Annotated in this window: 59 protein-coding genes, 1 tRNA gene and 1 pseudogene (1 of these 61 running past the window's edge); 22 read left to right on the top strand and 39 right to left on the bottom strand. The window is 52.2% G+C overall.

Annotated elements, in window-relative coordinates:
* Positions 1–207: the 5' portion of an energy transducer TonB gene (locus HG1285_RS08020; protein WP_008287772.1), read on the bottom strand. The gene continues 489 nt to the left of window position 1, outside the view; 207 of the gene's 696 nt are visible here — the first part of the coding sequence; its start codon is at positions 205–207; the stop codon falls past the left edge of the window.
* A 29-nt stretch (positions 208–236) separates the two neighbouring features.
* Here HG1285_RS08020 and HG1285_RS08025 point away from each other — a divergent pair, with 29 nt between their 5' ends.
* Together HG1285_RS08025 and HG1285_RS08030 are read left to right on the top strand one after the other, a co-directional pair.
* Positions 237–1,217: an NAD(P)H-dependent glycerol-3-phosphate dehydrogenase gene (locus HG1285_RS08025; protein WP_008287771.1), complete on the top strand. Its 981-nt coding sequence runs from the start codon at positions 237–239 to the stop codon at positions 1,215–1,217.
* A gap of 129 nt (positions 1,218–1,346) precedes the next feature.
* Positions 1,347–2,360: a potassium channel protein gene (locus tag HG1285_RS08030; RefSeq protein WP_008287769.1), complete on the top strand. Its 1,014-nt coding sequence runs from the start codon at positions 1,347–1,349 to the stop codon at positions 2,358–2,360.
* On the opposite strand, the gene HG1285_RS08035 is transcribed toward HG1285_RS08030, so the two are convergent.
* Positions 2,357–3,523, bottom strand: coding sequence for an HDOD domain-containing protein (locus tag HG1285_RS08035; RefSeq protein ID WP_008287768.1), 1,167 nt, complete (start codon positions 3,521–3,523; stop codon positions 2,357–2,359). The genes HG1285_RS08030 and HG1285_RS08035 overlap by 4 nt on opposite strands.
* A gap of 19 nt (positions 3,524–3,542) precedes the next feature.
* Positions 3,543–4,430, bottom strand: coding sequence for a ribosome small subunit-dependent GTPase A (gene rsgA / locus HG1285_RS08040; RefSeq protein WP_008287767.1), 888 nt, complete (start codon positions 4,428–4,430; stop codon positions 3,543–3,545).
* Positions 4,431–4,484: 54 nt separating this feature from the next.
* Here rsgA and HG1285_RS08045 point away from each other — a divergent pair, with 54 nt between their 5' ends.
* Positions 4,485–4,811: a hypothetical protein gene (locus HG1285_RS08045; RefSeq protein ID WP_008287766.1), complete on the top strand. Its 327-nt coding sequence runs from the start codon at positions 4,485–4,487 to the stop codon at positions 4,809–4,811.
* Here HG1285_RS08045 and HG1285_RS08050 read toward each other — a convergent pair.
* The 3 genes from HG1285_RS08050 to HG1285_RS08060 are packed head-to-tail and all read right to left on the bottom strand — an operon-like array spanning position 4,801 to position 7,420.
* A complete protein-coding gene (locus HG1285_RS08050; RefSeq protein WP_008287765.1) occupies positions 4,801–5,382 on the bottom strand; it encodes an aminodeoxychorismate/anthranilate synthase component II in 582 nt (193 codons plus the stop codon). The genes HG1285_RS08045 and HG1285_RS08050 overlap by 11 nt on opposite strands.
* A gap of 24 nt (positions 5,383–5,406) precedes the next feature.
* Positions 5,407–6,741, bottom strand: coding sequence for a DNA repair protein RadA (gene radA / locus HG1285_RS08055; protein WP_008287764.1), 1,335 nt, complete (start codon positions 6,739–6,741; stop codon positions 5,407–5,409).
* Complete coding sequence (locus HG1285_RS08060; protein WP_008287763.1) at positions 6,722–7,420, bottom strand: succinate dehydrogenase/fumarate reductase iron-sulfur subunit; 699 nt, start codon at positions 7,418–7,420, stop codon at positions 6,722–6,724. The genes radA and HG1285_RS08060 overlap by 20 nt, the downstream gene beginning before the upstream one ends.
* A 95-nt stretch (positions 7,421–7,515) precedes the next feature.
* Between HG1285_RS08060 and argH the strand changes: the two genes are divergently transcribed.
* Positions 7,516–8,892 carry an argininosuccinate lyase gene (gene argH, locus HG1285_RS08065; protein ID WP_008287762.1) on the top strand — a complete coding sequence of 459 codons (1,377 nt, stop codon included), beginning with the start codon at positions 7,516–7,518 and terminating at the stop codon, positions 8,890–8,892.
* Here the strand turns inward: argH and HG1285_RS08070 are convergent.
* Both HG1285_RS08070 and HG1285_RS08075 read right to left on the bottom strand, forming a co-directional pair.
* Positions 8,889–9,836 (bottom strand): hypothetical protein, encoded by a 948-nt coding sequence (locus HG1285_RS08070; protein WP_008287761.1) that lies wholly within the window; start codon positions 9,834–9,836, stop codon positions 8,889–8,891. The genes argH and HG1285_RS08070 overlap by 4 nt on opposite strands.
* A complete protein-coding gene (locus tag HG1285_RS08075; RefSeq protein ID WP_008287760.1) occupies positions 9,833–10,372 on the bottom strand; it encodes an FMN-binding protein in 540 nt (179 codons plus the stop codon). Before HG1285_RS08075 ends, HG1285_RS08070 begins: the two co-directional genes overlap by 4 nt.
* Positions 10,373–10,497: 125 nt before the next feature.
* On the opposite strand from HG1285_RS08075, the gene HG1285_RS08080 reads away from it, so the two are divergent.
* Positions 10,498–10,581 (top strand) — tRNA-Leu (locus HG1285_RS08080).
* Positions 10,582–10,593: 12 nt separating this feature from the next.
* A complete protein-coding gene (locus tag HG1285_RS08085; protein ID WP_008287759.1) occupies positions 10,594–11,376 on the top strand; it encodes a Gfo/Idh/MocA family oxidoreductase in 783 nt (260 codons plus the stop codon).
* Here the strand turns inward: HG1285_RS08085 and HG1285_RS08090 are convergent.
* The 6 genes from HG1285_RS08090 to HG1285_RS08115 are packed head-to-tail and all read right to left on the bottom strand — an operon-like array spanning position 11,373 to position 15,451.
* Positions 11,373–12,113, bottom strand: coding sequence for a ferredoxin reductase (locus HG1285_RS08090; RefSeq protein ID WP_008287758.1), 741 nt, complete (start codon positions 12,111–12,113; stop codon positions 11,373–11,375). The two genes, HG1285_RS08085 and HG1285_RS08090, sit on opposite strands and share 4 nt — an antisense overlap.
* The gene (locus HG1285_RS08095) at positions 12,110–12,784 is read right to left on the bottom strand and encodes a thioredoxin family protein (RefSeq protein ID WP_008287757.1); all 675 of its coding nucleotides are present in this window, start codon (positions 12,782–12,784) and stop codon (positions 12,110–12,112) included. The genes HG1285_RS08090 and HG1285_RS08095 overlap by 4 nt, the downstream gene beginning before the upstream one ends.
* A 50-nt stretch (positions 12,785–12,834) precedes the next feature.
* A complete protein-coding gene (locus HG1285_RS08100) occupies positions 12,835–13,491 on the bottom strand; it encodes an endonuclease V (RefSeq protein WP_008287756.1) in 657 nt (218 codons plus the stop codon).
* Positions 13,482–14,084, bottom strand: coding sequence for a TIGR00296 family protein (locus HG1285_RS08105; RefSeq protein ID WP_008287755.1), 603 nt, complete (start codon positions 14,082–14,084; stop codon positions 13,482–13,484). The genes HG1285_RS08100 and HG1285_RS08105 overlap by 10 nt, the downstream gene beginning before the upstream one ends.
* Positions 14,062–14,490 (bottom strand): rRNA maturation RNase YbeY, encoded by a 429-nt coding sequence (gene ybeY / locus HG1285_RS08110; RefSeq protein WP_008287754.1) that lies wholly within the window; start codon positions 14,488–14,490, stop codon positions 14,062–14,064. Before ybeY ends, HG1285_RS08105 begins: the two co-directional genes overlap by 23 nt.
* Positions 14,423–15,451, bottom strand: a complete 1,029-nt coding sequence (locus tag HG1285_RS08115; protein WP_008287753.1) for a PhoH family protein — start codon at positions 15,449–15,451, stop codon at positions 14,423–14,425. Before HG1285_RS08115 ends, ybeY begins: the two co-directional genes overlap by 68 nt.
* Before the next feature lie 83 nt (positions 15,452–15,534).
* Here HG1285_RS08115 and htpX point away from each other — a divergent pair, with 83 nt between their 5' ends.
* The 6 genes from htpX (at position 15,535) to HG1285_RS08145 (ending at position 21,402) form a co-directional block, all read left to right on the top strand.
* Positions 15,535–16,401 (top strand): zinc metalloprotease HtpX, encoded by an 867-nt coding sequence (htpX, locus tag HG1285_RS08120; protein ID WP_008287752.1) that lies wholly within the window; start codon positions 15,535–15,537, stop codon positions 16,399–16,401.
* A gap of 85 nt (positions 16,402–16,486) precedes the next feature.
* Positions 16,487–17,122 carry a phosphoserine phosphatase PspA gene (locus tag HG1285_RS08125; RefSeq protein ID WP_008287751.1) on the top strand — a complete coding sequence of 212 codons (636 nt, stop codon included), beginning with the start codon at positions 16,487–16,489 and terminating at the stop codon, positions 17,120–17,122.
* The gene (locus tag HG1285_RS08130; RefSeq protein WP_008287750.1) at positions 17,097–19,649 is read left to right on the top strand and encodes a tetratricopeptide repeat protein; all 2,553 of its coding nucleotides are present in this window, start codon (positions 17,097–17,099) and stop codon (positions 19,647–19,649) included. The genes HG1285_RS08125 and HG1285_RS08130 overlap by 26 nt, the downstream gene beginning before the upstream one ends.
* Positions 19,649–20,275 (top strand): MotA/TolQ/ExbB proton channel family protein, encoded by a 627-nt coding sequence (locus tag HG1285_RS08135; RefSeq protein ID WP_008287749.1) that lies wholly within the window; start codon positions 19,649–19,651, stop codon positions 20,273–20,275. The genes HG1285_RS08130 and HG1285_RS08135 overlap by 1 nt, the downstream gene beginning before the upstream one ends.
* A 3-nt stretch (positions 20,276–20,278) precedes the next feature.
* The gene (locus HG1285_RS08140) at positions 20,279–20,680 is read left to right on the top strand and encodes a biopolymer transporter ExbD (protein ID WP_008287748.1); all 402 of its coding nucleotides are present in this window, start codon (positions 20,279–20,281) and stop codon (positions 20,678–20,680) included.
* A gap of 2 nt (positions 20,681–20,682) precedes the next feature.
* Positions 20,683–21,402 (top strand): YdcF family protein, encoded by a 720-nt coding sequence (locus tag HG1285_RS08145; protein ID WP_008287747.1) that lies wholly within the window; start codon positions 20,683–20,685, stop codon positions 21,400–21,402.
* On the opposite strand, the gene proB is transcribed toward HG1285_RS08145, so the two are convergent.
* On the bottom strand, positions 21,396–22,466 hold the full coding sequence (proB, locus tag HG1285_RS08150) for a glutamate 5-kinase (protein ID WP_008287746.1): 1,071 nt from the start codon (positions 22,464–22,466) through the stop codon (positions 21,396–21,398). The genes HG1285_RS08145 and proB overlap by 7 nt on opposite strands.
* A complete protein-coding gene (locus tag HG1285_RS08155; protein WP_008287745.1) occupies positions 22,457–23,530 on the bottom strand; it encodes a M20/M25/M40 family metallo-hydrolase in 1,074 nt (357 codons plus the stop codon). Before HG1285_RS08155 ends, proB begins: the two co-directional genes overlap by 10 nt.
* Before the next feature lie 89 nt (positions 23,531–23,619).
* On the opposite strand from HG1285_RS08155, the gene HG1285_RS08160 reads away from it, so the two are divergent.
* The 4 genes from HG1285_RS08160 to HG1285_RS08175 are packed head-to-tail and all read left to right on the top strand — an operon-like array spanning position 23,620 to position 28,591.
* Positions 23,620–25,008 (top strand): methyl-accepting chemotaxis protein, encoded by a 1,389-nt coding sequence (locus tag HG1285_RS08160; RefSeq protein ID WP_008287744.1) that lies wholly within the window; start codon positions 23,620–23,622, stop codon positions 25,006–25,008.
* 19 nt (positions 25,009–25,027) lie between these two features.
* The gene (locus tag HG1285_RS08165) at positions 25,028–27,100 is read left to right on the top strand and encodes an adenylate/guanylate cyclase domain-containing protein (RefSeq protein WP_083793070.1); all 2,073 of its coding nucleotides are present in this window, start codon (positions 25,028–25,030) and stop codon (positions 27,098–27,100) included.
* On the top strand, positions 27,100–27,864 hold the full coding sequence (locus HG1285_RS08170; RefSeq protein ID WP_008287742.1) for a 3',5'-cyclic-nucleotide phosphodiesterase: 765 nt from the start codon (positions 27,100–27,102) through the stop codon (positions 27,862–27,864). Before HG1285_RS08165 ends, HG1285_RS08170 begins: the two co-directional genes overlap by 1 nt.
* 13 nt (positions 27,865–27,877) lie before the next feature.
* A complete protein-coding gene (locus HG1285_RS08175; protein WP_008287741.1) occupies positions 27,878–28,591 on the top strand; it encodes a cyclic nucleotide-binding domain-containing protein in 714 nt (237 codons plus the stop codon).
* Here the strand turns inward: HG1285_RS08175 and HG1285_RS08180 are convergent.
* From HG1285_RS08180 to HG1285_RS08195, 4 genes are read right to left on the bottom strand one after another with little or no spacing between them, the layout of a single operon-like run.
* Positions 28,536–29,249 carry a TIGR01906 family membrane protein gene (locus tag HG1285_RS08180; protein WP_008287740.1) on the bottom strand — a complete coding sequence of 238 codons (714 nt, stop codon included), beginning with the start codon at positions 29,247–29,249 and terminating at the stop codon, positions 28,536–28,538. The genes HG1285_RS08175 and HG1285_RS08180 overlap by 56 nt on opposite strands.
* Positions 29,213–29,929 (bottom strand): 6-carboxyhexanoate--CoA ligase, encoded by a 717-nt coding sequence (gene bioW / locus HG1285_RS08185; protein ID WP_050777679.1) that lies wholly within the window; start codon positions 29,927–29,929, stop codon positions 29,213–29,215. The genes HG1285_RS08180 and bioW overlap by 37 nt, the downstream gene beginning before the upstream one ends.
* A complete protein-coding gene (gene mtnA, locus HG1285_RS08190; RefSeq protein ID WP_008287738.1) occupies positions 29,923–30,918 on the bottom strand; it encodes an S-methyl-5-thioribose-1-phosphate isomerase in 996 nt (331 codons plus the stop codon). Before mtnA ends, bioW begins: the two co-directional genes overlap by 7 nt.
* Complete coding sequence (locus tag HG1285_RS08195) at positions 30,908–32,131, bottom strand: 2,3-bisphosphoglycerate-independent phosphoglycerate mutase (protein WP_008287737.1); 1,224 nt, start codon at positions 32,129–32,131, stop codon at positions 30,908–30,910. Before HG1285_RS08195 ends, mtnA begins: the two co-directional genes overlap by 11 nt.
* Before the next feature lie 65 nt (positions 32,132–32,196).
* Here HG1285_RS08195 and HG1285_RS08200 point away from each other — a divergent pair, with 65 nt between their 5' ends.
* The 3 genes from HG1285_RS08200 to HG1285_RS08210 are packed head-to-tail and all read left to right on the top strand — an operon-like array spanning position 32,197 to position 34,827.
* Positions 32,197–33,063 (top strand): outer membrane protein transport protein, encoded by an 867-nt coding sequence (locus tag HG1285_RS08200; protein ID WP_008287736.1) that lies wholly within the window; start codon positions 32,197–32,199, stop codon positions 33,061–33,063.
* Positions 33,023–33,253, top strand: coding sequence for a hypothetical protein (locus HG1285_RS19700; protein ID WP_008287735.1), 231 nt, complete (start codon positions 33,023–33,025; stop codon positions 33,251–33,253). The genes HG1285_RS08200 and HG1285_RS19700 overlap by 41 nt, the downstream gene beginning before the upstream one ends.
* A gap of 8 nt (positions 33,254–33,261) precedes the next feature.
* Positions 33,262–34,827, top strand: coding sequence for a fatty acid--CoA ligase (locus HG1285_RS08210; protein ID WP_008287734.1), 1,566 nt, complete (start codon positions 33,262–33,264; stop codon positions 34,825–34,827).
* A 6-nt stretch (positions 34,828–34,833) separates the two neighbouring features.
* Here the strand turns inward: HG1285_RS08210 and HG1285_RS08215 are convergent, their stop codons facing one another.
* From HG1285_RS08215 to HG1285_RS19695, 11 genes are all read right to left on the bottom strand, one after another.
* Entirely contained in the window at positions 34,834–35,412 is a 579-nt protein-coding gene (locus tag HG1285_RS08215; RefSeq protein ID WP_008287733.1) for a TetR/AcrR family transcriptional regulator, read from the bottom strand.
* Complete coding sequence (locus HG1285_RS08220; protein ID WP_008287732.1) at positions 35,372–36,385, bottom strand: Lrp/AsnC family transcriptional regulator; 1,014 nt, start codon at positions 36,383–36,385, stop codon at positions 35,372–35,374. Before HG1285_RS08220 ends, HG1285_RS08215 begins: the two co-directional genes overlap by 41 nt.
* Complete coding sequence (cobA, locus tag HG1285_RS08225) at positions 36,378–37,145, bottom strand: uroporphyrinogen-III C-methyltransferase (RefSeq protein WP_008287731.1); 768 nt, start codon at positions 37,143–37,145, stop codon at positions 36,378–36,380. The genes HG1285_RS08220 and cobA overlap by 8 nt, the downstream gene beginning before the upstream one ends.
* A 3-nt stretch (positions 37,146–37,148) precedes the next feature.
* The gene (locus HG1285_RS08230; protein ID WP_008287730.1) at positions 37,149–38,198 is read right to left on the bottom strand and encodes a cytochrome D1 domain-containing protein; all 1,050 of its coding nucleotides are present in this window, start codon (positions 38,196–38,198) and stop codon (positions 37,149–37,151) included.
* Positions 38,186–39,274: a radical SAM protein gene (locus HG1285_RS08235; protein ID WP_008287729.1), complete on the bottom strand. Its 1,089-nt coding sequence runs from the start codon at positions 39,272–39,274 to the stop codon at positions 38,186–38,188. Before HG1285_RS08235 ends, HG1285_RS08230 begins: the two co-directional genes overlap by 13 nt.
* Positions 39,258–40,937, bottom strand: a complete 1,680-nt coding sequence (locus HG1285_RS08240; protein WP_008287728.1) for a cytochrome D1 domain-containing protein — start codon at positions 40,935–40,937, stop codon at positions 39,258–39,260. The genes HG1285_RS08235 and HG1285_RS08240 overlap by 17 nt, the downstream gene beginning before the upstream one ends.
* Positions 40,938–40,947: 10 nt before the next feature.
* The gene (locus tag HG1285_RS08245) at positions 40,948–42,597 is read right to left on the bottom strand and encodes a nitrite reductase (protein WP_008287727.1); all 1,650 of its coding nucleotides are present in this window, start codon (positions 42,595–42,597) and stop codon (positions 40,948–40,950) included.
* 114 nt (positions 42,598–42,711) lie between these two features.
* Entirely contained in the window at positions 42,712–43,461 is a 750-nt protein-coding gene (locus tag HG1285_RS08250; protein WP_008287725.1) for an SCO family protein, read from the bottom strand.
* A gap of 3 nt (positions 43,462–43,464) precedes the next feature.
* Entirely contained in the window at positions 43,465–45,162 is a 1,698-nt protein-coding gene (locus HG1285_RS08255; protein ID WP_008287724.1) for a cbb3-type cytochrome c oxidase subunit I, read from the bottom strand.
* 13 nt (positions 45,163–45,175) lie between these two features.
* Positions 45,176–45,706: a cytochrome c oxidase subunit II gene (locus HG1285_RS08260; RefSeq protein ID WP_008287723.1), complete on the bottom strand. Its 531-nt coding sequence runs from the start codon at positions 45,704–45,706 to the stop codon at positions 45,176–45,178.
* 5 nt (positions 45,707–45,711) lie between these two features.
* Positions 45,712–45,885, bottom strand: a complete 174-nt coding sequence (locus HG1285_RS19695; RefSeq protein ID WP_008287722.1) for a hypothetical protein — start codon at positions 45,883–45,885, stop codon at positions 45,712–45,714.
* Between the two features lie 181 nt (positions 45,886–46,066).
* On the opposite strand from HG1285_RS19695, the gene HG1285_RS08265 reads away from it, so the two are divergent.
* The 3 genes from HG1285_RS08265 (at position 46,067) to HG1285_RS08275 (ending at position 49,767) form a co-directional block, all read left to right on the top strand.
* Complete coding sequence (locus HG1285_RS08265; protein WP_008287721.1) at positions 46,067–48,022, top strand: cytochrome b N-terminal domain-containing protein; 1,956 nt, start codon at positions 46,067–46,069, stop codon at positions 48,020–48,022.
* A 75-nt stretch (positions 48,023–48,097) separates the two neighbouring features.
* Positions 48,098–48,532 carry a hemerythrin domain-containing protein gene (locus HG1285_RS08270; protein WP_008287720.1) on the top strand — a complete coding sequence of 145 codons (435 nt, stop codon included), beginning with the start codon at positions 48,098–48,100 and terminating at the stop codon, positions 48,530–48,532.
* Positions 48,529–49,767, top strand: a complete 1,239-nt coding sequence (locus HG1285_RS08275) for a hypothetical protein (protein ID WP_008287719.1) — start codon at positions 48,529–48,531, stop codon at positions 49,765–49,767. Before HG1285_RS08270 ends, HG1285_RS08275 begins: the two co-directional genes overlap by 4 nt.
* Here HG1285_RS08275 and HG1285_RS08280 read toward each other — a convergent pair.
* From HG1285_RS08280 to HG1285_RS08315, 8 genes and pseudogenes are all read right to left on the bottom strand, one after another.
* Entirely contained in the window at positions 49,727–50,161 is a 435-nt protein-coding gene (locus HG1285_RS08280; protein WP_008287718.1) for an Rrf2 family transcriptional regulator, read from the bottom strand. The genes HG1285_RS08275 and HG1285_RS08280 overlap by 41 nt on opposite strands.
* 39 nt (positions 50,162–50,200) lie before the next feature.
* The gene (locus tag HG1285_RS08285; RefSeq protein ID WP_008287717.1) at positions 50,201–50,533 is read right to left on the bottom strand and encodes a c-type cytochrome; all 333 of its coding nucleotides are present in this window, start codon (positions 50,531–50,533) and stop codon (positions 50,201–50,203) included.
* Positions 50,534–50,544: 11 nt separating this feature from the next.
* Positions 50,545–51,333: an ABC transporter permease subunit gene (locus tag HG1285_RS08290; protein ID WP_008287716.1), complete on the bottom strand. Its 789-nt coding sequence runs from the start codon at positions 51,331–51,333 to the stop codon at positions 50,545–50,547.
* A complete protein-coding gene (locus tag HG1285_RS08295) occupies positions 51,326–52,045 on the bottom strand; it encodes an ABC transporter ATP-binding protein (protein ID WP_008287715.1) in 720 nt (239 codons plus the stop codon). Before HG1285_RS08295 ends, HG1285_RS08290 begins: the two co-directional genes overlap by 8 nt.
* Positions 52,033–53,298 carry a nitrous oxide reductase family maturation protein NosD gene (locus HG1285_RS08300; RefSeq protein WP_008287714.1) on the bottom strand — a complete coding sequence of 422 codons (1,266 nt, stop codon included), beginning with the start codon at positions 53,296–53,298 and terminating at the stop codon, positions 52,033–52,035. The genes HG1285_RS08295 and HG1285_RS08300 overlap by 13 nt, the downstream gene beginning before the upstream one ends.
* Positions 53,250–53,744: a nitrous oxide reductase accessory protein NosL gene (locus tag HG1285_RS08305; RefSeq protein ID WP_008287713.1), complete on the bottom strand. Its 495-nt coding sequence runs from the start codon at positions 53,742–53,744 to the stop codon at positions 53,250–53,252. The genes HG1285_RS08300 and HG1285_RS08305 overlap by 49 nt, the downstream gene beginning before the upstream one ends.
* Positions 53,741–54,343, bottom strand: a complete 603-nt coding sequence (locus tag HG1285_RS08310; protein WP_008287712.1) for a hypothetical protein — start codon at positions 54,341–54,343, stop codon at positions 53,741–53,743. The genes HG1285_RS08305 and HG1285_RS08310 overlap by 4 nt, the downstream gene beginning before the upstream one ends.
* 15 nt (positions 54,344–54,358) lie before the next feature.
* A pseudogene (locus HG1285_RS08315) lies at positions 54,359–55,106 on the bottom strand (nitrous oxide reductase); the annotation flags it as partial.

Raw genomic sequence — 55,106 nt, 5'->3', positions numbered from 1 at the left:
TGCTGTGGACTTAGCCTTTACCACGGAACGCTGTCTCTTGGGCTTCTTAACCTCAAGCTCCCTTATGTCCACGACCCTGAGGGGATATATCTCTGGCGTCTCCTTCACCTTGACTATGAACACCGTAGCGAGGAGGGAGAGCATTATGAGGTTTATGAGTATTGAGATAACCCAGTAGAGAAGCTCTTCAACGGCGCTCTTTAACATATTTGTTTCAATAGTATAATCCTTAAAAGATGAGGTTTGCTATCGTTGGCGGCGGGCGCTGGGGAGCGGCGCTCGGAGTTCACCTCGGACGTCTCGGGAACGAGGTTCTCATCTACGACAGAAACGATAAGGCTGTTGAGGAGATAAACAGGGGAAGGCATCCCTATACGGAGGGTGTGGAGGTTCCCGGTTTGGTGAAGGCTACCACCGAGCTTTCGGAGCTCGGTCTATTTGAGAACCTGATATGTGCCCTTCCAACCCAGAACGTAAGGGAGGTATTTTCCAAGCTTGACCTGAAGGGTAAGAGGGTCGTGAACGCCTCAAAGGGTATAGAGCTAAAGACCTTCAAGAGGGTGTCGGAGATAATAAGGGAGCTTGAACCTAGGTGTGATGTCTTTGCCCTCTCGGGACCATCCTTTGCAGAGGAGGTATCAAGGGGACTGCCCACCGCCGTCGTTCTGGCTTACGAGAGCGATGAGGAAGGGGCTCGGGAGCTTCAAAGGGCTATAAACGGTGAAAACTTCAGGGTCTATATAAACCCGGACATAGTTGGCGTTGAGCTGGGCGGAGCCCTTAAGAACGTCATAGCGATAGCCTGTGGCATATCGGACGGGCTCGGCTTCGGTTACAACGCCCGTGCAGCCCTCATAACGAGGGGGCTCGTTGAGATGACCCGCATAGGGGTAAGACTCGGAGCGAACAGGGAGACCTTCTTCGGTCTCTCGGGGGCTGGAGACCTTATACTCACCTCAACCTCAGACCTTTCAAGGAACAGAACCTTTGGACTCCTGCTCGGCAGGGGACTATCTCCGGAGGAAGCCCTTAAAAAGATAGGACAGGTGGTTGAGGGTGCCAAAACCGTTGAAGCCCTCAGGGAGCTCGTTGATAGGGAGGGGATTTACGCACCGATAACGGACGCTGTATACAGGGTCGTCATTCTTGGGGAGGAGTTGAAGGCTGTTCTTCGGGAGATGCTCCTTCGCTCTCCCGGGGAGGAGTTTGCTCTATGAGCTCTCCGTAGTAAAAGTACTCCCCGCACCTGTCGCACCTCCATATGCCTCCTCCACAGCACTCTACGATCTCAAGGGGGTATCCGCATAAAGGACAGCATTCCATGCCGATATAAAAATATAACTGTCATGTACAAGGAGACACAGGAATTCGTCAGGAGGGTGTGGAAGCTCTCAGCCCTGTATGTGGGGGTGCTCGTCGCCTCCAGCGTGATATTCGCCCAGATGGAAGGCTGGTCTTTCTTTGAAGCCCTATACCAGATAGTTATAACGGTGTCCACCGTTGGGTTTGCAGAGATAAACGAGGTTAGCCAGCTGGGGAGAGCCTACCTTATGGATATCATAGTCTTTCAGACGGGGTTTTTCGTATACGTCGCCTCCCAGCTCGCTTACCTGATAGCCGAGGGAAAGCTCGTTGAGATACTCAGGTACAGGAGGTTAATTAAGATGCTTGAGAAGATGCGTGATCACACGGTCGTGGTAGGTCTCGGTAGAACGGGACTCGCCATAGCGGAGACTCTCCAGAGCTTCGGAGAAAGGATCGTGGTCATAGAGAGCGATGAAGAGAGGATAAAACACTTCAAGGAGGTCTTCCCCCACGTTCCCGTGATAGAGGGCGACGCCAAGGAAGAGGAAGTCCTTGAGCTTGCCAAGGTAAGGGAGGCGAGGAGGTTACTCGTTAACACTTCTTCCGACAGCGAGAACATGTTCATAGTGGTCACAGCCCGCAGCATGAACCCAGACATCTTCATATCCTCAAGGGCTGTGAAGCCGGAGAACGAAGAGAAGCTCAGAAAGGCTGGGGCAAACCACACCTACACTCCTGAGAGTATGAGCGGCAGATCTATAGCCATCTCAGTTATAAAGCCGGACGTGTCCAGCTTCATCGCAGACGTTCTCCTCTCAGAGAAGGCTCCCTTCATGCTGGACTCGGTTGAGGTGCCGGAGGGCTCCCCAGTCTCGGGCAGAACGCTGGGAGAGTTTTACAACGAGGAAGTCTTCGGAACGCTCCTTGCCGTGGTCAGGGAAGGGCACTTCATAATAAACCCACCCCGTAAGACGAAGCTCCTCGCGGGGGACAGGCTTATAGTCTTAGGCAGTCTGGAGCAGATTGAAAACCTGCTGAGCACGGTTGGCTCTTAAGACATGAACGTGTTTACACTTTCTTCGGCGTAATTTAAATGTTCCTCAAGCTCTTCCCTGCTCAGACCGAGCCCCTTGATGAACCCCTCAAGCTCTTCACTCTCAAGCATGTCAATCAGCTTCAGGTAGGGCTGAAGGCTCTCTTCCTTGTAAAGCTCTGTTATCTCTTCGGGCAATTGAATTGAGTTGAAGAAGACCTCCGGTCTCACACCGAAGGCAGAAGGCATCTGATAAAAGAGACCTAAGAGAAAGAGCTTGTCCTTGGGCACGTTCGGTATGTTCTTGGAGAAGCTCTCAAGGAGGAAAGCGTTGGTCAACATCTTCTTGACGAACTCTATGAAGCTGGGGTCCTGACCGAAAAACTGGGACATCCAGACCGCTATCAGAAACTTCTTAAGGTTTTCCAGTCCGAGGTAGTTTATGGCGTTCCTTATGGACTCTATCTCCTTCCTGTGGGGAAAGAGGGGAGAGTTTACGTACTGGAGGAGTTTGGTGACGAGGGCTGGGTCTCCCTTTATGGTCTCGGCGAGGGAGTCCACGGAGGCGTCCTCGGACAGCATGGATATAAGCTTGGATACGGCAGCCTGCATGTGCTTGAGGGAGTTGATCACCAGAACGTCCTCGTACTCCCCCTCACAGAAGAAGTCAAACTCTGCTGAGGTCGCACTGTCCGAGCAACCTATGGTGAGCTTTCCCTCAAGGTTGATGGGCTCCTCCTCCGAATATACGTAGGTTATGTACTCGGAGAAGAGACCGAATACTTCCCTGTGGCTTGATATGAGCTTGCTGTGCATGGCAAAGAGGAAGCCCTCCTCCTGGTAGTGGTTGAAGAGTTCCTTCAGGGCGTTCACGTGTTTTGAGGTCAAAGCCTTTCTGGGGAGCGTCAGGTTCAGTATGAACTTGGTTCCATTCAGGACGTCTATAACAGACCTTGACACGAGCATGTCTATGGGTAGCTCAAGCAATCCCCTCCTGTTACCGAGGAGCTTTTCCTCCACCTCTGGTGAGTAGTTGGCGACGAGGTGTAGTACAAGACTGCTCGGACTTACGGGCTCCCTGTCCTCCTCCCACTTGTCAATCCATACCTTGTAAAAGGCTATATCGCCCGCACCGTCCCTGACGTTCTGCCTTTTGAAAATGAAAGAGCTGAGTTTTACCTCCATGCTTCACCCCTTCTATAATCTAACCACATAACTCCTTCAGCTCTTCAAGGTATTCCTTCAGCATCTTCAGGTAGCTCTTATACCTTTCGCAACTTATCTCCCCTCTTTTAAGGGCTTTCTTAACACCACAACCCGGTTCCCTCAGGTGCATACAGTCCGGGTACCTGCACTCGTGCCTGAGAAACTCCCTGAAGTAGTTCTTGACTTCCCTCTTCCTGACGAACTGGAGAGCCTCAACCCTTGAGAAGCCGGGCGAATCTCCTATAAATGCCCCGTTGCCCAGGGGTATCAGCTTTACACCCGTGGTCGTGTGCCTTCCCCTCTCCGTCTTCTCGCTCACCTCCCCAGTCCTGAGCTCCTCACCGGTTAGACGTTTGAGGATAGAGCTTTTGCCGGCTCCCGAGGGTCCAGCGAGGATACATATCTCTCCCCTGACAAGCTCAACTATCCTGTCCAGCCCCTCACCTGTCTCTGCGCTCACATGGACGACTTCGTAGTTAGCCGAGGTGTATATGTCGCTCCATCTGTTGAGCTCCTCCCTGTCCCGTGCTGTGAGAAGGTCAATCTTGTTGAAGACTATAACTGGCTCACACCCCACGTGGTCGTAAACTACGAGCAGACTGTCCAGCAGATAGTTGTCAAAGTCCGGTCTGCGAAGGGTCATAACGCATATAACCCTGTCCACATTTGCCACGGGAGGTCTTATCAGGACGTTTTTTCTTCTCTCTATGTCCTCTATTGCGAAGGTCTCCCCATCAACCACATTACCGACCACCCTGTCACCTGCGTATATCTTGGTCTTCTTGGTTACCCTTCCCCTGGGAATACCCCTGAAGTCCCTGTCCCTATCGGGGACGTAAACCCTTATAAGCTGTGCCACCCTCTCAACTACCAGACCCCTTTCCACACTAAACTCTATTCTATCTTGACGATGGACGTCCGTTAACAGAAGATACTCTTGATGCTGGACAAGTCAGAGCTTGATGAGGAACTCCTGAGGGAGATAGCGGGCATAGGAGGAGGATACGGGGAGAAGATAGAGAGGTGTATGGGGGAGATGGAAAGGATAGTGAGAGCTGTAGGCTACCTTAGGAAGAGGATTGAAAGGTCAAGGGGGACACCCAAGCTATCCATACGGCTCTCCGTCCGTTTGAGAAAGAGGTTCTGGGAGCTCCGGGAGGAGGCTCTAAGGCAGAGACGGTTCCTGATAATTTACAGGGAAGCCCTCGGGCTATTGAAACACAGAGAGGTCTTTGAGATATACAACGTTGAAAGGTTTACACTCTAACGGAGCAGAGCTCAAGGAAGTTCCTGAGTATGTCCATTCCGTGCTCCGACAGGACGGACTCGGGGTGAAACTGGACGCCGTAAACGGGGTAATCCCTGTGCTGGACGCCCATTATCTCCTCGTCTTCAGACCAGGCGGTCAGCTTTAGAACCTCCGGCAGGCTCTCGCGTTCAATTACGAGGGAGTGGTACCTGACCGCCGTGAAGGGACTTGGTATGTCCTTGAACACGCCTTCTCCGGTGTGGTATATCTGGGATACCTTGCCGTGCATAAGTCTCTTAGCCCTTACGATCTTCCCACCGAAGGCGACGCCTATGGACTGATGTCCTAAACACACGCCCAGTATGGGCGTCCTTTTATAGAAATTTTTCACGATCTCAACGGATACGCCAGCTTCCGCCGGCGTGCAGGGACCGGGAGATATGAGTATCCCGTCCGGGTTCATCTCCTCCACTTCTTTTATAGAGACTTTGTCGTTTCTTTTTACGGTGAGCTCAGCCCCGAGGGAACCGAGATACTGGACGAGGTTGTAGGTGAAGGAATCGTAGTTGTCAACGACGAGTATCTTCATGGGAAATAAATATAAACCTAAATCTCACAGGAGTGCCTCAACAGCCTCTCTGAGGTTTGAGACGGGCACCACCTCAACACCCTCCACCTCCATGCTTATACTTGAGGGTACGATAGCCCTTTTGAAGCCAAACTTCTGGGCTTCCCTCAGCCTGACGTCCCCGAAGTGGACAGCCCTGACCTCGCCGGAGAGTCCCAGCTCGCCGAATATGACCGTGTCCTCGGGTATGGTCTTGTCCTTCTTTGAGGAGGCTATGGCGAGTGCCACCGCAAGGTCTGCAGCGGGTTCCTTTACGGATAGACCTCCCGCCACGTTCACGAACACGTCCGAGTCCCGGGTGAAGACGTTAGCCTCCTTCTCGAGGATGGCAAGAAGGAGGGAGAGTCTGTTCACGTCAAAGCCCTGGGTCTTCCTCTGAGGAGTTGTATATAGAGCCGGTAGGACGAGAGCCTGAACCTCAAGGAGTATCGGTTTGCTTCCCTCCGTGTGGGGGAACACCACGCTTCCGGGCGAGTTAACCCTCTCACCTATGAAGAAGGCTGAGGGCTCGGGCACCTCTTCAAGACCGAAGTCCCCCATCCTGAAGACCGCAACCTCACCCGTAGAACCGAACCTGTTCTTGACAACCTTAACGACCCTATAGAAGTTGTATCTCTCACCTTCAAACTGAAGCACGGTGTCAACTATGTGCTCAAGAACCTTAGGACCTGCTATCGCTCCCTCTTTGGTTATCTGCCCAACTATGAAGCAGGGAACTCCCTTCTCCTTGCACACCTCTGCGAGCCTGAAGGTTACCTCCCTGACCTGGGAAACGGAACCTGCAGATGATTCCAGCTTCTCCGAGTAAAGGGTCTGTATGGAGTCTATGACCAGCAGGCTGGGCTCTTCCTGCTCAAGCACCTCAAGGACGTTTTCAAAAAGAGTCTCCGGATACAAGAGTATCTTCTGGCTTGATATCCCGAGCCTCCTGCCCCTTACAGCTATCTGAGAACCAGACTCTTCACCCGATACGTAGAGGACTTTTCCGTACCTAGTGTATCTTTCCGATACCTGAAGGAGTAGGGTTGACTTCCCTATCCCTGGCTCTCCCGCTATGAGGACTACCTGTCCCGGGACGAGTCCACCTCCCAGTGCCACATCAAGGTTTTCAAAACCAGTACTTCTCCTTTCACCGGAGTCCTCATCCCAGCTGTCTATGGATAAAACCTTAGCCTGAGTGGACACCCGGAGGATCTTTCCTCTCTCAACGAGTTCTTCAACGAAGCTGTTCCATTCTCCACAGGAAGGACACCTACCCTTCCACTTTACCGATTGGTATCCGCAGGACTGGCATACGTATCTAACACTTTGCTTTGCCATGCTCTTTAATATAGGTCATGAGCTCTCTTATCAGGGTCGCGGGCTCAACCTCCTTGGGACAGGAGGAGTTGCACTTGTCGCAGGAGAGGCAGTGGTAGAGATGCCCGTCAACGAGAGCCTCCTTCAATCTGAACTCCCTGTTTCCGTCCCTCGGGTCTTCAAGGAAGCGATAGAGTTTGGCAAAGAAGAGCGGTCCGGCGTAGTCCTCCTCAAGAACCTGTGGGCAGTAAGACTGGCACGCACAGCAGAGTATACAGTCTGCCGCCTTCTCAATCCGCTTGCTCACCTCCGGAGGAATCCTAACGTCGTCCTTGTAGTTATCTATCCATGTGTGGAAGCTCTTCATCCTGTCCACCACATCCCCCTGGTCAACCGCGAGGTCTTTTATTAAGGGGAACTTCTCCATGGGCTCAACCACTATCTCCTCACCGGTGAGCACGTAGGGGAGAACCTGTTCCTTGCAGGCGAGCTTAGGAAAACCGTTTATGAATACGGTGCACGTCCCGCATATTCCTGCCCTGCAGAAGTGTCTGAAGGTCAGTGAGGGATCATGGTTTTCCTTTATCCTGTGGAACACAGTCAGGAAGGTCATTCCCTCCTCGTAATCCACCTCAAAGGTATCGTAACCTTTACGCCCGTCGTCCGGATTGTATCTGAAGACCTTGAGCCTGACTTTCATGAAAGGATAATATAGCAGCAAGGAGAGTTTTTTCAAACAGGGTTTTTATATAAAGCCCGCAGGCTCAGGATATACAGTGGGTTAAAATTTCCCCTATGGAAAAGCCCTGGTCTGGAAGGTTCTCCGAGGAGACGGACGAGTTCGTTGAGGAGTTCACCGAGTCGGTGAGCTTTGACAGGGAGCTTGCCCTTAGGGATATAGAGCAGGACATAGCCCACGTGAGAACCCTTCATAAGGCAGGTGTGCTCTCCGATGAAGAAGCTAAAAAGCTCGTAGAAGGGCTTAAGGAGATAGAGAGAGATATAAGGGAAGGTAAGTTTGAGTGGAAGAGGGAACTTGAAGATGTCCACATGAACGTAGAGTTTGAGCTAACCAAGAGAGTAGGTGATGTGGGAGGTAAGCTCCACACGGGCAGGTCAAGGAACGACCAGGTTACCACGGACGAGAGGCTCTGGCTGAAGGAGGCTATAGAGGACATAGTCAGCCTCCTGAAGGAGCTCAGGAAAGCTCTCGTTCACTCTGCCGAGAACAGCCTTGATGTTATCCTCCCCGCCTATACCCACCTCCAGAGGGCACAGCCCATAAGGCTTGCACACTACTTTTTAGCCTTCAGGGAAGCCTTCCTGAAAGATACGGAGAGATTTCTGGACTGTTACAGGAGGGTTGATGAGCTTCCCCTTGGAAGCGGAGCTGTCGCCGGCGTTGATTTTCCCCTTGACAGACATTACACAGCCGGGCTTTTGGGCTTCAACAGGCTCGTAAGGAATTCTATATACGCCACCGCTGACAGGGACTTCATAGCGGAGTACCTCTTCGCCTGTGCCCTGACGGGTATGCACCTCTCCCGTCTCGCTGAAGACCTGATAGTTTGGTCTTCTGAAGAGTTCGGTTACGTGGACTTGCCGGACAAACTCTGCACGGGAAGCTCCATCATGCCCCAGAAGAAGAACCCCGACGTTCTTGAGCTTATAAGGGGAAAGACCGGGAGGCTCTATGGCAACCACCTCTCCATACTCACAACCCTCAAGGGTTTACCCACCGCTTACAACAGAGACCTTCAAGAGGATAAAGAGCCCCTCTTTGACAGTACGAGGACGCTAAGGGGATCCCTCTTCGGTATGAGGAAGGTTATAGAGGGTCTCAGCCTTAGAAAGGACAGGATGTATGCCAACGCGGGCAACTTCGTTCTTATAACGGATGTAGCCAACTATCTGGTGGAGAAGGGTGTGCCCTTCAGGAAAGCCCACCACATAGCAGGGGCGATAGTAGCCTACCTTTTAGAGAAGGGTAAGAGGCTTGAGGATATGACCCTGAAGGAGCTCAAAAACTTCTCGGAGCTCTTTGAGGAAGACGTGATGGAGCTCTTCAGTCCTGAAAAGGTCGCCGACAGAAGGAGAACCTACGGAGGCACATCAAGAGAAGAGCTCCTGAGGATGCTGGAAGTGGCAAAGAAGGAGGAGGGACTCTCTTAGAGAAGTATTATCGTCTTCGCCCTGTGCTTCAGTATTGAGACCATTATCAGTGTAGGCAGATAAACCATCATAAAGCTGAGCCCCAGGAAGGACAGAAGTTTCAGGTAGGCAAAGGAGGGGTCTAAGAACCTTATGAATACACCGCCGAAGTTGTCCAGCAGTGCGAGGGTCATCGTAAGGGAGCTGAGCATGATCTTTCTCTTAGCGCTCGTGAAGAAGACGAAGTGAACCAGGGTGAAGAGGTATATACCCATAGTTATCAGGTGAGGGGTAACAACGCTCAGCAAGCCGCTGAGGGTCTTTGGTCTGAGGAACTTTTCCGGAGAACCGAGGTAGTACTCTGCCACGCTACCGGGCGTTATACCGATCTTGTTAACGAATAAAAAAAAATTCACGAAGGTGAAGAGCAGCGTGGAGAGAGAGAATATGAATACCAGGGAATAGAGGACTGAGCGCTCAGGAGGCTCCTCCTTTTCCTTGGACAGATAGAGCTTCAGGGCGAGAAGAAGCATAGCTCCCGTTGATATCTGAAAGGCATAGAAAAGCATGAGCTTCACGTATATGAAAGCGGGGGACAGGTAGTAAACCAGGAGCCCCGACAGAAGCTCAAGCACTCCCGAGAGGAAGGAGATAAGTATAAGGGTGTACTTAACCCTGTCCCTTATGCACTTGTGTATGAATATGGAGGAGAGTACGAGTATGAAGGTAACGTGCAGGAAGAGCTGTATGTGTATGTCCTCGTAAAGTTGTCCGAGGGGAAGCCTTTCGGGAAACTTGACGTCCGTGAAGAAGTAAGTGTACATCTTCTCATAGGTGAGCCCGAACTTGAAGTGGTAAAGCAGCCAGCTCAGAACCCAGTAAAGCAGGGAGGACAGCAGGAAGAAGACGACAGTTATGTAAAGGGGGGCATTGTTCTTTATGTTTGACGAGATGAAAAACCTCATCGCTCTTTACCTTCAAAGAGCACTTTCCAGACGGCTAAAGCCCTGCGTGCCGCCTTGGTTATAGCCCTTGCTGTAAGGGTAGCTCCCGTCATGTTTGGTATGTCCCTCCTCAGCCTGAGGGCATCCCTGTCCAGGGATTTACCCTTAAAGAGGTTCAACCAGTTTTCGTCAGCCATGTACTCAAGGGGTTCGTTGAAGGAGAGAACCTCAATGAGCTCTATCTCTCCCTTGGGATTTACAACGAACAGCACGCTCTCGTTGTGGGTTCTGACCCTGTGAACGTCCACGTAGCCGTAAGCTATGACCTTCCCCTCCTTCTTCACCAGGTATACCGATATTAATCGGGTCTCAAGGGGAACTTTTGCAATCTTCTCTATCCTGTCCCTTTGGTCTTTGGTTATTACTATGTTCCTGACCTCAACCTCTGCCCCGGGGAACAAAGCTTTAAGGGCTCGTTCCGGTGTGTTGAAGTCCCTCTCCTGTGAGAAGCTGAATAGTCCGAGGGCTGTTAAGAGCAGAACGACAAATTTTCTCATCGTTAGAAAATTATAAAGGAAATTTACATTCAATCTCAATTTTGAGCCTCCCAACTGTATCAGCATATTAGAATTTACTTATACGAAAGGCTCCTTCAAGGCTGTGGGCTATAATTTATTGCTGAGCCGGAGTGGCGGAACTGGCAGACGCGGGGGACTCAAAATCCTTTGCCCGCAAGGGCGTGCGGGTTCGACTCCCGCCTCCGGCATGAGGTAAAAGCATGCACGTTCTCCTCGTTGGTCTCGGCAACATGGGTATGAAGTACCTCGCCAAGTTAGAGGAGCTTGAGGAGCTCCCAGTTCTCTGTGATGTTGATCCCTACAAGAACGTCAAGAAGTACCCCTTTTATTGCCACTTCGGGGATATAAAGGAGGATATAAAGAGGGCGATAGTTGCCGTCAACCCGGAACATCACGTTGAGATAGCTGGAGAGTTCCTTGAGAAGGGAATACCCGTGCTCCTTGAGAAGCCTCCAGCGAAGACGAGCACCCAGTTCAGACAGATAGCCCAGAACGAGGGACTTGAGGTGTCCGAGATAGAGCTGTACTCCTTTCCCGTAAAGAACTTCCCAAGGGATCTGGAGATTGAGAGTATACACATAGAGAGACTCAACAGGGGTAGGGGATACATAAACCCCCTGTGGGACCTCGCCTGGCACGATATGTACATACTGCAGTACCTCTTCGGTGGGCTTGAGCTTGAAAACTTCAGCGAGGGCGAGGTTTGGGAACTGACCGGACGCGCGGGCGGCGTCCCCTTCAAGTTGAGGGTAGCGTGGGAGTATAAGGGTGACGTCGTTAGGAAGTGGACGGTAAAGACCTCCCAGGGGGAGGTGGTTATGGACCTCCTGAAGGAGGAGATAGCTTACGGCGGCAAGGTTTTAAAGAAGAAAGAAGGTGACAAGCTCAGGGAGATGGTGGACGACTTCCTCAAAGGTAGGAGGAGAGAGGGTTCAGCCTTAAGGGCGCTGAGGAACCTTGAACTCCTTGAGTCCCTCCTTTAGTCGTACTTCTCCGTCTTTATCTGCTTCCTATCAACACCGAGCTCCGTTAGGAGAGCCTTCATGTCTTCAACGAAGGTTGGGGGACCACAAAGGTAGTAGAGGTTTGCCGGGAGGTCTTCAATCTCGCTGAGAACCATGTCCGCGTTTATCCTTCCCCTGTACCCTTTCCAGTCTTCTGGTGCGTTTCTCGTGAGGGTGATCCTGACCTTTATGTTTGAGTGCTTTGCGAGCTCTTCAAGCTCCTTTCTGTATATTATCTCTTCGTAGGAAGTGTAGGACACGAGCATGGTAGCCTTGACGTTGTGTAGTTCTTTGTCCCTTATATACCTGAGTATACACATCAGGGGAACCACACCGCTGCCCGCCCCCAGTAGGACTACCCTTGTGGAGAGACCTTCAGTCCAGTAGAACTTCCCGTAGGGACCCTTTATGTAAAACCTGTCGCCCTCTTTCACTTCCGTCGTAAGTATCACCGAAGCCTTACCCCCTTCCTTTCTCCTTACCGTTAGCTCAAGTCTGTCCCTCTGCAAGGGGCTTGAGGCTATGGAGTAGGCTCGTTTCAGCTCCTCGCCTGTGGACGGATAGGGAACCTTTAGCATGACGTACTGACCGGGGTAGAAGTCAAAGTCCTGACCCGATATATCAAAGACGAGGGTCTTTGTGGTAGGGGTCTCCTCCCTTACCTCAACGACGGGCGCTACGAACTCTACCAGGGGCTTCCTTTCAAGCTCTATCACTGCACGCCTTCCTTCTTGAGTTTTTCGTAGGTAGCTATTATATAACCGAGGAAGGCGTTCTCGGGTTGTGCGCCCACAAATTCAGCCACGCCGTTGTTTATGACCACCTTGGGAACACCTACAACCTGAAACTTCTCCGCCAAGTCCTGGTTCTCCGAAGCGTCCACCACCTTCGCCGTTATGTAGTCGCTTGCGAGGGCGAAGTTGTAAGCCATAACCGCGGCGGCAGGGCAGTATCCGCAGGAGGTCGTGACAAAAACCATTATCTCTATGGGTATGTCAACGTCCTTGATGAGCTCAAGCGTCTTCTCCGAGAGGTTTGGCTCTCTCTTGGACACCTGTATTATCCCCTGAACCAGGGTGCTGAACTCAAGCCCTGCGGGAAGACCTATGTACCTTATCCCGTAGTCCTTGTCGCCCTCAATTACTATGGTGGGTATCCTGTCAACACCGTATTGCTCTGCGAGCTCCTTCTCAAGGACTGGGGAGTGAACTTCGTACTTTATCCTGTCCTCGCCTGCAACCTCTGCGAGCTCTTTCACGAGCTCCTCGGTAGTCTGACAGCTGTCACACCCTATAGCCTGAGAGAACACCTTGATGCTAACAGGCTCCTTAAACTCCTTGTCAAATATATCCTTTATCTGCGCCCTTACGTCCAATCCTAAGAGCATCTTCACACCTCCTTAGGAATATTAATATATTCTAATGTTCTTAACTTACATCAGAAAAGACTCCTTCTCCTGACACTCTGGAGTAGGTTGTGGGCAAGCCTCGTTGGCTCGGGAATTCTATACCTTGACGTCTTCAGTACGAGATCCATGGCCGTATTCAGGCTTATCCTGTGACCGACGGAGACGAACACGGGAGCGGTTCTATCTCTGGTTCTCAGGACGGCGCCCACTATCCTGCCCTTGAACTTCAGGTAGGAGTAGTCCCCCCTCTTCTCCCCGGGCTCGTCATAGTAACCGAACAGCTTGGACTTGGCAACACCCACGCTGACCTCACCCGTCTCAACTCCGAAGTGGGAAGCTATGCCACACCCTCGTGGATGCGCTACCCCCTGCCCGTCCACGAAGAAGACGTCCGGTTTAACCTCTGTTCTCTCATAAAGCTTTAAAAGCAGGGGCATCTCTCTAAAGGCTAAGAAGGTGGGTATGTAAGGGAAGCTGACCCTGTCCTCAACCACGAGCTCGTAAACGGGCTTAAGGGTTTTCAGCTCAATGACCACCAGGCTCGCCCAGGCACGGGTGGGGTTGTGCCTTATGTCTTCAAAGGTCAAGTCCATACCACCCACCGTTTCAATACGAGCAAAGTCGTCCCTCTGCACGACCTTTCTGGCACACTCAAGCTGGATTCTCTTGAGCTCCTCTACCGACAACTCCCGGTCTCTACTTTCACCACCTCTCCCCAGGGCTCAACCTCCTCAAATATTTCACTCTCAAACTTGAAGACCCTCGCCTTCGGGTCTTTCCAGCAGTTTCTATCAAGACCTGCCTTCAGGCAGGTGTGCTCCAAAAATTCTACAGGACTCCATCCGTATCGGGGAGCTACCTGTGGCAAGAGTAAGCCCTTTGCGCCGCCCAGCTCAACTATGAGCCCGTCCCTGCACACCTGTATGCCTTCGGGAAGCTCACCCTTGGGCACCTCCTTCGGTTCGGTGAGTATTGAGAGCTCCCATACTACCCTGTCAACCTCGTTCTCGGTAAGGGGCGGGAAACGGGGGTCTTTGAAGGCTGCGCTCACCGAAGAGTAGATCACGCCGTACCACAGGGGATACTGTGGGTAGGGAACGCCTATGCAACCCCTTAGTTCCTTCTCCGGATAGGTCAGGAGCGTGGTAAATACGCCCCTTTTCTGGGCGTACCTCTCCTTTATACTCTCAGGAATTTCAAGCTCTGCACCCTTCAGGACGCCGACCACGGCAGCCCTTCCGAGGGCTATCAGCTCCTTAGCCTCTTCCAAGTTCAGCATTAACCCTCTCCTCAAGAGCCCGAAACCTCTCTTCCTCCTCTCCTCCGAGTTCGTGGTCGTAGCCCAAGAGGTGTATTATCCCGTGAGCCAACAGCCTGCTGACCTCTTCCTCAAGGGTGTGTCCCAGCCCTTCAGCCTGTCTCCTGGCTGTATCAAGGGATATGACCACATCGCCGAGTATGAGCCTGCCGGCTACCTCCTCACCTATAGGGAAGGAGAGAACGTCCGTTGGTCTGTCCTTACCGCGGTAAACTCTGTTGAGCTCCCTTATCTCTTCGTCGTCGGTCAAGAGTATGCTGAGCTCCGAGTTTTCAACACCGAGCACCCTTAGTATAAGCTCAGCCCTCTTCCTGAGCCACGTCTTCTTGAGTCTCCTCTTCCTTAGCTTTATCTCTATCTCGTTCATGAACTTCGTAAGCCTCTATTATCCTCGCCACTATGGGGTGCCTGACCACGTCGTCCTGGGAGAACCATACGAACTCTATGCCAGGAACTCCTTCAAGAACCCTGAGAGCCTCAACGAGTCCCGAGTGTTCCTTCTTGGGCAGGTCTATCTGGGTTATGTCTCCCGTTACGACCACTTTGGAACCAAAGCCTATACGGGTGAGAAACATCTTCATCTGTTCCTTTGTGGCGTTCTGGGCTTCGTCCAGTATTATGAAGGCATCGTTCAGCGTCCTGCCCCTCATGAAGGCTAAGGGGGCTATCTCTATTATGTTCCTCTCAAGCATGTACATCGCCTTGTCGTAATCCACCATGTCGTAAAGGGCGTCATACAGAGGTCTGAGGTAGGGGTCAACCTTTTCGGCTATAGTCCCCGGCAGGAAGCCGAGCTTTTCACCTGCCTCCACAGCAGGTCTGGTGAGGATTATCTTGCTTATCTTCTGCTCCTTGAGGTGCGACAGGGCTGTTGCCATGGCGAGATAGGTCTTCCCAGTACCGGCAGGACCTACTCCGAAAACGACATCGTTATCCTTTATAGCCCTAACGTATCTCTTCTGGGTCTCCGTTTTGGGCGATATAGCCTTACGCCTGTGGGTTATAAGGATTATCTCCTCTTCCTCTTCGGGTATATCCTCGTGACCCTCAGCCTTTTCAAGGAAGTCCTTGGCGTAGTCCCTGACCTCTTTGGCGGTGAGTCTTTCCCTCTCAAGGCGGAGCATAACAGCCTTCAGGAAGGATACGAACTTTCTAACCTTATCATCCTCTCCCTTTACTATCAACTCGGTGCCACGGGGAACTATACGGACGTCAAATACCTTGGAGAAGTACCTTACGTTCTCGTCGCCCCTTCCGACTATCGCGTAAAAACGCTCGTCGTACCTGCCGAGGTCTACTCTCTCTTCCGATGCAACCTTACTGTTCATTCCCTATTGACTTTACCGAAGCCGTAGAATAAATATAAATCCAGTACTGCGGAATTACAACCACCCGAAGGAGGTACGGAAACATGGCATACATGCTGAGGACTGCTGTGCTCCTCGGACTGCTCACTGGGATACTGCTGTTCATAGGACACCTCATGGGCGGTCAGACCGGCGTGGTGATAGCCTTCATAATAGCCGCCGTGATGAACTTCATGTCCTACTGGTTCTCGGACAAGATAGTCCTGTCAATGTACAGGGCTAAGGAGATAAGCCCGGAGGAGGCTCCATGGCTTCACAGGATCGTTGAGGAGCTCTCCAGGAAGGCAAATATACCAAAGCCAAAAATTTACCTCGTCCCAATGGAACAGCCCAACGCCTTCGCAACAGGCAGGGGTCCCGGGCACGCTGCGGTGGCTGTTACGAGGGGAATCCTTGAGATACTTGATGAAGAGGAGTTGAAGGGAGTTCTCGCCCACGAACTCGCCCACATAAAGAACAGAGACGTTCTGGTGGCTTCAATCGCCGCAACCATAGCGGGTGCCATATCCATGATAGTCAACTGGCTCCAGTGGGCTCTGATATTCGGATGGGGAAGGGACGAGGAGGACAACAACCCTCTGTCCCTGGTAGGCAGCATACTCCTCATAATAATAACGCCCATAATAGCTGCGATAATTCAGATGGCCATATCCCGCTCAAGGGAGTACCTCGCCGACGAGACGGGAGCTTACATCTGCGGTTGTCCCCTTGCGCTCGCCAGAGCCCTTGAAAAGATACACAACTACGTCACCCAGGTGCCCGCTCGGGTGAACGAGGGCACAGCCCACCTGTTCATAGAGAACCCTCTCAAAGGAGAGGGTCTGATGGAGCTCTTCTCAACACACCCTTCAACTGAGAAGAGGATCGCCCGCCTGGTGGAGATAGCGAGGAAGATGGGGCAGGTTGCCTGAGGCCTCCCCGTCCTTCCGGTGACCCTTTAGTGCTGCTCCTCTGAGTCCGGGGTTTCCCTTGTGATAGAATACTAAACCTGTATAAATGCTGAAGCTCATAATAGTTAGACACGCTGAGAGTCAGTGGAATCCCCTTGGACGTTATCAGGGTCTCCTGGACCCGGAGCTAACCGAAAGGGGAAAGGCTCAGGCAGAATCACTCGCCTACGAGCTCAGGAAGGAGGAGGTCGTCCGCATATACTCCTCCCCCTTAAAGAGAACCTATCAGACTGCCAAGATACTTTCGGACAAGCTGGGAGTTCCCCTTTACAGGGAAGAGAGGGTTATAGAGATAGACCACGGGAAGTGGTCTGGTATGCTCGTTGAGGAGGTTAAGGAAAAGTACCCGGAAGAGTTTGAGAGGTGGATAAGGGAACCCCACAGGGTACAGTTTGAGGACGGTGAGAGCCTTGAGGACGTGTTCAATCGGGTGAAGGACTTCCTGAGCTACGTAAAGGATAAGCACAGGGACGAGACGGTGGTGGTTGTGTCCCACACAGTTCCTATAAGGTGTATGTACTGTGCCCTCCTTGACATAGACCTGTCCAGGTTCTGGAGCTTTGGGTGCGATAACGCCTCCTATACGGTCGCCGTCATGGAGGAGGAGAGGAACGTTCTTCAGAAGTTGAACATAACCTGTCATCTGGGGGAGTTGTATGTGGAAGCTCACAGGGCTCTTTAAATTCCTGCTCCTCTTCGTAGCAGTGTCCCTGGGAGCGGGTCTGAGCGAGAGAATAAGTCTTAAAGTCAAGGTAGTAGGCAGGATAGTTGAAGAAAAGCCGAGGCTTATGCCACCCGACAGGGTCTCTATAAAGAGGGAGGTATCTCCCCTTGATCTATCCTACGAGCTCCTTGAGCCCCCGAAGACCGTTGAGGAACCTGAGATAGAGATACCCAAGAACGGCGGTGCCTGCGGGTCTCCCAAAGATAAGGCTTACTACATAGCAGGGCTCAGATACTACAAGGAGGGCAAACTGAAGAGAGCCGAGAGCAGGTTTCTGGACGTTCTGTCCCTCCAGAGTTCTGCCTTCGTGCCCCAGTCCGAGTATATGCTGGGACTTATATACGCCAAGACCAATAGGGAGGAGGCTCTCAAATTCCTTGAAAGTTCCTGCTCGGCTCAGCACCCCTTCAAGCAGGCTGCCTGTGAGACCTTCTACGCCCTTGAGTTCAGGATAATGGGCGAGCCCGTCCAGACGGACGCTCCGGAGCTGTGGAAGGTCGTTTACGAGATAAAGTCCGGCGGGAACATAACCCCTCCCGAGTGCAAGAACGTGGTCTTCAAAAGATACTGCGGGTACGTGGAAGACTTCGCCGAGGGTAGGGTGAACGAGGACTATTTGGAAAGCACCGAACTCAGGAAGGCGATAGTCCTCCTTAGCAGAGGCGATAGGGTAAATGCGAGGCTGATATTTGAGAAGTACAACAGACCCCTCAGCAGGTACAGAGAGGTAGCCCTTTACTACTTAGGGGTTATAGCCCTGAAGGAGGGCAATAAAAAGAAAGCCTACAGGTTGGCTTCTCTTCTGGAAATCTCTAACAGAGAGTATGCGGAGCATCTCTACCTGATGCTCTCTGGAGAGGACGTGCTCCTTTCCAAGATAGCCTACGAGGTCACCGGCTCAAAGGAGGTTCTGAGGAGTGCGGGCGTTCACTCCTACAACAGGGGCGATTACAGGATAGCCTATGCGGAGTTCACCAAGTCTGGAGAGTATCTCCTCGCCGCATACTCGGCTATAAAGGAGGGGGACTATCAGAGGGCTTACGAGTCCATCAGGCAGGTAAAAGACAGAAATAAGGAGTTCTACCTCTGGCTGCTGGAGGTGCTCTACTGGCTCGGCAGGGACGAGGAGATGGAAAAGACCCTTTCGGAGATAAAGGATAAGTATCCCGAGCTTTACAAGGAGTACAAGGGCTGGCTCGCTTTCAGGAAGGAGAAGTGGCTTGAGGCTTACAGGCTCTTTGACGACCCCTACCATAAGGCGCTCGCCCTCTTCAATGCGGGCAGGTATTCGGAGGTTATAAAGGTTCTGAAGGGTAAAGAAGACCTCAAGAGCAGGCTCCTGAAGGCTAAGTCGGCTATATCCATAGGCAACGGTGCCCTCGCGAGGAAGTTCCTTACGGAGGAGAGCGGCGAAGAGATATACCTGATGGGCATGAGCTTCTTCATAGAGGGCAAGTACCGTGAAGCTATAGCCTACTTCAAGAGGTTGCTTGATAGAGGGGAGTTCAAGAGTAAAGCTCTCCTCAGGATCGCGGACTCCTACTACAACCTAGGCAACTACGAGAGAGCTAAGGAGCTTTACAAGGAGATACTGACCTTCTACCCGGACTCTACGGAAGCCTTTGACGCCACGCTTGCCCTCGCCCAGATAGAGCTCCAGAAGCCCACGAAAGACCTGGAAAAGCTCGTGAGGGACTTTGAGAGGAAGTTCCCGGGCTCACCTATGATTACAGACCTGAAGTACCAGCTTGCAAACCTTTACATAAAAGAGGGTCGGAGGAGCGAAGCGAGACGCATCCTTGAAGAGTTATTAACCAAGGAAACATACAGAGCTAAAGCCCTGATAAAGCTAGCTGAGATAGAGGAAGACCCCCGCAGGAAGGAGGAGCTTCTCAAGGAAGCCCTCATGAAGGGTAGCGGTGAGGACAAGGAGAGGGCTACCGCCTTGCTCATGAACCTCTACCTTGAGAAGAAGGAGTTTGAAAAGCTCGCAGACTTCCTCAGGAAAGGTGACTTTGATGACAGGAAGAGGGCTCTTTCCATATACATATCCGAGAACATAGAGAAGGCTATTGAGCTGTTTGAGGAGCTCTACAGGGAGAACCCCCAGGATGAGGAGCTGAAGGCTAAAGCCCTTGAGCTATACGACAGGACTAAGGGTAAAAAGTACCTCAAGATAGCGAAGGAGAGCCAGAATCCCAAGGTTAGAGCCCGTGCACTCTACCTTCTGGGTATCATAGAGAAGAAGAGGGACAGGAATAAAGCCCTTGAACACTTCATAGAGGTAGTCCTGTCCTCCGAGGGCGTTCAGCCCTACTACAACAGGAGCATACTGGAAGCCGTGGACATACTGGTATCCCTTAAGGCGAGAAAGGACGCCTCCTGTCTGCTTGCGAAGCTTGACCCACGTTACCTCACAAAGAGGGACATAAAAAAGGTTAAGATATTGAAAAAGAAGCTTCCAAAGTGTGAGGTGAAGAAGTGATGGAGGGAGCATTCGGACAGATACTTGAGCTTATAAGAAAGGGCGGTATAGTCATGTACCCCCTCATAATACTCTCCGTTATATCCTGGGTCTACATAATTGAGAGGGTGATAAACCTGCGGGCAAACCTGTTCCTACCCTCAAACCTGAACGAGGTCAAGCTCTTACTCCAAAAGATGGACGTTGACGGCGCCTATAAGGTTCTGTCCTTAAACAGGGATACCTTCTCAAGGGCGCTCAGGGCTGCACTGGAGGAGTACCTAAAGGGAAACAGGAAGAAGTCCGACCTCTCCCTTCTGATGGAGAGGGAGCTCTCCTCGGTTGTGCCGGCCGTTGAAAAGAACCTCATGCTCCTATCCGCCATAGCTTCCATAGCACCACTGCTGGGTCTGTTCGGCACCATAACCGGTTTAATAAAGGTCTTCTCCGCCTACGCGTCCGTTCAGACGGAGGAGGCTCTCAGGTTACTCGCATCGGGTATAGGTGAAGCCCTTACGGCGGCTGCAACCGGTCTCATAGTTGCCATACCCGCCCTGTTCGCCTACTGGGTGTTCAGGAATCTGGGCAACGACATAATTGAGAAGGTTGAGAAGGAAGCACGTGACGTGCTTGACCTCCTGGAGTGAAGTATGAACCTTAGAAAGAGAGCACGCCTCGGAGCGGACGAGAGAGCCTACATAGACGTCGTTCCCCTCGTGGACACGCTCCTTGCCGTCTTCCTCTTCCTTGCAGTCCTCGCCTTTCAATCTCCCCTGACCTTCATAGCCGTTAAGCTGCCCGAGGCTGAAAAGGGAGAGACCCAACGGATACGGGCGGCAAGGGTTCAGGTCTCAAAGAACGGAGCACTCTTACTTGAGGGTAAACCCACCGACCTTAAGACGGTGGAGAAGTTCCTCGCCGACAGAAAGCCAGCCTACCTGATAATAGAGGCTGACGAGGATGCCCGGCACAAGTTCGTCGTTTACGTCATGGACGCAGCCAAGAAGGCAGGCGTTGAGAACGTCATAATAGCAGTCCGTAAAAAGCGTTAAGTATGTTCTTCATAAAGAAGCTCATCTCCTACCTGATACTTCCCCCCGGCATATTCATCGCCCTCTTCCTTTTAATAGCGGTGCTCAGTAGAAAGAGGAAGTTGATATACGTACCCGCCTTGGCGGGTGCTCTCGCGCTGTACCTGATATCCGTTGAACCCTTTAAGGACGTCCTGTTCTATCCCCTGGAGAGTCCCTTTAAGACTCCGAAGCGCATAAGGGGCGACGTGATAGTGGTTCTCGGCGGGGGTGCTTACAACTCCGGCTACCTGAAGGCGAGCTCTTACAAGAGGCTGATCGCTGGCTTCCTGCTCCACCGCAGGACGGGAAAGCCTCTTATACTCTCTGGGGGGGCGGCGATAGGCGTTATCCCTGAAGCCAAAGTGATGAAGGAACTCCTCCTGGAGTTCGGCGTTGAGGAGAAGGACATATACGCAGACCTTAGGAGCAGGGATACGTACGAGAATGCCAAGTACGTGCGAAACATATGCGAAAAGATCGGATGCAGGAGCATAACTCTCGTAACCTCTGCCTTTCACATGAGGAGAGCCCTCATGGTCTTTAAGAAGACAGGTCTTGAGGTTCAACCCTACCCGACAGACCTTAAGTTTGAAGGTAGGTATAACCTGTACAGTGCGTTCCCGAAGTACAGCGTGTTTTATGACTCATCTATAGCCATAAGGGAGTATGTGGGCTTGCTCTTTTACAGCCTCTACTACTGAAATACGACGAGGTTATCCCTGTGGATGACCTCCTCCTTGGTGGTTCCGAGAACCTTCTTTACATCGTTACCCTTTAAGCCCTTTACCCTCTCAATCTCCTCCCTTGAGAAGTTCGCCCTACCCTTGGCGACGACTATGCCCTTAGGGTTCATCACGCTAACGACGTCTCCCCGGGAAAAGCTCCCCTCCGCCCTGACGACACCCGCCGGCAGTAAGCTTTTACCTCTCCTGAGGGCTTCAACCGCACCCTCATCAACGACCACTATGCCCTTGGGCTCTTCTATCATGGCTATGGTCTTCAGCTTCCTTCCGAGCCTCCTCTTTGATGGCTTGAACAGGGTTCCCTGCGTCTTAAGCTCCCTGAGCTTCACAAGGTCTTCCCCTTTACCCGTGATTATGACCGGTATGCCTATGGACACCGCAAGGCGTGTTGCTTCAAGCTTGCTCCTCATGCCCCCGCTCCCGAACTCGCTCCCGGTTCCCTTCACGAGGCTGAAGGCTTTCTCGGTGTCCTCAACCTCGTGTATGACCTTTCCCTTTTCGTCCAACAGTCCACCAGCAGTTGAGAGTATCACGAGGAGGTCTGCCCTGAGCATGTAGCTCACGTAAACGGACAGGAAGTCGTTGTCCCCGAATATCAGCTCGCTGACAGCCACCGTATCGTTTTCGTTCACCACGGGCACCACACCCAGCTCAAGGAGTTTCTCCATAGTGTTCCGGGCGTTGGCGAACCTGTCCTCGTTCCCTTTCCTGAAGACGTCGTTCGTCAGCAGAACCTGAGCCACGGTGAGTCCGTAGTTTGAAAACACCGTATCGTACAGGTGCATCAGGTATGCCTGACCTATGCCTGCGAGAGCCTGTCTGAAGGTCAGCTCCGTGGGCTTCTCACGGTACCCGAGCTTCTTAGCCCCGCATAGAACGGCACCCGAGGAGACGAGAAGGGCTTCGTCTCCCCTGTTCCTGAGCTCCTTTATAGACTCCGCGAGCTTGGCTATGAACCGGAGGTCTATGTCTCCCTGATGGGTCTGCAAGAGGTTTGAGCCCACCTTAAAAACTATGCGCATCTCAGAACCTCGAATAACTCCAGAAAGAAGAAGGTCATCTTCTCAAGCTCATCTTCACTTATGCTCTCCCTTTCGGTATGGCTGTCCTTCAGGCTTCCAAATCCAAAGACAACACATTCATACCCAGCCCTGTGGAAGTTTGCGGCGTCAGTCCAAGAGGGCATAGTGTCCAGTCTCGGCTCTCTCCCAACAGCTCTCCTGTAGGCTTCCTTCAGGGGGTCAAGCAGTCCGTTGCACCTGAACTCTATGAAGTCCTCAGCATCCTCAAGGGTGTATCTCACGTCGCAGGAGGTTCTCACCTCCTTGATAGATTCCCTTATGAGCTCTTCAACCTCTCCCCACCGTTCGCCCTGCCATAGCTTGACCTCGGCGAGGGCATAACACCTCTTTGGGACTAAGTAGTGCTCTTCACCACCCTTCAGGGTGAGTATGTTTACAGGTCTGGAGAGCTTATCCTCTATGCTTTCAAGAACTTTTATGCACACCTTTATAGGATTTTCGGTCTTCTCAAACTCGGCTCCGTGGACGCTCTCCCCCTCTACAACGAGGGAGAACTCAACAGCCCCGTTCTGGGCTACACAGAGAGCTCCGTGGGTGGGTTCAAGGACGAGGCAGAGCTTGTCTTTGCCGAGAACTTCCACCACCTTCTCCGAACCGAGGGCGGAGTTTGTTTCCTCATCAACCACAAAGGCGAGGGAGAGGGGTAGCTCCTCTTCTGGGTGCCTCTCCTTAAATAACTCCACAGCCGTGAGCAGGGCAGATAGGGCACCCTTGACGTCGCTCGCACCCCTGCCGTATATGCGACCTCCCACCTCCTTAGCCTCAAAGGCGTTTTCCATATCAATGGGTGGAACTGTATCAACGTGGCACGACACAACAAAGGGTGTATCGGAAGGGCATACGAGGTTGAACCTCCCCTCCGTAACCTCCTGCCTTACAACCGGAACTCCTACACCCCTGAGCCTACCCTCTATGAACTCTTGTATCTTTCCTTCCTCACCGGAGACGCTTCTTATAGCTATGAGCTCTCTGAGAAGCCCCTTCACCCTATCTCTCACTTCCATAGGAAATAGTTTAGTTTAGCCGCTGCCCCCGTGAGAGTCCTTTATTGAAGAATTTATAATAGTATTGTCAGCTTTCTGGAGGTTAGAGGATGCTCGGCTTAGGTAATGCGAAGAGGGAGTATGAAGAGTTGCTCAGGGCTAAGGAGTTGGAGTTAGCCTCTTTAAGGGCTGAGGTGGACAGGCTTAAGGGTGAGCTTGAAGCCGTCAAGAGGGATAAAGAGGATACCGAGGAGAGGCTCACAGCCCGGGTGAGAGAACTGGAGGAGAAACTGGAAACTTTGGAGCTCAAAAAGAAAGAGGAGACAGAAGCTCTCAGAGTGGAGAACGAAAGGTTAAGAGAAGAACTCAAGAAACTGGAGGAGAGCGTGTCCCAGCCCTGGTTCTACCTTGCGGGCATAAGCTACGTTCTCCCCAACGTGGCTGGCAAAATAGAGTCCCAGAACACGGAGATACAGCACACGAAGGAGATGGTTGAGATTTCCATGGATAAGTCCAGGGAGCTGGCTAACCTGATAGTAGAGCTGGACGAGCTTAACGAGAGCATGAGAAAGGCTATAGGCAAGAGCGAGGAGGAGCTTAAAAGGCTGGAGGGAGCCGTGGGAGACGTTAAGAAGGCGGGGAACGAGATATACGCCTTCTTGGAGAGAATAATAGAGGTATCCGAGCAGACTAACCTCCTCGCACTGAACGCTTCCATAGAGGCTGCGAGGGCGGGAGAGGCAGGCAGGGGCTTTGCGGTTGTTGCGGAGGAGGTAAGGAACCTTGCTGAGGGCACAGCCCAGATAGCCAAGAAAGTAAAGGGCGTTGTTGACCACATATCGGAGGTTATCCTCAGGGCTGAAGATGTGGCTGAGGGGGTAGTCCAGAGGTACGAGGAGATCTTTGAGAGGTACGGGGAGGTGGATAGATTTATGGGCAACCTCTCCGAGAAGGTGTCGGAGCAGATAGGAGACCTGCAGGAGCTTAGAAACAGGATAGCCCGTATCTCGGAGAGCTCCAGAGAGAACACGGAGCGTCTCCTTGACATAAGCGAGAAGGCGAACCTCTTTGAGAAGCTCAGGTTTGGACTTGAGCCCGTTGATGGAGAGCACAGGACTCTCTTTGACCTCCTGGGGCGTGTGTGGGAGCTTGTGTCCAGAAACGACCTTGAAGGTGCCAGAGAGTTCTTTACTAAAACGCTTATGGATTATGCGAGGACGCACCTTAGCCATGAGGAGGAGATACTGAAGAAGTACGGCTACCCGGGCTATCAGGAGCACACCAAGACCCACAACGCGATAATTGACGAACTCAGGAAGGTCGTGGACAGGGTGAGACACGGCGGTGTTGAAGAGCTTGAGAGGGGAACCGCCTTCGTGGTTGACTGGCTGCTGAACCACATAGACAAAGTTGACAGGGACTACTACGAGTTCTTCAGTAGGAAGGGTCTTGTGGAGAGGATAAACAGGGAGGAAAAGGCTTACAGTCTGGTTTCCTGATGGTTTATCTTTATTCTTAGTGCTTTACAGGTTGTTAGCCTTACTTATTGTGGGGGGAGTGGTCGCCCTCCTTTATACCTTAAGACCCGCTCCTCTGGAGCGGGTGGCTTTAAAGATTGAAGACACCAAGTTCTACGTGAGAAACGCCCTTGATAAGACGCCCGTGCCCTCAGAGAAGGTCGTCGTCGTTGCGATAGACGAGAAGAGTGTGAACGAACTGGGGAGGTGGCCCTGGAGCAGGAAGGTCTTGGCTCAGCTCGTTAGATCCCTTGCACCTGCAAAGGTCGTGGCTCTTGATATAGTCTTCTCAGAGCCGGAGGACAGAGAGAGCGACAGGGAGCTCGCGAAGAGCATAGAGGAGGCTGGGAATGTCGTCCTCGGTTTCTTCTTCCGTATAAGCTCAACCCAGCGTGAAGACCCTCTATCCCTGAGCCTGCTGCAGGACAGCGAGTTTCTCAGATACAAGCTGAAGTCTGACAGGGTGGGACTCTTAGACATACCCCATGTGGAACTGAGCCTACCCGAGTTCATGTCGGTGGCGCTCGCCTCGGGCTACCTAAACGCCGAGCCCGACGTTGACGCCGTTTACAGGAAGTACCCATTAGCCCATCTATTCAGAGGCGGAGTTTACCTGCCGCTGGCACTTCAGGCTCTGCGCTTTTACGAGGGCTCCGACCTGTACATGGAGCTCTCCGAAAGGGGGATTGAGAAGCTGACCTTCGCGGGAAAGGAGATACCCGTTTACGAAGGTCGCTTTCACAGGATAAACTTCTACGAGCCTGAGGAGCTGAGGGTTATCCCCGCTGTAGACCTTATAAAAGGCAGGATCTCTCCCTCGGAACTTAGGGGCAAGGCTGTCTTCGTGGGAGCCACCGAGATAGGTATATACGATGTCAGACCCACTCCAATAAACCCCGTTATGCCCGGTGTGTTCCTGCACGCCTTCACCTTCTCAAACGTTGAGGAGTCCCACTTCTTACTCGGCTCTCTTTATGCAGATATCCTCTCGGTAGTCCTCATGGCTGGAGTGCCGTTCTTAGCCCTGTTCCTGCGCAAGTTTTCCTCACGGTTGTCCATCTATGCGCTTGCCCTGTTCCTCTATCCTGTCCTCTCTTACATGCTGTTCTCCTACCTGAGTTTTGACCTCAACCTCTTCTACCCCTTCTTAGCCTTCTTCCTGTCCCTGTCCTCCCAGGAGGGTCTTAAGATAGTTACCGCCGAAAAGAACATAAGGGAGCTCAGGAGAGCCTTCAGCAGCTACGTGTCTCCCCAACTGCTGGAGATTATAACGAGGAACCCTGACAGGCTTAAGCTCGGGGGTGAGCGCAGGGAGATAACCGTTCTCTTCTCGGACATAAGGGGCTTCACCTCTCTCTCAGAGAAGATGAGACCCGAAGAGCTCGTTAACCTTCTCAACGAGTTCCTGACCCCTATGACGGAGATAATACTTTCTCAGGGAGGGACGCTGGATAAGTATATAGGGGATGCGATAATGGCTATATTCAACGCTCCCATAGATGTAGACAGGCACGCGGACAGGGCTTGCAACTCTGCCCTGGAGATGGTCAAGACCCTTGATGGTATTAATCACATCTTCAAGGAAAATTTCGGTGTTACCCTTGATATCGGGATAGGTATAAACACTGGGGAGGCTGTAGTGGGAAACATGGGCTCACGGCAGCGCTTTGATTACACGGCGATAGGGGACACAGTTAACCTCGCCTCCCGTCTGGAGGGTCTCAATAAGGTTTACGGCACGAGGATAATAATAAGTGAGAGCACGCAGAACAGCCTGTCGGAGGACTTTTTGACTAGAACCCTTGACGTGGTGGTTGTGAAGGGCAGGAGGGAGGCTGTCAGGATATACGAACTCATGGAGGACACAGAGGAGAACAGGGAAAAGAAGAAGAGCTTTGAGAGAGCCTTGGAGGAGTACTTTGCGGGAAACTTTGAGAGCGCCATGCTGCTCTTTGAAGAGGTCAGTATAAGGTTTGGCGACGAGGCGAGTGCCGTCTTCATGAAGAGGTGCAGAGAGATGATGGAGAACCCTCCAGAGGACTGGAAAGGTATATACATAGCGAGGGAGAAGTGATGGAGGTGAAGATACTCGGGGCTTACGGAGGTCGCTTCGGCGACCTGGGGACTACCTGCCTTCAGATCTCTGAGGACATACTCATAGATGCGGGTAACATAATGAAGGCGCTCGGGGGAGAGTGTCTGCAGATAAACAACATACTCCTAACCCACGCCCACTTAGACCACATAGTTGACATACCCTTCATGATAGATTACACCTTCAGGTTCAGGGAACAGCCTCTGAACATATACGGGCACAGGGAGACTATAGAAGCGGTCAAGGACTACATAATGAACTGGAATATATGGCCCGAGTTCAGCTCCATAAGGCTGATAAACTCTGGGGACTATGCGGTGAACTACTTTGAGCTACTCCCCGAGACGAGCTTTCACCTGAACGGTTTTGACGTATACGTTTTCCCGAGCAACCATACGGTTCCCACGCTGAGCTACGTGATAAAACAGAACGGGGTCGGCTTCCTGTTTACGGGAGACACCTACCGCAATCCCCGTGTGTGGGAGCTCGTGAACGGAGATCCCGAGATAAAGGTGCTAATAACGGAGGTTTCTTTCCCCAGCTACATGCACAACCTCGCTGAGGTTAGCAAACACCACACTCCCAAAACCCTCGCGGAGGAACTTGAGCACTTGAAGAGGGAGGATGTGGACGTATACGTGATGCACCTTAAGCCCAACTCCCTTGAAGAGCTCAAGGAGGAGATCAGGAGTACACTTCCCGCTGTAAAAATCTTGAGTGATGGCGATGCAATTATAATATAGACAGGAGGGAATCATGGAACCTACAAAGCTTACGGAAGAGCTGGTAAACCTTCTCAAGAACAGGGGCAAGCAGGAGTCTTACAGCCTGGGAGACGTCCTCATAGAGGAGGGAGAGGAGTCCGACAGGATTTTCATAATTGAGAAGGGCTTTGTGAACGTCACGAAGAAAGACCCTATGGGAAACGATGTGCTGATAGGTACTGCAGGACCAGGCTCCATACTTGGAGAGATGGGTGTGTTCATGGGCGTTGAGAGAACGGCCACCGTGAGAGCTGTGTCAGACCTGAAGGTAATAACCTTCGCAAAGGAGGAGTTCTTTGACGTCATAAGCAGCATTCCGGAGCTATCCTCCTTCCTGATAGGGATACTAACGAAGAGGCTCTACAACCTGAACAGGAGGCTCATAAACGCCATAAACTCAAAGCTGATGATAGTGATGGGCAACTACATAATTGATAAGCTCAGGGACAGCAGCTCTCAGGGTTTTGGCGACAGCGCCAAGATAAGCTTTGACCTCTCTACAGCCGCCCTTGAAACTGGACTTGACATAGAGAAGGTGGTGACCGCTCTGAACAACCTCGCCAAGGCTGGTGTGCTCCAGGACTACAAGCTGATAGAGGAGGTTAGGGAGTCTGAGACGGAAGGCGAGGAGAAGAGGACGGTCGCGGAGCTCAACGCAGACCCTCAGCAGATAAAGTCTTACCTGAAGACGATCTCCTATATCTGAGCAGGAGAATACCCGTCAGAAGGGATAGGAGGCACAGAACTCCCGCAGATACAACCACAAAGATAGTCCCGTCGTACCAGAACTTCATGGGGTATATCCTGAGCAGGGTGTCCGAGTACCTGAACCTCCAGGAGTAGGGGTCAAACACGTAGTTGTGAAAGAGCTCAAAGGCGAGTTCGTAGTTCGTTATTGAGAAGACCGCTGTCGCGGTGGTAAGGAACAGGGAGAACAGGGAGGCAGCGATCAGGGTCTTACCCATGAGCCTGAGGTCTCTCATGTAAACGAAGGCGAGGGAACACACCACCAACGACGCATATAGGAAGGGGAAGAAGAAGTCCAGAAATCTCTTCACATCCTCCATGTGCTTTATTTCCCTGCGGTTGAATGCCACGCTTCCGTCAGGCAGGGTAGCCCTCTTGAACTCCTCCATGCCTTCGTCAGAGAGAACAGCCCTCAGACCGAGCTTGGCGAGGTACTTTCTGTACTCGTCCTCCATGCCGTACCTGTCCTTAGGAAAGTCAGCCTTGGAGTACTCCCACTCTATAAACCACTCGTTGAAAGCTAAGCGTGTGGGCAGTCCGATGAACACGACGGGGCTGAGCAGCACCACGAGCAGCGAGGCTAACAGCCTATAAGGAACGCCTTTCCTTCCAGACATTCAACCACTTCCCTCACCTTCTCTCTCCTGATAAAGTATATACGACCTCCGAGTGGGTCTCCCTCTTCTTTGAGGGGGGTTATCCTGATGTACCCGAGCTTACCCGAGGCTACGTATCCAGTTACGTAGTCAGGGTCGTCGCTCCAGCAGAGCTCAGCCACCACGCCGCAATTTATGTTCTTGGTGGCTATGGCGAGGGCGTCCAGCGTCCTTTCTGTAAAACCTCTGCTCAGAAGCTCCCTCCTCACCGCGGAGCGGTCTTTCCAGTCCACTCTCACCGTCCTTATACCCCTTCTCTGGTCTGGCTCAAGCCTGTCTCCCCTCTCGGTGTCCAGCAGAACGGCGCCCCTCATGTTTCCCCCCTCTGGGTTTGCCCCCGAGGACAGGAGTTCAATTCCCAGACGGGCTACTTCTTCTGGCACTCCCGACTTTACGAGCATTGTGCGGGCGAACTTGCGAGCCTCCTCAACGGAACCGAATTCGTAAGAGCTGACCGGCAGGGGTTTCCCAAGGGTGTGAACTTCCTCTACCCTCTCCACGGTGATCTTTAGAAAGTCGTGCTTACCGGGTCTTCTTAGGAGCTCGCACAGGGTTCCGGTGAGCTCTTCCTCCCCCACCAGCCTCTCAGCCCCCGATACGTGTCTGCCGGAGAGGGAAGCCCTCATGCGGACGCTCAGGATAGGCATCTCTCTATCACTTCTCTTTCAACGGGTTTTATGATCCCCTTCTCCGTTATTATGGCGGTTACATTCTGGGCTGGCGTGACGTCAAAGGCTATGTGGAGGGCTGGGGTCTTCTCAGGGGCTATCGGTCTTCCCAGGCAGTTCTTCAGCTCCTCTTCACCCCTTTCCTCTATCGGTATGTCCTCCCCCTTCTCCGTTGAGAGGTCAAAGGTTGATGAAGGTGCAGCGACGTAGAAGGGAACTCCGTGCTCTTTAGCAAGAACCGAAAGGGCGTAAGTTCCTATCTTGTTTGCTACATCTCCGTTCGCCGTTATCCTGTCAGCCCCCACTATGACGAGGTCAACGAGTCCCTTCCTCATCAGAAAGCCGGCTGTAGAGTCTGTTATGAGTCTGTGGGGTATGTCTTCCTTCATGAGCTCCCAAGCTGTGAGGCGTGCACCCTGAAGGTATGGGCGTGTCTCGTCAACCCACACCTCTACTTTTTTCCCGGAGTGGTGTGCCGAGCGTATGACTCCCAAGGCTGTTCCCCAACCGGCAGTTGCCAGAGCTCCCGTATTGCAGTGGGTAAGTATCCTTGCCCCTTCCGGAACCAGCTCCATTCCGAGTTCACCTATCCGCCTGTTAGCCCTGTAGTCTTCCTCCTCTATACTCTTAGCTTCCTCCTCAAGGTCTCTTCCAGAGCTCAGCGCTGACATCATCCTGTCAAGCGCCCAGAAGAGGTTATAAGCTGTGGGTCTCGTGTTCTTCAGCGTATCGTAAACCCTGTCGGATTTCTCACCTGCCTTTATCCCCAGAAGGAAGCCGTAAGCAGCCACACAGCCTATGGCGGGAGCTCCCCTGACAGCCATGCCCTTTATCGCTTCTGCCACACCGATGTGGTCTCTCAGCTCAAGCCAGACCTCCTCTGACGGCAGCCTCCTCTGGTCAAGGAGTAGGAGGTGATCTCCTCTCCAGTAGAACGCTTTAACTTCCACTTCACGCTCCATACTTCTTAAGCCTGTGGGCATTTGCGAGGAGGAGGTTAATGATCTTCTTCGCGGGCAGTATGCCGAGCTCGCCCTTGAGGCACTCCCTCTCGGTAAACCTGCTGGACGTCCCGCCGAGAACATAGGGAGAGTGTATAAGCAGGGGAACGGGATGCCAAGAGTGCCCCTTCAGCAGAGAGGGTGTTGAGTGGTCTCCTGTTATGGCTACCACCTCCGGCTTTAGCTTCAGGAACTCGGGCAGATGGCGGTCAAATTCTTCTATGACGGAGACCTTTCCCTTCCAGTTTCCGTCCTCTCCGTAGGAGTCCGTCTTCTTAACGTGGACGAAGAAGAAGTCATACTCACTCCAGACTTTGCTGAGAGTGTCTATCTCGTCCTTTAGAGTGTTACCTTCAAACTCTATAAGCTCCATACCCACCAGACTGGCGAGCCCCTTGTACATAGGGTACACCGCTATGCAGCAGGGTCTTACTCCGAAGCGTTCTTCCATCGTCGGTATGTTGGGCTTTTGGGAGAAGCCTCTCAGCAGGAGGTAGTTTGCCTTCGGCTCGTCCTTCAAAATCTCAGCGACCTTATCTATAAATTTCTTGACTACCTCTGCTACCCTCTGGGCGTTGGGATTTCTTCCCCTGGGTTCTAAAGGCACCTTACCTACCTCCTGGGGGTCTGTATCCCCTATCTCATCACTGCCTTCGGGCAGTGGCTCTGGGAACCTCAAGACTATGGCTGTCCTGTGCTCCATACCCGGAGCCACTATCACTTCAACACCCTCTATCTCGCGTAGGTTCTCCTGTATCTTCTTTGTGATCCTTCTGTTCTCCTCGGTGGGTATCCTGCCCGCCCTCCTATCCTTAACTATGGGCTTACCGTCCACGTACTCCACTGTGGCGTAGTTGCCTCGTATGGCTACGTCCGTGTTCCTGACCTCAAGACCGAGCCCAAGAGCCTCCAGTATGCCACGCCCTATCCTGTACTCAAGGGGGTCGTACCCAAAGATACCGAGGTGTCCCGGTCCGCTTCCGGGAGTTATACCGTAGTCCACCGGTATGTGCATACCGAGGGCTGAGTCCTTTGCGAGGGCGTCAAGGTTGGGTGTGCTTGCGAGCTCAAGCTCCGTCCTGCCCTTATCAACGGGCAGACCACCTATGCCGTCCAGTACGAGGAGGAGGATCTTTGAGTCGTTCTTCTCAATCAGACCTTCCAGCGCATCCATAACTTTAGTATGCCATAGCTCTTCTTCGTTAAAATGTTCCTTAAAAGTCCAAGGAGGACGCGGAGATGAGAAGAGCTATATACGGAGGGCTGAGCTTTTCTATCCTTGCCGGAGCTGTGTTCGCCGGGGGATACAAGATACCCGAGCAGTCCCTGCGTTCAACGGGAACCGCTGGAGCCTACTTTTCCTCTGCAAACGCACCGGACGCTTCCTATTACAACCCTGCCAACATGAGCTTCATGAAGGACGGTTGGGGCTTAGAGGTTGGTATGAGATATATAACCCTTCCGAGCATAAAGTTCAGCGGAAGGGTTTTCAATCCTTTTCCATCACCAGGCAGTTTTACTTCAAACCAGAGCTTCTCTTCAGAAAAGGAAACCTTCTTCGTGCCCTACTTTCACTATGTAAGCCCCAGAGTTGGCGCTTTGAGGTTCGGACTGTCCTTCACAACGCCTGCGGGACTATCAAAAAGCTGGGAGGACAGCATAGCTCAGGCTTACGCGAAGACCTTTCTGCTTGAAGTTTACGAGGCGAGTCTGGCTGTCTCCTATGCGATAAGCGACGCTATATCGGTGGGAGGAGGTTTAAGAGGCGTTTACTCAAGGGGAGAGGTTGAGTATGCCCATCCCACTGGCGCCTACAGCGTTTCTATGAGCGGAAACACCGACGTAAAGCCCGGACTCTTTGCCTCAGTATCGTTCAAGCCGCTCAATAACCTCACCCTGTCAACTCTTTATAGAACTAAGGTTGACTTAAAGATAGATGGAAATGCAAATGGTCACATAGGATCATCCTTCTTCAATACCTCAGGCAAGGTTGAGATTCCACTCCCCGCCGAATGGAGACTGGGAGCATCTTACAGTCTGGGTGCCACTACCCTTGAGTTTACCTATGAGAGAACTTTCTGGTCTGAGAAAGACATTAGGCTTTGAACTCCCGGACTCCGACGGCTGGATATTCTCCCTCGGCAGCCTCTACAGACCGGAGCCTAAGGTGGAGATCGGCGTAGCCTACCTTCTCTTCCTGAAGAAGGACAGGAACGTTGACAACCAAACCATCAAGGGAGAGTTCAAGGACATCTCCGCCCACATGCTTACCCTCTCCGTTGGGTACGCCTTCTGAGGTAAGAGATGTCTTACAGGTTCAGGAACTTTTACGAATTTGTAGAGGAGAACGCGAAGCGTTTTTCAGGGAAACCCATACTTTTTGAGGAAAAGTTAAAGATAAAGTGGAAGGAGCTCAAGCACTACGTTGACTCCTTCTCAAGATACCTGGAGCTTATAGGGGTCAGGAAGGGGGATAACGTCGTGATCCTCATGTCCAACTCCAAGGAGTTCATAATAGCCTTCCTCGCCATAGGTAAGCTGGGAGCAGTTCCCGTTCCCCTGAACACCTTCCTCAAGAGGGCTGAGCTTGAGTACATACTCTCCGACTGCGAAGCGAAGCTCGTAGTTACTCAGGGTAAGTTTGCAGAGCTTCTGAACGGTATAGAGGAGAAGACGAAGGTTGAGAAGTTCGTGTGGGCGGAAGAGGCACCTGTTCTGAACGAAACCAACCTGAGCTTTGAGGAAGGGCTCACCATAGAGGATTACGAGCACCTGAAACCCCAGGCGGAGCTTGAAGACCTCGCCGTTATCCTCTACACCTCAGGCACAACGGGAAAGCCCAAGGGAGTAATGCTCACCTACAGAAACATATTCTCCAACATAGAAAACATCGTAAGGGTTTTTGAGATAACCCCCAAGGACAGATTCATAGTCTACCTGCCCATGTTCCACGCCTTCACCCTCACCGCCACGGTTCTTCTACCCCTCTACACCGCGAGCCCGATAGTTATAGTGAAGTCCATAATGCCCTTCTCCAACGTTATAAAGCAAACCCTCCTCAAGAGGGTTTCGGTCTTCATGGGTGTACCGGAGGTCTTCAACGCCCTTTCAAAGGCAAAGCTGCCCTGGTACTTCATGTGGTTCAACAGGATACGCTACTTCGTCTCGGGCGGCGCCCCACTTCCGCTGGACACCCTTGAGAGGATGAAAAGGAAGTTCAAGAGGGCTGTCCTTCTGGAGGGTTATGGTTTGAGCGAGTGCTCACCCGTGGTTTCTGTAAACCTGCCTTCCAAGCAGAAACCCCTCTCTGTGGGACCACCGCTGCCCGACTACGAGGTGAAGGTGGTTGATGAGGAGCTTATGGAACTGCCCAGGGGTGAGGTTGGGGAGATCATAGTTAGGGGGGACTGCGTCATGAAGGGCTACTACAAAAACCCCTACGAGACAGAGAACACCATAATCAACGGCTGGCTGAGGACTGGAGATCTGGGATACGTTGACGAGGACAACTTTATATACATAGTGGACAGGAAAAAAGACCTGATAATAACTAAGGGTATGAACGTCTATCCCCGGGAGGTGGAAGAAGTTCTCATGTCCCACCCCAAGGTGGAGCTGTGTGCGGTGGTGGGCAGGAAGGATGCCCACCACGGGGAAATCCCCGTTGCCTTTGTTAAGCCCTCCGAGGAGGGTGCAGACCTGAAAGAGGGAGAGCTGAGAACTTTCCTGAAGGACAAGCTCGCCAACTACAAGATACCCAAGCAGTTTATCTTCCTTGAAGACCTCCCCAAGAATGCTACGGGTAAGGTTCTTAAGAGAGTTCTGAGGGATAAACTCAATAGGGGCGAGTTTGATAAACGTTCGGACTGAAAAATCTCAACACCCGAACAGGGCTTTTACAGCAGCTTCCTTGAGCTCCTCCACGAGCTTCTTACGGGGCGTATCTATTATACCGAGCTCCCACAGGATAAATAACCTCTCCACGCTGCCTATGATCAGGCTGAGGGCTACCTCCGGAGAGATCTTTAGCTCTCCCCTCATGTAGGCGTTCTTGAACATGCCCATGATTATGTTGCCCGGTAGCTTGCTGTTGTTCCCGTTCTGCTTGAGTATGTGGTACACGGTGAGGAACCTGAAGGCGTCCGGGTTGTCAAAGGCGAAGTTGGCAAGGATCTCAACGAGTTTTGACACCTGAGCCCTTATGTTTCCTTCCTTCAAGACCTCCTTCTCTATCAGCCCCTTCATGTCTTTCGTTATCCTTGAGAGCAGGTACTTTACTATCTCCTCTTTGCTGGTGAAGTGTCTGTATATGGCACCTTCCGTTATCCCGACCCTTCTCGCTATATCCTTAACGGTTGTACCCTTAAAGCCCTTTTTTGAGAAGAGCTTTAAAGCTACAAGGGATATCTTCTCCTTAGTGGGAGTGAGCTCCCACGTGCTCTTTTTCCCACTCATAGAACTCCTCCGAGAAAAGCTCAACTCTTTTCTTCTTAAACTCCCTAACGGAGAACAGGACATCGTAGTCTTCAGGGGATACCTTTTCCCTCACGCTTTCAACGAAGTCTATCACCTCCTCCTCGCTTCTCCCGTGTATCATTGAGAAGAGGTTGAACTGCCAGAACTCGTTTGTAGTCCTCTGGTAGCAGTGGGACACACTCCTGAAACCGGCGAGATACAGACCAACTTCGTCTATCCTATCCTCGGGAACTTTCCAGACCGCCATACCGTTGGCTCTGAACCCCGCCTTTCTGTGAAAGAGTATGGCGGAGAACCTCCTCATTATTCCCTTCTCCTTGAAATCATTCAGCCTGTCCAGAAGCTCTGAGGTGCTTACGCCGATCTCTTTGGCGAGCGGGTCAAAGGGTCTCTCAGCAAGGGGTATGTCCTTCTGGGTTATTCTTATTATCCTCTTATCTGTTTCGCTGAGATCTCCGCGAAAGCTCCTGTCCATAATTTGCACCTCTTCCCTCTCCTTGAGGTCTTTGTAGTCCAGCTTGACCCCTATCTTGTAGGTCTTGAGCGTCCTAAGTATTGCATACTGCTCTACTCCTTGCAGCTCAGCCATGAGGGAGACGGTCTCCTCAAGGGAGAGTCCGCTGTCTGGGGGAACGGCGAGGGTGAACCATAGGTTGAACTCGTGTCTTCTCTCGTAGTTGTGGCTGACACCGGGATGGGTGTTTATAAAGCTCGCCACTTCTGTGAGACGCCCCTCCGGAACCCTGAAGGCTACGAGCGAGCTATCGTACCCTACCGCTCTGGTGTCGTATATCGGCGATATCTGCCTTATAACCTTTCGTGTCTTGAGGTCTTCTACAGCCTTTATAACCTCCTCCTCCGAAACGCCTAAGTTTTTAGCCACCCACCCGAAGGGTCTCTCAACGAGGGGTATGTGCTTCTGTATCTCCTTGAGCAGTTTTTCTTCAAGCATTGTAAACCCCCTCCATGTTCTTTTTAAGGTTCTCAAGCAGGCTGGAGAGTTCTCCCTGGAGCCCGACCACCTGTCCTACGACCATGATAGCCGGCGGGCTGACCTCCGGAGGGTCTTTAGCCACCTCGCCCAGTGTGGACACGACTACCCTCTGCTCCGGCGTTGTGCCCCTCTCCACGAAGGCTACCGGTTCTGAGGGCTTTCTGCCAAGCTTAACGAGCTCCTGGGCTATCCTCTGCCTGTTCTTCACACCCATGAGTATGACGAGGGTATCTATGTCCTTGAAAGCCTTCCAGTCAATACTCTTCTCCTTGCCCGTGGCTTCATGCCCGGTCACGACAGCAAAGGAGGAGGCTACGCCCCTGAAGGTCAGAGGTATGCCGGCGTAGGCAGGAACGGAGTAAAGGGAGCTTACCCCAGGGACGACCTCGTAGGGTATCCCGTACCTTTTAAGGTACAGGGCTTCCTCACCTCCCCTGCCGAATATGAATGGGTCTCCCCCCTTCAACCTGACGACCCTCTCGTGGGAGCTGGCGTAATAGACGAGCAGCCTGTTTATCTCCTCCTGGGGTATGGTGTGCTTCCCGTCCTCCTTGCCCACGTAAACGAGCTTGCACTCCGGCTTGGCGTAGGACAGAACCTCGTCACACACAAGCCTGTCGTAGAGTATAACGTCCGCCGAGGATATAACCTTGACAGCCTTCAGGGTGAGAAGCTCCGGGTCTCCCGGACCTGCCCCCACCAGGTAAACCTTTCCCATGACTCAACCTCCCTTTATAAAGACGCCTGACGGCGTGGGCACGGGGACTTCCTCCAAGACCTCAAGCTCCGGCACGGAAACCTTCTTGAGTCTGTTCTCGTAGTAAGAGGATAGATAGATGTGTCTCCCGTCCTCTGTGAACCTGAAGTGGAGTATCCTCCTGCCGAGCCTCTCCGTCCTGAGCACCTTTAAGGTCTTTCTGTCTATCAGCGCGAGGTAGTCTTCCTTGTCCCCGCTGAAGTTGACCGCTATGAACCTGCCGTCCGGAGACACGGACACGAATACGGGAAGACCCATCGTATCAACAGACCCCAGGTACTCAAAGCTCTCTATATCAACCACGTGAACCTTTCTCTCTCTTACTCCCGGTATGTAGGCTGTTCTCCCGTAGACCCCCCAGAGACCGAAGTGGGGAATCTTGAGTACGACCTCCTTTCCCTCTCTACCGAAGGTCACCTTCCTGAAACTCATCTTCTCTAAGTCCAGGACGCCTACGGCGTTCTCCTTGAAGAAGCCCACTATGTACCTGCTGCCCGATATCAGGGCGTCAAAGGGCATGCTACCTACCTTCTTGAAAGCTTTCTCTTTTCTGAAATTCGTGCAGTTAAGAACCCAGACCTCGTCCCTGTCCATTAGAGAGAAAACGAGCATGTCCCTGTAACTCTTTACGCCCACGTTCCTTGAGCCCGTCTGCACCTCTTTGAGGAGCTTCAGGTCTTCGTCCAGAAAGAGGACTGTATGGGGTGCGTAGTTGGCAACGGCTACCCTGCTGCCACAGAAGGTGAAGCCTATGGAGCTCTCCCCCACCTTAACCTTCTTCAGGAGCTTGTCCTGCAGGGTGTCTATCTTTGAGAGGTAGCCGTCCCTGCTTATAAGGTAAGCGGAGTTTCCTGAGAACTTCAGGGTCGCGTGGTTCGTATTTCCGAGACCTTCTATCTCAGCCCTGACCTTACCTTCCTTAACTACAGCCACAGCTCCCCTTTCCCTCTCAACTACATAAATCTTCTGGGCGAAGCTGAGGGCGACGAGGACGAGCAGTATCAGATGTAGCATGCCGGATCCTCCCCAAAGTAGTTACCCGTGCTGAAGTAAGCTCTCGCCCTGGAGTTCCCGTTACATATTTCTATGTAGGGGCACTCTGAGCACCTGCCCTCTATCCTCCTGGGGTGTTCTCTAAGGCGCGTAAGTATCCCGTTGGAGTTCCATATCTCCGAAAAACTCCTCTCCCTGAGGTCTCCTACAGAGTGGAAGAAGAAGGGGTCGGGCTTAACTCTTCCTCTGTAGTCTATGTTGACGAGCCTGACGCCAGCCTGATTTCCGCCCCAAGACTTTAGTATTTCGTAGAGCTTATCAGCTTTGTGGGGGTACCTTTCCTTGAACTTCCTGTAAAGCACCACCGCATCCGCTTCGTTGTTGCCCGTCACTATGTCTATCTCAAGACCGCTCTCGTAGAACTCAAAGGCTTTATCCATCATCAGCTCTACCTTCTTGGCGTACTCCCGCCTCTCAACCTCCCCGAGCCGTGTCCCCCTGCCTGCGTAGACAAGGTGTGATATGTAGAGCTTTGGCACCTCTATTTCCCGGGAGAGGTCAAGTATGAAGGGTAGGCTCTCGGAGGTCTGGGGTGAAAGCGTGAACCTCATGCCGACCTTTATGCCTTCCCTCAGGCAGAGCCTTATGGCGTTCAGGGCGTCTTCAAAGGCGTGTCTCCTTCCCCGGAAGAGGTCGTGCACCTCGGGAGTCCCGTCTATGCTTATACCAACGTAGTCAAAGGACTCCCTTATGAGCTTCACGTTATCCCTGTTTATAAGCAGCCCGTTCGTTGAGAGGTAAGTCTTTATGCCCTTCTCCCTTAGAATAGCGGATACGTCGTATATATCCTCTCTGAGGAGGGGTTCACCACCGGAGAGTATGGCAAAGCGAACTTTTTCGTTGACCAGGTCGTCCGCAACCTTCCTGATCTCGTCAAGGGAGAGCTCTCCCTTGGTCTCCTGATTGGCTGAGGAGTAGCAGTGCTTGCAGTAGAGGTTACACCTGTTCGTAAGGTTCCATATCAATATCACACCCGGAAAGGGTCTGTAAGGTTCGTCGCTCAAAGCCTTCCTTATGTACTCACTTACCCTCAGCATAGACCCTTTCCCCCTTGAAGCTCTCTATAAAGACGAGGAGCGCCCTCAGCTCCTGCGGAGAGACCTCTATCTTTGGCATGGCGTTCCTTTCGTATCCGAGGAGTCTGGCGGTTTCTTCCGGGTTAAGTATCTGGTAGGCTATAAGCTCCCTGCTCCTGTGCTCGGCTATCCACTTGAAGGAGGGACCGAAGGCTTCCCGGGTTGTGTGGTGACATCCCCAGCACTTAGCCATGAAGACCTCCCTGCCCATAAGGGAAGGGTAGAGCCTGCGGGATTTAAGGACGTAGTTGTACTTGCCTGCGGGGTGCGATGCGGGATACTCCTTCAGCTTTTTAAGCCTGATGGGGTCGTAAAGGACGAGCTTCCCCTCTTTACCTACAACGCTCACGTATGCAAACCTGCCTTCTGGGTCAAACTCCACGTGGGTCGCCTTTCCCCCACCTGAGATGTTCACTCTCCTCACCCGCAGGGTCTTCTTGTCAATAAGGACGAAGCCCTGATCCGAGTTATCCACCCAGAGGTCGGGTACGCCGGGAGAGGTTCTCACGAAGAAGCCCTTGCCTCCCGTGTCTATCTCTTTAACGAGCTCCCAGTCGTAAAGTTTCCAGAGGCTCACCTTTGTGGAGTTTATGTGCCTCGTGGCGAAGTAGAAGTTCCCATCCGAATACCAGAAAGCCGAGGAAAATAGATGGGGTAATGCAGATACCCTCTTCTCAAATACCTTCTTGAGGTCTTCTATCCTGTAAACCACCAGTTTGCCGTGTTTTCTGGAGCTACCGATGAGAAATTCCTCCAGTGGGTCTATGAAGAAGTCCTCCAAGGGTTCCTCTATCTCTCCGAATGTGAGCCTACCCTCCGGATCAAAGAACGCGACCTTGGGTATGTCCCTGAAGGTAAGGACGAAAGTCTTTTCCCTGCTGATTTCGTATACAGCGCTCGGTCTTCCCGGGAGATCAAACCTTCTGATCGGGTTGAGCGTGGTGTCCAGTATCACGAGAGAGGGAGGCAACGTGCAACTGACCGCGATATACTTCCCGTCCGAGGAGAGGGCTATGTTCCGGAGATATACGCAGGCTCTCGCCTTGCGTTCCGGTCTTCCCTCCTCCAGGTTATAGGAGAGCACCCAGCCGTCCCGGGCAGGAACGAAGAACTTTCTGCCCTTTGGAGAGAACTTAACGCCCCCGTGGACGTTTCCGAAGGAGAACCTGTCAAGCACCCTGTCCTCTTCCATCACCCATATCTCTCTTGCGCCTTTGTCAACGAACACGATGAGGTTGTTTACGTCCTTCAGGTTCAGCTCTCTGGGACTTCTATCCAGATCCGAACGGCTCTCCTTTATGTCCTCCAGGGAGTAGGCTATCCTTCCCACGGGGCTCTTTATGAACTCAACGATCTTCCTTACGTCCTCGTCGGAAAGATAGCCGAAGGATCCCATGGTTGTAGCGGGTATCCCTTCCCTTATAACCTTGAAGAGGTATTCGTCGCTCTTCCTCTTGAGGAATTGGGGAATTAGAGGCGGGGCTGTCCTGCCTATCCTGCTCTCATGGTGACACTGGGCACAGTGCTTGAGGTATAGCTCCCTGCCATCTCCAGCGAAGGAAAAAAGAAAAAAGAAAAGGGAAAGGGAGGGGGCGAGGGAGCGTGGTGAGATGAGAGAAACCATCTATCCCACCTCAGTAAACGTCGTGGGTTGTGGTGTAGACGTTGAATATTCCGGTGGGCGTCCTTACCCAGTCCCCGGTTATCACCTTCTTTATCTTCATGGTCTTATCGTCAAAGACCACTATTGCGGTAGGCTTGTCCTTCCTTCCCCATACGGATACCCAGACTTCCTTGCCGTGCATGTCAAACTCGGGGTGGACGACCCTTCCGTCTATGTTCTTATAACCCTTCTTCCTGAGTTCCTCTATAACGTTTACGGTCTTTATTACCTTGAGGCTGTCCTTGTCTATCACGTAGAGCTGTCTCTGGAGTTTGGGATCTGCGCTCAGCGTCCTGTCAACCCAGATGTGAGGAGACTTGGGGTGGGTCTTTACAAAGAGGGTTCCTCCTCCGGGTCCGGGCAGTTCAACGTTACCCACGAGCTTCCAGGCGTACCTTGACCTGTTTACGGGGTCTGTTCCTATGCAGGCTACGTTGTTGGAGCCCAGGTGCCCCGTGCACCATACGGGTCCAAACCTCGGGTGAACGAAGTTTGCCCCTCTGCCGGGGTGGGGCTTCACACCGGTCTCCACCTCTGCGACGAACTTCTTCTCCACGGAGTCTATTACCACTATCTTGTTCCTCATGTTGGCTGCCACGAGGAAGTACCTCTTGGACAGGTCCCAACCACCGTCGTGAAGGAACCTTTCTGCATCTATCAGGTGCATCTTTATGTTGGTGGGGTCTTTGTAGTTAACTATGAGAACCTTTCCGGGCTCCTTGTTGCTGACTATCCATTCGGGGTCGTGGTGGGAGGCAACTATTGAAGCGACCCTCGCTTCCCTTACGTACTCGTTGGTGTCCCAGGTGTAATCGCTCGTGTCAATTATCTTCAGGGGTTCCAGGGTCTGCCCGTCAAGGAGGACGAAGCTGGGAGGCCAGTAGCATCCCACTATGGCGAGCTTGTCCATGTAGTCTCCCTTGGGTCCTTTGTACTTGCTCGTGTCTATAGACCTCGCGTCGTAACAGACCTTGACCTCCGCGACCTTATCGGGCTTCTTCAGCCAGAGGTCTATTAGGGTAGCCTTTCCGTCCCTCCCTATCGTGAGGAAATACCTGCCGGTTCCGGAGGAACGGAATATGTGAACGGCGAAACCCGTGTCAACTATGCTAACGAGTTTCTTCGTGTCTCCGTCAACTATGGCGACCTTTCCTACGTCCCTGAGTATTATGCCCATGAAGTTCTTCCAGTTAAGTTTGTGCTGGGGCTTTGTGGGTCTCGCCTCTGGAGGAATGTAAACCTTCCACCACTTCTTCATCTCCGCGAGAGACATCAGGGGTGGCTCCGGGGGTTCGTGCATAAGGTATCTCGCTATCAGGTCAATCTCCTTCTTGGAGAGTATCCCCTGCCTGCCCCAGTCGGGCATACCTCCCGGCGTTCCGTTCGTGATTATCGTCTTCAGATACTTGAGACCTCTCTGGCGTGTTATGTCGGGCGTTAGCGCGGGTCCCGTTGCTCCCTTCCTCAGCATTCCGTGACACCCTGCACACCTGTCAAAGTACATCTGGGTGGCTTTCTTCATCTCTTCGGGTGTGAGCTTCGGAACGCCACCCGCCTTTGCGGGTAAGATCACTCCCAACGACAGCGCACCAGCCAAAAGGCCGAGTTTAAAGAGCTTCATGACCACACCTCCTACTCCTGATATATGTCATACAAGTAAATATGCACTCACTCATGCCGAGTGTCAATCCGTTAATGACCACAAACTCAAAAATATTCTCTAAGAAGAGGTTCCTCATGCCGGGAACCTCCTTATGCCTGTGACAACGTTCTTAAAGACGACGAAGTAGAACATGAGGGCTAAGGGAAGGGAACCTCCGAGGAGCATAGCTACGAAAGACCAGTCTATAGAGTACGTTCCCGTTATAGGGTCATACCTGAAGCACCTGAGCAGCAGCCCCTTTATTGGGTTCAGGCTGATCCTGCCGGACGCGGCGGAGGCTATCAAGGAGGAAAGTTTGTCGGGGTCGTAGGAGAGCCCTAAGACGTAGCCGGACACTCTCATGTCGGGCGACACCACCACCAGGACGTTGGGGTGGGCGAACATATCAGTCTTCTCATCGTAATAAAACTTGAAATCAACAGCCCTTGTAAGACGTATGAGCTCATCTCCTCTGGCTAAAACCACCTTCCAGTTGGGCTCCTTTATGCCTCTTTGCTTTACGAAATCCCTCAACTCTGAGACTGAGTCCCTCTCGTCAAAGTCAACGAGCAGAACTGTGTAATCACTCCTACCCAGCTCTGAAAGAGCTCTCTTCAAGCGCTGGACTATAACCGGACAGGACGAGGTGCACCTCGTATACACAAAGCTCATAAGAACAGGTTTTCCCCCGGAGAGCTCGGATAGCTTCGCCTGCGTGCCCTCTGAAGTCGTGAGCACGACATCGGGTACCCTCTTACCGAGGACGAAGTCAGCCTTCGGGGTCAAGTCCTCGGAGAAGGAAAGGGAAAGAAGGAAAAGAAGGGAGGCAAGGAGGGGAGCCATGGGTTACTTGACCTCCCACATAGCTGAAAGCCATCCGTAGTTCAGAGCCACGAAGATTATGAAGGTAACTATGAAGAGCAGGACGAGGGCGAAGGTTCCCGGTGCAACGAACTTGCCCTCCTCTTCCTTTGCGGGAGGGGGCGGTTCGGCTATGGGGATCTGCAGGTCTTGGGGACCGTTGAAGGGCTTACCGAAGAATACGGAAACCACAACCTGGATTATCCATATCAGAGCTCCAAGAACCGCCAGTATGCCTCCGAGCCCGAAGAGAGCCCAGAAGAAGTCGGTGACCGGGTTGAAGGTGTAGGTGAAGGGTCCTCCCGAGAAGGTGATGTCCCAGTGCCTCCTGGGAACACCGAAGGCTCCCAGTATGTACATGGAAACTGCGAGTATGGCGATCCCTATACCAAAGAGCCACGGGACAAACTTGGAGACCCCGTAGAAGGCTATCTTCTTCCTGAAGAGCAGGGGTATGAGGTAGTAGGTCACGCTCATGAAGGCGAGGACGGTTCCTCCAACCACAGCACCCTTGAAGTGTCCGGGGACGGATATGGTGTTGTGAACTATTATGTTGGTCTGCTCCATTCCGTTGACGACGCCCGTTATACCGCCTATGAAGCCGAAGATTATCATGGAGAGCATCAGTCCTGAGAAGGCTGGGTTACCCCAAGGAGCAGCCTTGAGCCACTCAAAGAGTCCCTTCGTGAAGCCCCTTCTCCTCTGAGCGACCTCTATCGCCGAGGGAACCGCAAAGGCGTGGATCATGGAAGCGAAGACAGCCAGATACATTACGTAGCTCGTGTTCCAAACCTTCCAGACCGGACTCACGGCCGGGTCAACGAGAAGGTGATGAGCGGAAGCAACGTTTATAGCCACTATGTAAAGCACGAAGGCGAACCTGCTTATCTTCTCGTTTATAGAGGTTCCTCCAACGGTCAGGAAGGCGAGGAGATACCACACGGACACATGCGCCGCAACGTTTATCTGTTGGGACGGGTGACCGAGCCCCCACCATATAAGCTTGTAAACGGCTGGGTCTATGTCGGAGATTATCCCCAGAGACCATAGGAAGGTCGGTATGTAGATTATCGCACCGGAGACTATGGTTATGACGGCTATTATCGCCGCCGCCATGAGCCCGTAGACGAAGAGAGGTAGAGATTGACCGGGGTTTTCCCTCCTCCATATCATCAGGTTGGCGAAGAACACTACCACGAGCACAAGGGCACCCACAGCGAAGAGTATCATTCCCAGATAAAAGAGCGGGTGAGCTTTGAGAGGTGCGTAGGATGTCATCAGGACGTCCGCGTTGCCAGTGAGTATGGTGTAGTTGACCATGAGCCAACCGACTATGGCTAACCCCGTTCCGAGCCATCCTGCCGCTGGCGAGGACATACGCGTGTTAAGGAAGGCGGTTGATGCAAAGGTGAGAGCTGCAAGCTCAAAGAAGATTATCCAGAACACGAGGGCGTCCAACCCGTGCAGCGTAAGTATCCTGTAGTACCAGTCCACGGGGAGTACGTGGAAAAGCTGCCACCTCGTTAAAACGAGCAGAAGTGCCGCAATTATAGCTATCAGGAAGGAAACGACGGCGACTACCGCGTTAAGCCTTGCTATCTTCTCAGCCCTTACGTCAACCTTAAAACCTGTAACATCACAGGTTCTGAACCACTTTTCACCACCTTCAACAGCTACAGCCATAACTTTCACCTCCCTACTCTTCAACGATTATCTTCCCTATCATCATGTGGTGCCCTATACCGCAGAACTCGTTGCAGACTATTGCGTACTCACCAGCAGAGGTGGGTTTGAAGGTCAAGACGTAGTCGTACTTGGGAAAGACCATGAAGTTCATGTTTACAGGCTGTATGGAGAACCCGTGGAGGACGTCAAGGGAAGATATGTGGAACCTGTACTCCTCTCCCTTCTTCAGTATGAGGACAGGCTCCCACCTGAACTGGCGTCCGAGGAGGAAAACATCGCTTCCTGGAGGAGGTTTAACAACGGGAACACCGTTTTCCTCTCCAACCTTGTACTTGTTTATGAAGGCTTCCGTCAGCGAGTAAAACTCCTCTGGTGTAGTCCTGTAGGTCGTGAAGGATGGGTTCTGTTCAGCGTAAACGTGCCACGCTATCATCCAGAAGAATAGAAAGAGGGACATTATGAACGCCAGCACCATCCATATCTTCTCGTCCTTAGCTACCTTCTGGTGGAACCAACCTTCACCTGGTGGAAGAATAGCCATGACTCTCACCTCCCTAAAAGCGCTTGCTTTATCTCGTCAGGTATAGGCGGGAGCCAAGCGAGCTCCATCAGTCCCCATATTAGGTAGGAGACCGCATACACTGCCACCCCTATGAAGAGCAGCAGGATGAAGTCGTCAAAGACAAGCTGCAGGAACGGCGTTTTCCTCTCCTCACTCATCCCGGCACCTCCGTAAATGTTTATTCACTCACCTATAAGTTAGTTTACGACCTTTTAGTCATTTTTCTATAAATCCTTCTTAATATATCCATAAAAATTTTTAATGATTAATTAATCTCTTTTTCCTATTATGTTAAGAGTATGCGTGAGTGTGTAATTACTTTCGTCAGGGAGGTGCCCCGTGGCTGCTGAACTCGTGAGCGTTAGTCCTACCTACAGGTTTATGCAAAGATTGTCCTACGCTCTGAGTAAAGTCTACTCTTCCCGGCTGAACCCTATTTATTACCTGGGAGCAATAACCATATTTCTGTTGATAATAGACGTAATATCCGGAGTTTATCTATTCCTGTTCTACGATGTTGACCCCAAAGGAGCCTACCAGTCCGTAGAAAACATATCCTCCTCTTTCCTCGGAAACGTAATGAGGGGAGTCCACAGATATTCTTCAGATGGTTTGATCCTGTTCGCCGTGCTTCACATGCTCCACATGATATTTACCGACAGGTTCAGGCTCTTCAGGTGGGTCGCCTGGGTATCGGGCGTCGGTACCCTTTTAATATTCATAGTTATAGGGCTCTCAGGGTACCTTCTCGTCTGGGATGAGAGAGCCCAGCTGACGGGGCTCCTGACAGCCAAGTTCTTCAGCGTGATCCCCATATTCGGACACGCACTTATGAGTGCGTTTCTTGGCAGCGATATAAAGAACCTCGGTGGTCTCTTCAGGATACTCCTATTCGGACATATAGCTGTGACCATACTCCTGCTCTTTACCCTGTGGGTTCACGTCATGAGGATATCAAGACCGAGGTTGTTCCCACCGAGATACCTCATGGTACTGCTTACCCTTTATACGGTGGGTATGGCGATCGTGTTTCCCGCCAGGAGCGACCCTCCCGCAGACCTCGGCAAGGTTCCCTTCGCGATGAGCCTTGACTGGTTTTACCTGACGGGCTTTCCCCTCTTCAAAGTTCTTCCCCTATCTCTCAACTGGGCAGCCTTTCTGGGGTTCTTCGGGTTTCTCACCGTTTTCCCTTGGCTCATAAAGGGCAGGAGAAATCCCCCTGCGAGCGTGATTGAGGACAGATGTGAGGGGTGCAGGCAGTGCTTTGAGGACTGCCCTTACGAGGCTATCTACATGAAGAGGATATCCCCCGAAGAGGAGAAGGCTTACGTCATAGAGGACAAGTGTGCGGGCTGCGGTATATGTGTGGCTTCCTGCAACTACAACGCCAACGTGATAGATACGGTTCCCTACGAAGGGATACTCAAGGAGGTTGAACTTCAGAGACCGGAACTTCTGGTCTTCAGGTGTCCCTTCAGCGCCCAGGTGGACGAGAGGAACGGGCTCAGGGTGTACACACTGCCCTGTGCGGGTGCACTCAATACGGTCTGGATAAGGGACTTCTTGAAACACGCCGGAGGCGTCCTTCTGATATCCTGCGACGGTCCAGACTGCTACTTCAGGGAGGGTGTTGAGTGGACTGAGGAGAGGTTTCTGGGCGAGAGAAAACCCAAGCTCCTGAAGAGGATAGGCAGGGGAAGGGTCAGGCTTATAGAAGCACCCAGCGTTGCCGACGTGAGGTCTGAGGTTGATAAGTTCCTGGAAGAGATAAGGAGTGGGGACTTTCCAGAGGACGTGAAGATAGTTGCTCCGAGGAAGTTGAATCATGTATTCGCTCCCCTGATTCTGCTCCTACCCTTCCTGAGCTTCTACCCTCTAACAACGGACAGGATAGAGTTCTACCCAACCGACAAGGCTTTAGCCGTGATAACCTTCAAGTACCGTTCATCGCCGGTCAAGAAGGTGGGCAAGGCTTACAGCAAACTCAAGCACATGCAGGCAGTTCAGAACATAGCCGTGGAAAGGTCTCCTATTGAGGTTACGCTGCTCGTTGACGGCAAGCCCCTGATAAAGAAGAAATACGACCCGAGGGGTATGAGGAGAGACTCTTCAATTTACGTCTACGAGGAGTTCATCCTTGAGCCGGGAAGGCACAGCTTTGAGCTCAGGCTGGTGGAGACCGCCAACCCCGAAAAGGTGAAGAGCTTCAGGCTCAGCAGAGAGCTCAAGCCCACCACGAGCCTCGCTATAACTTACAGCGAAGATAGGGGTTTCTTCATTCTGGGAGATGGCTAAACATGAGCTAAATCCTTTTACGGAAGGAGGCTTGGCGTTAAACTAATGTTTACTTACTTCAGGCGGAGGTGAGAGATGTTTATAGCGCAGTATTTGACAGAAGAGCACAGGAAGTGTGACCGCCTTTACGCGGAAGCGGAGGAGGCTGTCCTCAAGGGTGACTGGGACAAGGCTAAGGAGCTCTACGAGAAATTCAAGGAGAAGACCCTGCTACACTTTGAAAAGGAGGAGGAGGTTCTATTTCCCGAGTTTGAGGAGAGGACTGGTATGACCATGGGTCCCACTCAGGTTATGAGGATGGAGCACAATCAGGCGAGGGAGCTCCTTGAAAGGCTCGGCAGGGCTGTGGAAGAGAAGAACAAGGACGAATTCCTTTCCGCCGGAGAGTCCCTGATGATACTGATACAGCAGCACAACATGAAGGAGGAGCAGATTCTCTACCCCATGACAGACCAGAACCTTCCCTCCGACGAAGTCGTGGAGAAGATGTCCCAGCTGGGTGAGGTATGACTCCCGGGGCGCTCTCCCTCCTCTACGCTCCTCCCTTCAGCATAGTAGCCCGTTTCTTCATAACCGCCTCCATCTTGGGTCTCGGTGGCTCTATACTATCCCTATGCATGCTCCTGAGCGGAGAGTTCAGCCTTCAGGCGCTCGTTCATATCTTCACCCTCGGTTTTGCCGCCATGACTATGGTTGGTGCCCTATTTCAGATGCTCCCCGTGGTTGCCGGGGCTGTAATAGAGAACCCCCTCCCCAAGGCTGCTTACACCCACATAACGCTCCTCTCGGGTACGCTCCTCCTCGTGGCTGGGTTCCTTTACGGAAACAAACTCCTGCTCAGTTCGGGGCTGATACTTGTTGCCCTCAGCGTGCTGTTCATAGCACCCCTCATGCTTTACAAGCTGTTCAAGCTCAAGAGCTACACTCCCACCTCCATGGGAATGAGGTACGCCCTCGGCTCCTTCATTGCGGGCACTCTGGTCGGTATGGCTCTCGTGACGAGTCTGCTGGGCAAGTTGGAGATAAACTACCTCCGGTTCGCCGAGGCTCACTTCAGCTTCATGCTCTTCGGCTGGGTAGGTATCCTCATAGCATCTGTGGCTTTCCAGGTAATAGAGATGTTCTTCGTTACCCCTCCCTATCCTAAACGCTACGCCAACGCCTTCCATCCGGTAGTTGTGGCGCTACTACTTCTGTATATAGTTCTGGAGTGGTGGCTGTTTAAGGCTCTTCTCTCCCTCCTCTTTATATCCTTCGCCTTCTTTATCGTTGTTAGACTTCGGGAGAGGAGGAGGAAGATACCCGACCCGCTCATAAGCCTCTGGTACACGGGTATGCTCTTCCTGACAGCCTCTATGCTCCTATACCCATTTGTGGACTTTGGCTCAAAGGGCTTCCTCCTGTTCTTACTCCTCTACGGGGTGTTCGTTCACAGCATAATACTGGCGATGATGTACAGGATAATACCCTTCCTCGTATGGTTGCACCTCTCCAACATGGGCGTTCCAGACGCACCCACCATGCACGAAGTGATAAGACCTAAGAAGGTCTGGATTCAGTTCTACATGCACTGGGTTTCGGTCTTGCTCCTCCTGACCTCCTTCTTCTCAGGGTTTGAGGTTCTATGGTTTATCTGTGCGGTCTCTTACGCTGTATCCTTTGGCTGGCTCTTTTTAAATCTATCTTCAGGAACGGCTCTCTTCTTTAAGAAAGCAGGTCAGCGAGATGTCTTTCCTCAACGCTGACGAGGTCTGCTATAGTAGTATTCTTTAGGAAGTCAACTATCTTCCTCTTGAGCTTTTCCCACCTGTGGTGAACCACGCAGGGGTTGGTCTCGTAAACCTCACACTTGTCGGGCATGAGCACACAGGCTTGAAACCTGTAATCCTCACCCATAAGGGAGACCACATCCCACATAGTCAGCTTTTCCGGGTCGGTTTTCAGGGCAAAACCCCCCTTGGGTCCTTTGACAGAATGGAGGACATCCCTCCGGGCGAGTTCATGGAGTATCTTTGAAAGGAAGGGTTTGGGGATGTTCTGCGCTTTGGCTATCTCGTCCGCCTTCACGAGCCTATCCCTGTGCAGTGCAAGGTATGCAAGGGCAAGAAGCGCGTACCTGACTGTATCTGAATAAATCATCTTAAATTAGATTATATTCTTAAAACGCAGTTTTATCAACTAATCCAGCTCATGTTTGAGGCTGATTATCCAGCGGGCTATGAGCTCAGCTTCCTCTTTCGTAACCTTCTGAGGAGGCATGCCCTCCTTTCCCCACTTTCCCCTGCTACCCTTGAGTATGCTGTTTACCAGGATATCAAGCTCATCTTCGGAATACCTCCTGCTTATGTCGGTGAACGAAGGTCCCAGGAGCTTTCTACTCATGTCGTGACAGTAAGGGCAGCCCTTTATCCCCACCAGTTCCTTAACTTTGGCTGGTTCAAAGCTCGCGTTCTCCCTCCTTTCACAGGACAGGGAGGACAGCAAGATCACCAAGATCAGGGCATAGAGCATAGAGGCACCTCCTACAGGTCTTTTTTCTTGAATAGGAATAGCGAGAGGGCTGTGGGAACTGCGATCCAGACAAGCATGCTCACGGCCACCACCAGCATTCCTATCCCAGAACCGAAGAACTCCTTAAAGATAGCTCCTGATACACCCATCAGGGCGGCTATGTCCAGATTGAGGACTACGAGCAGCCTCGCGAGGTCAACAGGGTTGAGAAGCGTCAGGGCGAGGACGACCCTTTCAAGGGGATACTCCCTGAACACGTATATAACCGTGAGTATGAGTCCGTCGTGCAGCAGGGCGAGGTAGAGCCACAGACCAAGAAGGAAGCTAACCCCCTTAGCCCTGTCCTCAAAGACTACACCCACCAGGAAGGCGAGGGAGGAGAAGAGAAAGCTGAGCAGTGCTCCGGCAACTATGAGGGTTACGAGAAGCCCTCTGTCTTCAGAGCCTAAGAGCCTTCCAAGAAGCGGGATCGTCACTCCCAGAAGGTAGAGCATACTCATGAAGCTTGATAGGGAGAAAAATTTTCCGAGGAAAACGCTCTTCCTGCTTACCGGCTGTGTGAGCAAGAACTTCATAAAGTTCCTTGAATCGTAAAAGTAGGTTATGGCAAAGAAGGCTGTCACGAGGGGAACTATGAGGAGGGTGACGTTCAGCAGGCTGAGAACGACCTTTGCAAGGTCGTCGCTCATGTAAAGGAAGAGAAATGTGCCACCTACGAGGGAAAGGAGGTAAAACCAGAGCCACTTTATACGGAGCAGGTTTTTCAGGTCTGCGTAGAACAGCTTTATCGTTTCAATCAAGACCTTCCTCCATGAGCTTCGCTATAGCCCTCTCCAGGGTGCTCTCGCCAGTCCTTTCCTTCAGTTCCCTTACTGAGCTCTCCAGCTTAAGGTGTCCCTCTATCAGTAGAACAACCCTGTCCGAGAGCTCCTCCACCTCGCTCATTATGTGGGATGTAAGCAGGACAGCTTTTCCCATCTCTTTCTGAGATACTATCTCTTCTTTGAGCTTTGAGCTTGCCACGGGGTCAAGCCCGACGGTGGGTTCGTCAAGGATGAGTATGGAGGGCTCGTAAGTCAGGGCTATGAGGGCGCTTACCTTCTGTTTCGTTCCGCCCGAGAGGAACTTGACGGGTCTGTCCATAAAATCCCCGAGCCCGAAGAGTTCAACGAGCCTAATTACGTTCTCCGCCGGGTCGCGCCTCCTAACCTCCGACAAGAGACTCAGGAGCTCTCTGGGTGTAAGGTTCTCGGGGAAACTTGGCTCCTGGGGCATGTAGCCTATATCCCCCCTGTAGTCGTGCCCTTCCCTTATGTTCCTGCCATTAACTCTGACCTCACCTTCGCTCGGCAGGACGAGCCCCAGTATACACTTGAGGAGCGTCGTTTTACCGGAGGCGTTTGGTCCGAGCACGGCCGTTATCTCCCCGGATCTCACGTTCAGATTCACGCCCCTGAGGGCGTATCTGTCTCCAAACTTCTTGCTGAGCCCTTTGATCTCTATCGCTTCCAATTCACCCTCCTCATTAGGGGTCTTGGGTCTTCTACCGATACGGATATGACAGCGGGCAAGGTCTCCTCCACCACGTTAAGGATCTCTACAAAGAAGCTCTTGAGGAGCACCACCGCCGAGGGATTGTTCTCAACTATGTATGAAAAGAGCTTTACCGGTCTGTAGGGTATGTCTCCTATGCCGTCCCTGTTGAGGTCGTACCCCCTGTAAGAGCTCCAGTAGTTCTCCTCTATCCTGTTGGGGTTCATCGTGCTGTTGGTAGCCACATCAAAGGTATTGCCCAGGAAGTTGTTGCCGGTTATAACGTTGTTCCAGGAGTTTGCCCACACCCGAAGAGCCCATCCGTTCTCAATGAAGTCGTTTCTCTTTATCTCCGTCCTCTGGCACTCGTCCATGAGTATGCCCGCTGTGTTCTTGCGGAACACGTTGCCCTCCACGAGGCTGTCATCTATCGCCTTGAGGAGCAATCCGTAGGACGCCCCTCCCCACTGTCCCTCAAAGAGGTTACCCTTCATGAGAACCTTCTTGGTGTACATAACGGCGACCCCAACGCCGTTCTTCCTGAAGGTGTTGTTTATATATCTGTCCCTGTGAGAGAACATGAAGTGGAGTCCATACCGCCAGTTCCCCTCCGCAAGGTTCCCTTCTATAAGGCTGTCCTCCACGAACTCAAAGTATATCCCGTCCCTGTGCCCCGTTATGTAGTTGTCCTTTACCAGTATCCTTTTTGAGTGCCATATGTGTATCCCGTTCCCGGAGTAGGCTTCCCCTACTTTAAAGGGACCCTTCACCTCGTTCCCCACAACTCTGCAGTCCTCAACCTTTGCAAGGTATATCCCCCAGAAGTTGTCCTCAAGGAGGTTGCCCTCTATCAGGCAGTCCCTTACACCCTCCACCTTTATGCCGGCTATGTCTTCAACCTCACTCCTGCCGGAGTTAATAACCCTGAAACCCTTAAGGGTAACCCTGTCTGCCTTTATCCTGACGACCTCGTGCTTTCCCTCACCGTCAAGGAGGGGTTTGCCTTCTCCCAACAGGGTCAGAGGCTTATTTATCTCTATGGTTCCTTCCCTGTAGGTTCCCCCTCTGACCACGATGGTGTCTCCCTCCCGTACAATACTGATGGCTTCCTTTATACCGCTGACGGGACAACCTGGACACACCTCAAGTGTAGCCGAAAAGGAGGTAAGGACAAACAGGAGTATCAGTGTGAGTGCTGCCGCGTCCCCGCTCTTGAAATCTTCTCCTTCCATTTCTCTCCCACGTACTCAAGAACCTCGTTCCAGGTCAGTATTCTACCCCCAAAGTTCCTGTAAGCGACCTGAAGGTCTTCTTCATTACTGAAAGCCGATATGTTCAGTCCCATAGGGCTCCTGAGCCTATCGCTCACGAGGAATTTGACCTCTTCAACTCTGAAGAGCTTTCCCTTGTTGGCAAAGTCCGAAACCCACAGAGCGAGTATGTCTTCCCTCTTAACCTGCCCGCTGAGCACGAAGGCTGCCATACACTCTATCGCATCAAACTTATAAACCTTTCCCTTTTTGGTTTTGAGCTCCGCGGCGAATCCAGCGTCCGCTATTATCATCCTGCAGAAGGCGCAGGAATCCTTGCCGTACTCTATGGGTTCTGGGTTCGGGCTCGTCTCACAGGAGAGCAAGAAGAGGAAAAGGGGGGGCAGAAGGAGCAGAAGGGACCTCATGTCTGCACCGCCTCATAGGAAGTCGTCCGCTCGCCCAATCTGCTGACAACTAAGGCTAATACACCCAGCACCAGAGACACCACAGCTATGTATGCACCCGTGTCGGGCCAGGAGCAAGCTTGCATGTTCAGGAGCGTTTTGCAGCCTATAAGGGGAGGCTGATAAGCGAGTCCCGGTATCTTTAGGGGTGCGTTCGGGTCTAAGTTGTGCCCGTAATCGTACTCCCACCTGTAGAAGTCAATTATCCCGAGCACTCCGAAGACCACAAAGAGCAAAACCCACACCTTGAGTATCTTCCTCTTTCCCGTCACAGCTCCTATGAGTCCGAGGATCACCATAAACCCGAATATGATGGGCATAACTTTGAGCTCGGGTATCTTCTCCGGCTCTATGTACTTCATTCCTATGTAATGGTTTAAGAGATTTATGTTGTAAAGGTCGTGGGGTTTCTCGCCGGTTATATCGTTCACCCATATAAGCATCCCCAGACCTTCTGGATACTGCGGTGCTGTAAGGGTTATCTTCCAGAGTGGCACGAAGAAAACCCCGATGAGAAGTAAAGAAGCGAGGGCGAGGAGCCCTCGGGAAATCAGATTCATATCACAACCTCCTGATCAGTCGGCACACTTCTTTTTATCGCCCGTCCACCAGCAGAGCCTTACCTTAGCCTTCCTCGGAGACACCCTCACATATCCCTGCATCTCCTGGTGCAGGGCAGAGCAGAAGTCCGTGCAGTAGAAGGGGTAAACTCCGGGCTTCTCGGGCTTCCACTTTATCGTCAAGGTCTCACCGGGCATTATGAGCACGTTGGGAGCCTTAGCCCCGAACATGGCGAATCCGTGGGGTATGTCCCAGTCCTGCTCTATGTTGGTGACGTGGAAGTAAACGGTGTCTCCAACCTTGATACCCTCTATGTTGTCGGGCGTGAAGTGAGACCTTATGGCGCTCATGTATATGTGAACCTCTCTGCCCTTTCTAACCACTCCCTTCTTGATAGCTTCGTCCTCTGACTTCACGGCGTAAGGGTGTTCGTTCTTCTCAAGGTCGTAAATCCTCTTCTGGTGTTTGACCACGAGTTCGGCGGGTATCATCTGGGCGTAGTGGGGCTCTCCGTGGGTGGGGAAGTCAAGGAGCATCTTCATCTTCTTACCGCTTATGTCTATCAGCTGGGCTGCGTGGGGTAGCTCGGGACCTGTGGGCAGGTACCTGTCTTTGGTTATCTTGTTCATGGCTATCAGGTACTTACCCCAGGGTTTAGCTGAGTCTCCACCGGGTATGACGAGGTGACCTATGGAGTAATAGACGGGTATTCTGTCAACTACCTTACACTCCTTGGGGGAGTATTTGACTACCTCGGAGGAT

This window comes from Hydrogenivirga sp. 128-5-R1-1, assembly GCF_000171895.1.
Note: the sequence above shows the minus strand (reverse complement) of the source record. Positions and strands in the feature narration are given on the sequence as shown.

Bases quoted from the DNA above. Each gene is read 5' to 3' on its own strand.
- HG1285_RS08025 (WP_008287771.1), top strand. From the start codon at position 237: ATGAGGTTTGCTATCGTTGGCGGCGGGCGCTGGGGAGCGGCGCTCGGA.
- HG1285_RS08030 (WP_008287769.1), top strand. From the start codon at position 1,347: ATGTACAAGGAGACACAGGAATTCGTCAGGAGGGTGTGGAAGCTCTCA.
- HG1285_RS08035 (WP_008287768.1), bottom strand. From the start codon at position 3,523: ATGGAGGTAAAACTCAGCTCTTTCATTTTCAAAAGGCAGAACGTCAGG.
- HG1285_RS08045 (WP_008287766.1), top strand. From the start codon at position 4,485: ATGCTGGACAAGTCAGAGCTTGATGAGGAACTCCTGAGGGAGATAGCG.
- HG1285_RS08050 (WP_008287765.1), bottom strand. From the start codon at position 5,382: ATGAAGATACTCGTCGTTGACAACTACGATTCCTTCACCTACAACCTC.
- radA (WP_008287764.1), bottom strand. From the start codon at position 6,741: ATGGCAAAGCAAAGTGTTAGATACGTATGCCAGTCCTGCGGATACCAA.
- HG1285_RS08060 (WP_008287763.1), bottom strand. From the start codon at position 7,420: ATGAAAGTCAGGCTCAAGGTCTTCAGATACAATCCGGACGACGGGCGT.
- argH (WP_008287762.1), top strand. From the start codon at position 7,516: ATGGAAAAGCCCTGGTCTGGAAGGTTCTCCGAGGAGACGGACGAGTTC.
- HG1285_RS08070 (WP_008287761.1), bottom strand. From the start codon at position 9,836: ATGAGGTTTTTCATCTCGTCAAACATAAAGAACAATGCCCCCCTTTAC.
- HG1285_RS08075 (WP_008287760.1), bottom strand. From the start codon at position 10,372: ATGAGAAAATTTGTCGTTCTGCTCTTAACAGCCCTCGGACTATTCAGC.
- HG1285_RS08085 (WP_008287759.1), top strand. From the start codon at position 10,594: ATGCACGTTCTCCTCGTTGGTCTCGGCAACATGGGTATGAAGTACCTC.
- HG1285_RS08095 (WP_008287757.1), bottom strand. From the start codon at position 12,784: ATGCTCTTAGGATTGGACGTAAGGGCGCAGATAAAGGATATATTTGAC.
- HG1285_RS08105 (WP_008287755.1), bottom strand. From the start codon at position 14,084: ATGCTGAACTTGGAAGAGGCTAAGGAGCTGATAGCCCTCGGAAGGGCT.
- ybeY (WP_008287754.1), bottom strand. From the start codon at position 14,490: ATGAACGAGATAGAGATAAAGCTAAGGAAGAGGAGACTCAAGAAGACG.
- HG1285_RS08115 (WP_008287753.1), bottom strand. From the start codon at position 15,451: ATGAACAGTAAGGTTGCATCGGAAGAGAGAGTAGACCTCGGCAGGTAC.
- htpX (WP_008287752.1), top strand. From the start codon at position 15,535: ATGGCATACATGCTGAGGACTGCTGTGCTCCTCGGACTGCTCACTGGG.
- HG1285_RS08125 (WP_008287751.1), top strand. From the start codon at position 16,487: ATGCTGAAGCTCATAATAGTTAGACACGCTGAGAGTCAGTGGAATCCC.
- HG1285_RS08130 (WP_008287750.1), top strand. From the start codon at position 17,097: ATGTGGAAGCTCACAGGGCTCTTTAAATTCCTGCTCCTCTTCGTAGCA.
- HG1285_RS08135 (WP_008287749.1), top strand. From the start codon at position 19,649: ATGGAGGGAGCATTCGGACAGATACTTGAGCTTATAAGAAAGGGCGGT.
- HG1285_RS08140 (WP_008287748.1), top strand. From the start codon at position 20,279: ATGAACCTTAGAAAGAGAGCACGCCTCGGAGCGGACGAGAGAGCCTAC.
- HG1285_RS08145 (WP_008287747.1), top strand. From the start codon at position 20,683: ATGTTCTTCATAAAGAAGCTCATCTCCTACCTGATACTTCCCCCCGGC.
- proB (WP_008287746.1), bottom strand. From the start codon at position 22,466: ATGCGCATAGTTTTTAAGGTGGGCTCAAACCTCTTGCAGACCCATCAG.
- HG1285_RS08155 (WP_008287745.1), bottom strand. From the start codon at position 23,530: ATGGAAGTGAGAGATAGGGTGAAGGGGCTTCTCAGAGAGCTCATAGCT.
- HG1285_RS08160 (WP_008287744.1), top strand. From the start codon at position 23,620: ATGCTCGGCTTAGGTAATGCGAAGAGGGAGTATGAAGAGTTGCTCAGG.
- HG1285_RS08170 (WP_008287742.1), top strand. From the start codon at position 27,100: ATGGAGGTGAAGATACTCGGGGCTTACGGAGGTCGCTTCGGCGACCTG.
- HG1285_RS08175 (WP_008287741.1), top strand. From the start codon at position 27,878: ATGGAACCTACAAAGCTTACGGAAGAGCTGGTAAACCTTCTCAAGAAC.
- HG1285_RS08180 (WP_008287740.1), bottom strand. From the start codon at position 29,249: ATGTCTGGAAGGAAAGGCGTTCCTTATAGGCTGTTAGCCTCGCTGCTC.
- mtnA (WP_008287738.1), bottom strand. From the start codon at position 30,918: ATGGAGCGTGAAGTGGAAGTTAAAGCGTTCTACTGGAGAGGAGATCAC.
- HG1285_RS08195 (WP_008287737.1), bottom strand. From the start codon at position 32,131: ATGGATGCGCTGGAAGGTCTGATTGAGAAGAACGACTCAAAGATCCTC.
- HG1285_RS08200 (WP_008287736.1), top strand. From the start codon at position 32,197: ATGAGAAGAGCTATATACGGAGGGCTGAGCTTTTCTATCCTTGCCGGA.
- HG1285_RS19700 (WP_008287735.1), top strand. From the start codon at position 33,023: ATGAGAGAACTTTCTGGTCTGAGAAAGACATTAGGCTTTGAACTCCCG.
- HG1285_RS08210 (WP_008287734.1), top strand. From the start codon at position 33,262: ATGTCTTACAGGTTCAGGAACTTTTACGAATTTGTAGAGGAGAACGCG.
- HG1285_RS08215 (WP_008287733.1), bottom strand. From the start codon at position 35,412: ATGAGTGGGAAAAAGAGCACGTGGGAGCTCACTCCCACTAAGGAGAAG.
- HG1285_RS08220 (WP_008287732.1), bottom strand. From the start codon at position 36,385: ATGCTTGAAGAAAAACTGCTCAAGGAGATACAGAAGCACATACCCCTC.
- cobA (WP_008287731.1), bottom strand. From the start codon at position 37,145: ATGGGAAAGGTTTACCTGGTGGGGGCAGGTCCGGGAGACCCGGAGCTT.
- HG1285_RS08230 (WP_008287730.1), bottom strand. From the start codon at position 38,198: ATGCTACATCTGATACTGCTCGTCCTCGTCGCCCTCAGCTTCGCCCAG.
- HG1285_RS08235 (WP_008287729.1), bottom strand. From the start codon at position 39,274: ATGCTGAGGGTAAGTGAGTACATAAGGAAGGCTTTGAGCGACGAACCT.
- HG1285_RS08240 (WP_008287728.1), bottom strand. From the start codon at position 40,937: ATGGTTTCTCTCATCTCACCACGCTCCCTCGCCCCCTCCCTTTCCCTT.
- HG1285_RS08245 (WP_008287727.1), bottom strand. From the start codon at position 42,597: ATGAAGCTCTTTAAACTCGGCCTTTTGGCTGGTGCGCTGTCGTTGGGA.
- HG1285_RS08250 (WP_008287725.1), bottom strand. From the start codon at position 43,461: ATGGCTCCCCTCCTTGCCTCCCTTCTTTTCCTTCTTTCCCTTTCCTTC.
- HG1285_RS08255 (WP_008287724.1), bottom strand. From the start codon at position 45,162: ATGGCTGTAGCTGTTGAAGGTGGTGAAAAGTGGTTCAGAACCTGTGAT.
- HG1285_RS08260 (WP_008287723.1), bottom strand. From the start codon at position 45,706: ATGGCTATTCTTCCACCAGGTGAAGGTTGGTTCCACCAGAAGGTAGCT.
- HG1285_RS19695 (WP_008287722.1), bottom strand. From the start codon at position 45,885: ATGAGTGAGGAGAGGAAAACGCCGTTCCTGCAGCTTGTCTTTGACGAC.
- HG1285_RS08270 (WP_008287720.1), top strand. From the start codon at position 48,098: ATGTTTATAGCGCAGTATTTGACAGAAGAGCACAGGAAGTGTGACCGC.
- HG1285_RS08275 (WP_008287719.1), top strand. From the start codon at position 48,529: ATGACTCCCGGGGCGCTCTCCCTCCTCTACGCTCCTCCCTTCAGCATA.
- HG1285_RS08280 (WP_008287718.1), bottom strand. From the start codon at position 50,161: ATGATTTATTCAGATACAGTCAGGTACGCGCTTCTTGCCCTTGCATAC.
- HG1285_RS08285 (WP_008287717.1), bottom strand. From the start codon at position 50,533: ATGCTCTATGCCCTGATCTTGGTGATCTTGCTGTCCTCCCTGTCCTGT.
- HG1285_RS08300 (WP_008287714.1), bottom strand. From the start codon at position 53,298: ATGGAAGGAGAAGATTTCAAGAGCGGGGACGCGGCAGCACTCACACTG.
- HG1285_RS08305 (WP_008287713.1), bottom strand. From the start codon at position 53,744: ATGAGGTCCCTTCTGCTCCTTCTGCCCCCCCTTTTCCTCTTCTTGCTC.
- HG1285_RS08310 (WP_008287712.1), bottom strand. From the start codon at position 54,343: ATGAATCTGATTTCCCGAGGGCTCCTCGCCCTCGCTTCTTTACTTCTC.